A 56,270-nucleotide genomic window follows, 5' to 3' on the forward strand; every position below is an offset into this window, starting at 1 on the left:
TGGCCTATTTCGGCAGCAAGCTGGTTCGCGAATACATTCTGCACATCTGACAGGTCACCCATGGACACTCTGCCCCTAGGGCCGATGCTCGGCGCGCTGGCGCTGGCAATTCTCCTCGCCGCGCTGCTTTGCGCAGTGGAAGCCGCGCTGCACACGCTGGCCGCACAGCGCCCTACCGGGCGCAATGGCGATCGACCGGCGCTGCAGGCGCCGCTGCCCAGCCTGGTGCTGCTCAATACCCTGGCCCGTGCCATGGCGGTGACCCTGGGGGTAACGCTTGGCATCTATCTGCGCGGCGCCCATGGCGCCTGGCTCGGTGGCCTGGGCACCACGCTCGCCCTGCTGGTGCTGGCCGACTACCTGCCACGCCGCCTTGCCCAGCGCTACCCGCGGCCGTTCATCGGCATGGCCAATGCGTTGCTGGCGCCGCCACTCAAGCTGGTCTGGCCGCTGGCATGGCTACTGGACGGCGCCGCACGGCTGCTGGTCGTGCCCTTCGCCCGCAAGGAACCCGGCAAAGGCGCCCAGCAGGAGCCTGCCATACCGCGCAGTGTGCTGGACGAACTGGCCGCCGAAGCGCGCAGCAACAAACCGCACCTGGCCAACAGCATCCATGCGCTGGACAAGATCACCGTCAACGACATCCTGGTGCCGCGCAACGAAATCGACGGCATCAACCTGGAAGATTCGCTGGACGAGATCATCGACCAGCTGATGATCAGCCGCCATACCCGCCTGCCGGTCTTCCACAACGACATCAACCATGTCGAACGGGTGCTCAATACCCGCCAGATCAGCCACCTGCTGCCGCACCGCGAACTCACCATCGAGGCCTTGCTGGCCGCCTGCTATGAGGCTTACTTCGTTCCGGAAAGCACGCCCCTGCAGATGCAGCTGCTGAATTTCCACAAGCAGCAACGCCGATTGGGCATCGTCGTCGACGAATACGGCGAGGTGCAGGGCATCGTCACCCTGGAAGACATTCTGGAAGAGATCGTCGGCGAGTTCGAAGATGACGATGCGCTGGCCAATCCGCATATCCATCCGCAGCTGGATGGCCGCTTCGTGGTCGAAGGCCAGGCCTCCATTCGCGACATCAACAAGAGCCTGGGCTGGCACTTGCCCAGCGATGGCCCCAAGACCTTGAACGGCCTGGTCACCGAGGCGCTGGAAAGCATTCCGGCCAGCGCGGTGTGCCTGAAGATCGGTCGCTATCGCATGGAAATTCTCGAGACCGAGGAAAACCGCGCGTCACGGGTGCTTATATGGCACGCGAGCAGCCTGCCAGCAGCGTGACGGCGGTGTCGCGCCCTCGCAAAACCGGCGCCGCCGCTCGGCAGGCACCGGTCGACTCAGACCTTACAGTTCGACCTTGACCGCTTGCGAGGCGCGCGTGGCCTTGGCCCGGGCTGCCTCGATCGATTCGTCGCGGGCCAGGGCCACGCCCATGCGCCGTTGCCCATTGACCTCGGGCTTGCCGAACAGACGCAGCGCCGTATCCGGTTCGGCCAGTGCCGCGCCGAGGTTGTCGAAGGCGGTCTGGCGAGAGTTGCCTTCGACCAGGATCACCGCCGAGGCGGATGGCCCGAACTGACGAACCAGCGGGATCGGCAACCCGAGAATGGCGCGTGCGTGCAAGGCGAACTGGGACAGATCCTGGGAAATCAGGGTGACCAGGCCGGTATCGTGCGGACGCGGCGAGACCTCGCTGAACCACACCTGATCACCCTTGATGAACAGTTCGACGCCGAACAGGCCGCGCCCACCCAGGGCTTCAGTCACTGCACGCGCCACCCGCTCCGACTCGGCCAGGGCCACCGGGCTCATCGCCTGGGGCTGCCAGGACTCTTGATAGTCGCCCTTCTCCTGCCGGTGGCCAACCGGTGCGCAGAACGTCGTCCCGCCAACGTGGCGGACGGTCAGCAAGGTGATCTCGTAGTCGAAGTCGATGAAACCTTCGATGATCACACGGCCCTTGCCGGCGCGGCCGCCCTCCTGGGCATAGTCCCACGCTTCCTGCACATCGGCCGCCGAGCGCAGCAGGCTCTGGCCCTTGCCCGAAGAGCTCATGACCGGCTTGACCACGCACGGGAAACCCAGGTCCTGCACGGCCCGCGCGTAGTCTTCGAAGGTGTCGGCAAAATGGTACGGCGAGGTCGGCAGGTCCAGCTCTTCGGCGGCCAGGCGGCGAATGCCCTCGCGGTTCATGGTCAGCTGGGCTGCGCGCGCAGTCGGCACCACGGTGAAGCCTTCGGACTCCAGCTCCACCAGCGTGGCGGTGGCGATGGCCTCGATCTCGGGCACGATGTAGTGCGGTTTTTCCGCTTCGATGACCGACCGCAAGGCGGCGCCATCGAGCATGTTGATGACGTGGCTGCGATGGGCCACTTGCATGGCCGGCGCATCGGCGTAACGGTCTACGGCGATGACTTCGACGCCCAGGCGTTGCAGCTCGATCACCACTTCCTTGCCCAGCTCGCCGCAGCCGCACAGCAGTACGCGGGTCGCGGTCGGCGACAGGGGGGTTCCGATACGGGTCATTTCAGGTCCTCAGGGAATCGTCTGGATCGAGGGGCAGCACGCAGGCCGACCCGACAGGGGCGGGCATTTTAACTCAACGCGGCTTTGCGTGCGCCAGTCTCGCCGCCCACAGGCAAGGGCCGGATCAGCCGCCCGCAAATACCAGGCCCTGGGCCACGGCTCGCTCATGGGCGAGGCGCAGCACGGCGCGGCGCTGGTCGTCGCTCATGCGCCCCCACTGGGTAATTTCCGCGGCGGTGCGCTGGCAGCCCGTGCACACATCCTGCTCATCCAGGGCGCAGACACTGATGCAGGGAGACTTGACCGGCTTGGGCAGAGGGTTCACGAGTCCTGCTCGATCAGTTCGCGAGCATAGCGCTGGGCATTGTGCACATAGTGCGCGGCGCTGGCTTCGAGCATGCGCTTCTGGGCTTCGCTCAGCTCACGCACGACCTTGCCCGGGGAGCCCATGACCAGCGATCCATCGGGAATTTCCTTACCCTCGGCAATCAGCGAGTTGGCGCCGATGATGCAGTGCTTGCCGATCCTGGCGCCGTTGAGAATGACGGCGTTGATCCCGATCAGGCTGAAGTCGTCCACAGTGCAGCCATGCAGCATGGCATTGTGGCCAATGGTCACGCCGCGACCGATGGTCAGCGGCACGCCGGCATCGGTATGCATCACGGTGCCGTCCTGCACGTTGCTGTGCTCGCCGATGTCGATCAGCTCGTTGTCGCCGCGCAGCACGGCGCCGAACCACACGCTGGCCCCGGCCTGCAGGCGCACCTTGCCGATGAGGGTGGCATTGGGTGCGACCCAGCTGTCGGGATGGGTTTCGACGCGCGAGTCGCCCAGACGGTATTTCATGTGATCTCCTCGACGCGGCAATGGTCGGCACGGCGCCCCGCCGCACTACGTTCAGATGACGGTCAGATGGCGGTGTAATGCTCGGGAGGCCGATGCAGGCTGATCCGGGCGTCATACATAAGGTTGACGAGTTCGACGATCATGATCGCCGACAATCCCCATATCTTGTACTCGCCGAAGCGATAGCTGGGCACGTACCAGCTGCGACCCTGGTAATCGATGCGGTGGGTGTGCTCGCGTGGGTCCTGCCGAAAGAACTCCAGCGGCACGGAAAACACCGCGGCGATTTCGGCATCGTTGGGTCGGTATTCGACATAGTCGGGAATGATGCCCACGAATGGCGTGACCTTGAGCCCGTGCTTGGACACCAGCGGGCTGAGCGGACCGATGATTTCCACCAGCCCGGGCGGCAGGCCGATTTCCTCTTCGGCTTCGCGCAGAGCGGTGAATATCAGGTCAGGGTCTTGCGGGTCGCGGCGTCCGCCGGGGAAAGCCACTTCGCCACCATGGGTCGAGAGCCCCGAGGCGCGCAGTGTCAGCACCAGCTCGGGCTCGTCGCTGCGGGTGATGGGCAGCAACACGGCCGCTTCGGGAAAACGGCTGTCGGTTTCCAGTGTGCGTGGGGTATGGTTGCTCACTCGGCGAAGTAGCTCGTCCAGCATGGCGTTTCTCGATCCGTGGCCTGCTGGCATGATGCACCAAAAGCCGCTGGCAGCCCAAGCTCGATTTGCCGTGCCGCAGGCTTGCGGCACCTCGGCACTACGGCCAAGATAGCGGCAGCCATCAAGGATCTGAGCATGAATTTCTGCAGCCATTGCGGCAACCCGGTAACCCTGCGCATCCCTACCGGCGATACTCGCCCCCGATTCGTCTGCGGGCATTGCCACCTCGTCCATTACCAGAATCCCAAAGTGGTCGCGGGCTGCATCGCCGTGTGGCAGGACCAGGTCTTGCTGTGCCGCCGGGCCATCGAGCCGCGCCGTGGTTTCTGGACCCTGCCGGCAGGCTTCATGGAAAACGGCGAAACGCTGCAACAGGCTGCCAGCCGGGAAACCGTCGAAGAAGCCTGCGCACAGGTGACCAACCTTGCGTTGTACACCGTGTTCGATCTGCCGCACATCAGCCAGGTGCAGGTGTTCTACCGAGCCGAAATGTCCGAGCCTTCGTTTGCCGTGGGCGAGGAAAGCCTGGAAGTGGGCTTGTTCGCGCAAAATCAGATCCCTTGGGCGGAGCTGGCTTTCCCCACCGTCGGCCGTACCTTAGAATACTATTTCGCCGACCGGCTGGAGCACAGCTACCCGGTTCGCAACGAGTGCCTGGGGCCGCTGCTCGCGCGCTGGCCACAGGCCTGACCCATCGCACCGGCGCCAGCGGCGCGTTTCCATTGCAGGAATATCCCATAGATGCGTTGCCTGACCGCCCTGTTCTGCCTGTGCTTCGCCGTGAGCGCCCAGGCTGCCTTCACCGTTACCGTTGAACGCAAGCCGGTCGACCAGATCGCCCCTGCGGTGCAATCGAGCAAGCGCCTGGGCGTGGACCCGATCGACAAGGTGCTGGTGCTCAAGACCAGTCGCCAGTTGCAGTTGATCAGCGGTGGCGAGCCGCTCAAGAGTTACCGCATCTCGCTGGGCAAGCAACCCCAGGGCGCGAAGGCGCGCGAGGGCGACAAGCGCACGCCCGAGGGCTTCTACTGGCTCGACTGGCGCAAGGTCAGCGATCGCTTCAACCTGGCGATGCACGTTTCCTATCCCAACATCAGCGACTCGGCCCGCGCCCGCCGCGAGGGCGTTCCACCGGGCAGCATGATCATGATCCACGGCACGCCGATCGACGAGGAGTACCCGGAATGGTACTTCGCCACCCTGGACTGGACCGATGGCTGTATCGCCATGAAGAACGACGACATGCGGGAGGTGTGGAGCCTGGTCAAGGACGGCACGATGATCGAGATCCGGCCGTGAGCACGGCGTTCTCTTTACCGACCCAGCCTTGACCTTCCTTCAGCTGTCATAGGAACCATCCTACAACTGGTTCCTTTTTCGAATCCGCCCTTTCCTACTGTCTGTCAGATTCTTCCTACCAACAACCCCTCTCCCCTGCCCGTTCCCTGGGAAGTCCCCCCTCTTAAAGTGGCCGCCTATTGATTGGTCGACGATTGGGGCTGGGCTGCAATGACGATTTTCCGCAAGGACCGGCTGTTATCCGCACTGCTTTTCGCACCCGCCATGGCGCTGGGCGAAACCGGCGCGCAACCGCTGAATGACCAGATCCTGCGTCAGTTCGATACCCAGCGCCACGAGCGCGCCGCTGCCGAACAGGCGCAACGGCTGGAAACCCTTCGTGAAGACGCGGCGGAGCCAGCCAGCCGCGCACCGCAGCGGGTCGAGCAAGGTGATGGCGAGTGCTGGCCGGTGTCCGCGGTGCGCGTGCAGGACAACCAGCTGCTGGACACCGCTGCGCTGCAAGGTGTCCTGCAGCCATGGGTGGCGCCGTGCAGCGGCGTCGATGACATCAACCAGATGCTGCTGGCCTTGACCGGTGCCTACGTGAAGGCCGGCTATATCGCCGCCAGGCCCTATATCGTTCGCATGCCCGCAGCAGATGGCGAGCTGGTCATCGCCATGCTCGAAGGCTTCATCGAATCCATTGAAATCGCCGACGGCAGTGACGACCTGGCGCTGGGCAGCGCTTTCCCTGGGATGATCGGTCGCCCGCTCAAGCTCACCGATGTGGAAAGTGGCCTGGACCAGCTCAACCGGCTGCGCTCCGTCGACCTGATCCTGGACATCGCTCCCGGCGAGCAGGTGGGGGGTACGCGAATCGTTCTGCGCCCACAGGGCACGCACAAATCCTGGACCCTGGGCACCGGACTGAACAACCGTGGCAGCGATGCATCGGGGCGCCACCAGGCACAGCTGAGCCTGAGCCTGGACAACCCGTTTCGTCTCAATGATTCGCTGGCTGCCAGCTATGCCAACAGCCTGGACGGTGGATCGGGCCGCAGTCGCCAAGGCGGGATGTTCTACGAAATACCCTACGGGCGCTGGACCCTGAACGCTTCGGCGAGTCGTTTCGAATCCCGCGCCCCGCTGCCCAACCGCCATGAGGTGGCGCAGAGCCTGGACAGCTATGGCCTGAAGCTGGATCGCAGCCTGTGGCGCAACCAGACGACCCTGCTCAATGGGCACCTGCGCCTGGACCAGACCCGTACCGATCTGCTGTTCGACGGCACTACCGTACGCAACGGTCGCACCACGCTGAGCGTCGCCAGCGTCGGGCTCAACCTGACTCACCTGGGTGATTCGGTGTGGAGTGGCGCCCTCGGCTACTCCCGCGGGCAGGGTTGGCTGGGGGGCGATCGCACACCCCTGCGGCATGACGCGCCGCAACCGCACTTCGAAAAATACCGAGGTACCGTCACTCGCCGATCGCTGTTCGATCTGCTCGATCGACGTTGGGCGTGGAGCAGCGAACTGGACATGCAGTACAGCCCAGACCCGCTACCGAGCCTGGAGCAGATGCGCCTGGCCGGCAGCGCCAGCGTGCGCGGCTATCGCCTGGACAGCCAGCCGGTCTCCAAGGGGGCCACGTTGCGCAACACCCTCAGCACTTCGCAGCTACTCGCCCAAGGCCTGTACCTGATCCCCCAAGCGGGGCTGGACTCGGGCTGGGGCCGGCACACGTACAACCAGGTCGAGACCCAGCACGCCATCGGCTTGAGCGCCGGGGCCACCCTGAGCTGGGCAGACGGCCAGATCACTCTGGATTATCAGCGCGGCCTGCATCGGCGTGCCAGCGCTTCGTCGGAACCAGGTTTCTGGACCTTCGGGCTTTCGCAAGTCTTCTGAAAAACAGGTAGATATCCCCATGACCAAACCATCACGTTGTGTTCAGCGCGACGCCTTGCGCCTGGCAATCGCCGGTGTCGTACTGGCGCCTTACATGGCCAGCGCCGACGTCATCCAGCCGGCCTTCGAGCCGGGTGCCAAACCGATCGTCATGACCAATGCCGGTGCCGCCCCGATTGTCGACATCGTGGCGCCCAATGCCGCCGGTCTTTCGCACAACCGCTACGAGCAATACAACGTCGGTGTCCCCGGCGTGGTGCTGAACAACAGCCTGCAGGCCGGCCGTGCGCACGTCGCCGGCGAATTCTTGAATGTGCGGGCCAACGGCCAGTTCAAGGGCCAGGCGGCAAGCACCATTCTCAACGAAGTGATCGGCCGACGCCGCTCCGACATCAACGGTGAACAAGTGATCTTCGGCCAAGCGGCCGACTATGTACTGAGCAACCCCAACGGGATTTCGCTCAATGGCGCACGGATCAACCTGCAAATGGACAAACAGGCGACCTTTCTGGTTGGCCGGCCGCAGATCGAGAACGGCAGAATCACCGGGCTCAATACCGACGGTGGTATCGACCCCCGCACCGCGCTGAAGGTAGACACCCGCGGGGTGACCGTGAACGGCGGTTCGCTGGCCTTGATCGCCCCCACGATCGACCAGCGCGGGCCGATCAGCGCAGCGCAGAAGCTCGACATTCTGTTGGGCACACACAAGGTCGATGCCAGCGATCTGAAGGTCAGCCACGTCCAGCAGAACGCGTTCAGTACCGACGCGCGCCTGATGGGCGCCATGCACGCCAATCGCATCAATATTCTGAGCACCCGCGAAGGTGCCGGCATCAACATGGGCATCAGTCGGACCGCAGCGCGTGAAGGCATCGAGATCGCTTCGCAGGGCGCACTGAACATGATCAGCACCGCCAAGCGCGATGGCTTGGCCACGCAGGGTGTACTCGACGCCGGCGCTGGCGATGTGCGGCTGAGCTCGGCAGCGAACCTGAACATCAAGTCGGTGGCGATCAGTGGCGCGTCGATCAGCGCCGACGCCGGTGCCGATCTGAACCTGGATACGTTGACCCGCACCGTCGAATCCAGCCGCAGGAGCGGTGTGGAGAACGACTGGTACATCCTGCCTGCAGGGGCGACCACTACCACCGTCGAGCTGACGCATACCGAGCATCTGGCGAATGCGCTGAACGCCACGCAGTCCGTGACCCTGACTGCGGGCAACGATGCCAGGCTCGCCGCCACCCACGTCAACAGCCTCGGCGACGTAGACATTGGCGCGGGCAATACGCTGGAGCTGACCGCCAACGTCGACCGCAGGCTTGACCGCGTCACCGTCAGCAACCGACGCCAGGGCGCTCAACGCCTGGACAGCACGGCCACCCAGACCACTCAGAGCGCAGCCTCGACGCTGATCGACGGCCAATCGATCAGCCTCACGGGACGGGCAATAACAGTCATGGGCAGCGACTTGAACAGTCGCAGCGACCTCAACATCGCAGCAACCGAAGCGGTGGAGATCGGTACCGTCGTTCTGCATGGCTCGGTTGCGCAGGACAGTCGCGAGGGCCACGTGATCGTCCGCCGTTCGGCGACCGAACTGCACGACCGCGAGCAGACCCTGGACCACCGCGGCAGCCGGCTTGCCGCAGGCAATGGCAAGCTCGCCGCCCAGGCCGATCGCGTGGACCTGATAGCCGCGCAGCTGGAGGCCCGGGACATTGACCTGCGAAGCCTTGCGCAAGACCTCAGGGTACAAGGTGCCCAAGCCCACCAGCGTATCGAGAATGCGCGCCAGGACACCGCGCTGTTCAGCGCGTCCGACCGCCGCTACGACCGCAGGCAAAGTACCTATCAAGGCAGCTCCCTCAGCGCCAGTGGCGCCCTGCTTCTGGACGGCAAGCGCGACACCCTGATCGTGGGATCGAGCCTTGCCACCGCTGGCGATCTGACGGTCAAGGCCGAGCGCAACCTGATGGTCGCTGCCGGCCAGCAGAGCAGCGAATCCACCCTCAAGGGCAAGGACTGGAAACTGACCGTTTTCGGCGAACAGACCACGCCAGGCTCCGGCCAGCCAGGCGACGCACAGGGATCTGCCGGGCAGTGGGACGCCGGTGCCGGGATGCGCCAACAGTGGACGCTGGACACCGCCCGGCTGAACACGCATCAAGCCAGCCAGCTCAAGGGCGGTAACGTCGCACTCGAGGCCGGGCAGGGCCTGGCCATCGTCGGCTCGTCGGTACAAGCCGAACAGAACGTGCTGCTCGATGCCGATGACATGCGCATTCTGGCCACCGAGGCGCAACGCAGTTTCCGCAACCAGGAAACCGGAAGAACGGTGGGTTACGAGATCACTGCGGGCGTTGACCGTTTCGGTACCGGCGCCGCTTTCGCCTTGCAGACCGACACCGACGGCCGCAGCGAGAACGTAAACACGCGCAGCTCGATCAAGGCCGGCAACGACGTACGCCTGACCGCGAAGGCACTGACCACCCAGGCCGCGCAGGTGGAAGCAGGCCAGTTGTTGAAGGTGCGCGCCGACCGTGTCCACAATCAGGCCGTTACCGACAGCACCAAGACCGCCCTGGACTACAACAAGATCAAGCTCAGTGCGGGCAGCTCGCTGGACTACGGCGCCATTACCCGTCAGGTACAGAAGCTGTGGAGCGGGGTCGACCAGACCAGCCTGTATGCCAGTGGCCTGGAGGATGGCCTGCTGCCGTGGAGCGTGGGCATCAATCTCAAGGGTGACTACCTGGACCGCAATACCCAGTCGCTGACGCACATTGCCCGGGTGTCGCAGTTCAAGGGGGGTGAGCTCGATATCGCTGTGACCGGCAAGCTGCACGATATCGGTACCCAGTACGAAAGCACGATCGGCGCCATCGCGCTGAGCGCGGACAGGCATGTCATGGACGCTGCCAGAAACAGCGTGCGTAGCGCAATCGACGCGTTGGGGGTGGACGCCATTGCCAGGCTGGAAACCTCGACCGGCGCCGACTGGGCCATGGGCGCCGCAGCCCGCGGTCACAGCAGCGCACAATACAAGACGGTGGATACGGCAGTAGTCGGCAGTCTGCTCGGCAACAACGGCATCCGTATCCAGCTGGGCACCGATGGCCTGTATGAAGGCACGGTCATGAGCAGTGTGCAGGGGCCAATCCAGATCCACAGCGGCGGTAACCTGCAGTTCCTGCAAGCCGGCAACAGTATCGTCAAGCATGACGATGGCACGCGCGGGCGGGGCGCAGCGCAGCTCAATGGGGTGGTCGCACCAGCCCCTGTGGTTCAGGGTGGCGCCATCGGCGGCAGCGGGCAATACACCGTACTCGACAGTACCCAGACCTTCGCCGTCGGCGCCAGGCTGGACACCCCCGGCGCCGTTACATTGAGCGCGCAAGGCAACGTGATGCTGCAGGGCACTGCCATCGGCTCGCAACAGACGCCGGTGGGCAGCCTGTCGATCGACGCTGGCCAGAGTGTCGTGGCACTGGCCGGCATCGACACTGCCAGGGCCCAAGGCAATGTCTATGGCGGCAGCGGTTCGCTCAAGGTCAGCGCCAGGCCATCGACAGGCGGCTTGCCGGTGGCAGGCAGCGCAGGCTTCGAATTCGGTCAGACTGCGGAGGATTCGGCACTGCGTCGCGGCGCACAGTGGCATGTGCTCAACGACATGGCGGTCACGGCAGGCAGTGACCATGCGGCAGCGATACTGCTCGAAGGCCTGCACGCCACGGCCGACCGGATCAAGCTGGACGCACGCAAGGGGGGTATCGCCGTGATCGCCGCGCGGTCGACCAGCGATCGCGACAACAAGCTGATTTCCGCCACCTTCAGCCTGGGTGGCCATTCAGGCGGCGCGAAGCAGTCCTACGCACTCGATGAGTTCAACGTTCAGTTCAAGCTCGACTACGACAAGCTCAAGAGCGACACCTATGCCAACGCCAGGCTCACCGCGGGCACAGTGGAATACAACAGCCCGGGCGAGCTGTTGCTGGGCGGCGCGCAAGTGCATGCCGGCACAATAAGCGGTTCGGTGGGCAGCCTGCGGGCAGTCAGCGTCAGGGACAACGTTGACGCGACCAAGGTCAATGCCGAGGCCGAAGTCGGCAAGGGTGGCGATCCGTGGGGCGCGATCGGCAGCCTGGCAAAGCTGGCAGGCGAGTGGGGGAGCAAGGGCAAGCAGCGCCTGGACCAGTTGAATGCCGCCTACTCCACCGATATCTCGGCCAAGCTGGGCTTCGACATGCGTCGCGAACTGCGCGATACCGTGGCCCAGAGTACCGTACTCAATGGCCGCGACACCCTGGGCCTGGAGGTCTTGGGGACAACCCAGTTGGTCGGCGCACAATTGCAGACCAGCGGCACTGCGCTGCATCCGGACCCGAACTCGATGCAGACCAGTGACCTGACTGCGCGCGACCGACTGGTAACGGTCTCCCTGCTGGCGCTGACGCCGTCACTGGGTGCGATCAAGGACCTGTACAGCCATCTGCAGAAGGACAAGCCCGAAGAGGTGATGATCGATACCGGGCTGTTCCGCGCCGGCGGGCACAACCGCACTCAGTATCTGACAGGGGGCGTGGAAAAACTCGCGCTCTGAGCATGACTCTCCGCCGGCCCGACATCCGTTTGGGCCGCATCCTACGATGGGCCGCGCGCGCTGCCGCTATCGCGTCCGCCCCACCCTTCCTAAGGTAGCTCTCGTGCATCGGCCCCCAGGTCGATGCACAGCCAATCCTGGACCTAAGGAAAGACCTCGATGCCTCATACCATGGAACAATTGCGCCACCTGACCCTGCGCTCGCTGCCGCTGGCCATCGCCAGCGCGCTGCTGGTGCCCTGCTCCCCTGCCTGGGCCGATGGCCTGACCGCGTTTGCGGGTGGCGAAACGGCGCCAATCATCAACGGCCAGTACAAAGTACCGGTCATCGACATCGTTGCGCCCAATGCCAACGGCCTTTCGCACAACGTCTACAGCGAATACAACGTCGGCACCCAGGGCCTGGTGCTCAACAACAGCCTGGTGGCTGGAAAGAGTGAAATGGCCGGCGAGCTGAAGGCCAATCCACAACTGGGCGGCACGGCCGCCAGCACCATCCTCAACGAGGTGGTCGGCCACAACCGTTCCAACATCAACGGCCCGCAAGTGGTTTTCGGCGCCGCGGCAGACTATGTCCTGGCCAACCCGAATGGCATCACGCTCAACGGCGCAAGCCTGGTCAACGCGCCACGAGCCACCTTCGTGGTCGGCGCGGCCACTGTCCAGGACGGTCGGCTGACAACGTTCGATACGCAGGCCACCGACCAGTTGCTGCGTGTCGACAGCGGCGGTGTCAGCAACCCGGCCGGCAGCCTGGCGCTGATAGCACCCAGTATCGTCAGCAGCGGGCCAATGGCCGCAGGCGCCGATATCGACCTGGTGCTGGGCAGCAATGTCGTCGACTACGCCAGCAATGGTGTGATCGGCAGCACGCGCACGACCAAACTCATCGATGCCAACCTGCTCGGCGCGATGGCCACGGACAAGCGCATCCGCATCGTCAGCAGTGAGGAAGGCGCGGGTATCAAGATGCCAGGCGCTCGACTCACGGCCGGTCAAGGCATCCGTATCGAATCGGCCGGCGACCTCACGCTGCATGCACCTGCGCGCGCCGGCAAGCCACAGACCCCCACCGAACTGCACGGCGGAGCGGGCGAGATCCACCTGGCAGCCGGCCGTCAGCTCAATCTGGGCGCGGCACGCCTGGCCAGCGAAGCCGATGTGCGCCTGCTCGCCGACGGTGTGCGCAGCCAGGGTGCGGAGATCAACAGCGGCGGCCTGTTGAAGGTCAACGCGGCATCCATGGTCAATACCGGCTCAAGTCGCCTGCAGGGCGGCACGGTATCGCTGGATGTCAGCGGCAAACTGGCTGATACCGGTACCGAGTACGCCAGCACCCTGGGCAAGATCGCCATCCATGCCGACAGCCATGAGATGAAGGCGGCCATGCACAAGGTCCAGGCGGGCGCGGCAACCACCAGCACAGCCAAGGCCGGCAGCCTGAGCGCGGCCGAAGGCATCGACATCCGCCTGACCGGCAGTGGTCGCTACGAAGGCACCCGCATCGGCACCTCGCAAGGCGCGGTGCAGATCGACGCCGGTGCCAACCTGGCGTTCAACCCCGCCCACGCCACCCTCGACCGCATGGGCAAGGACGGCGCTTACCAGCAACGCACGGCGAGCAAGGCGCGGATCGATGCGCCAGGCGACGTGATCCTGCGCGCCAGCGGCGATGTGCAGCTCAACGGTGTGGACATAGGCACGCCGGACAAGCCCGCTGGCAGTCTGAAGGTGACGGCGGGAGGCACCCTCACCAGCCTCGCGGCCGTGGACAAGACAACCCTCAAGGGTGGTGGTGAATCCAGGAGTGCCGAAGGTCTGCATACCTTCGGTCAACGAGACGAAAGCACGCAACATCAGCACGGCAATCAGTGGCAGGTAAAGGGCGACATGGCGCTGCAGGCCGGCGCTCGCAAGGCACGCGCCCTGCACCTGCAGGGTGTCCAGGCCGACGCAGCCAGCATGAAGCTGGCGGCCACCGCAGGCGGTGTCTATCTGGAAAGCGCCAGCGACCAGCGTCAATCGGACCGCAAGCAACTGAGCGCCGATGCCAGTGATCCGCTCAAGCCGGCTCTTGGCCTCAGCTACCGCAACGAGCAGCAGCAGACACAGCACAATGCGCAGCTACGAGCTGCGACGCTCAGGCTCGATAGCCAGATGGATGCACGTCTGGACGGCGCACGTCTGCAGGCCGACAACCTGAGCGGCAACGTCAAGGGCAAGCTGGCGATCACTCATCGCGCCGACAGCACGCAAATCCTCGGTGTCGAGGGGCGTGTCGTGCTGGCCGAAGGTACGGCTCCAGGCACAATGCTCAATGAAGTGGCAGCGCTGGGCGGCAAGTGGAATTCGCCGGTCAAGGAAGCTCTGGCGCAGCAGTCCAACGCTGGCAAAGGCGAAGTCGAACAGGCCAATTTCGAGTTCACCCGCACCGACAAAACGGGCGTGAGCGAACAATCCGGAATGTTCAGCAGCGAGCCCATGAGCCTCAAAGTTGCCCGAGGCACGACTCACGCAATGGCAGCAGGCGCCCATGAACTGCAGACCAGCCACAAGCTAGCCACGGGCAACACAGGCCTGGAGGCGGTCAAGCGGTTGTATGAGCAGGTACGCATCCGCTGAGGGGAACGTGGCGACTCACAGATCGTGCAGTCGCCACACTTCGAAGGCAGGGGTTTCATACGGGTGGGCCAGGCGCAATGCCTGGACCACCGGTTCGATGAGTGAATCGGCCACTACCAGCTCGACCTTCCACTCTTCGACCTTTTCCAGTGTATCGGCCTGACCCAGAAATGGCTGGCTGCCATCACAGGGCCGAAACTGACCGTGCCCCAACACCTGCCATGCGCAGTTGTCGTAAGCACCGATGCGACCGCCACCGGCGGCGAATACAGCGCTCTTGACGGCTTCGACATGGCTGTCGGGAACGAAGAAGGCCAGTTTGAACATCTGCTGGTTCACCGACCTGTCAGTTCACCCACACGCGGGCATTGCGGAACATGCGCATCCAGGCGCCGTCCTCGTTCCACTCCTCAGGCTTCCAGGAGTTCTGCACAGCACGGAATACCCGCTCCGGGTGCGGCATCATGATGGTCACGCGGCCGTCGCGGCTGGTCAATCCGGTGATCCCGCGCGGCGAGCCGTTCGGGTTGGCCGGGTACTGCTCGGTGACCTTGCCGTGGTTGTCGACGAAGCGCAGCGCCACGCAGCCCGACACATCGGCTTGCACCAAGGCGTCCGCGGTGGCGAATTCGGCATGACCTTCACCGTGGGCGATGGCGATCGGCATGCGCGAACCGGCCATGCCCTGCAGGAAGATCGAGTTGGACTCCTGCACCTGGACCATGGCAACCCGCGCCTCGAACTGCTCGGACCGGTTGCGCACGAAGTGCGGCCAGAACTCGCTGCCTGGAATCAGCTCGTGCAAGTTGGACATCATCTGGCAGCCGTTGCACACGCCGAGGGTGAAGCTGTCGCTACGCTCGAAGTACTGCTGGAACGCATCACGGGCACGGGCGTTGAACAGTGCCGACTTGGCCCAGCCTTCACCGGCACCCAGGACGTCGCCGTAGGAGAAACCGCCACAGGCGACCAGTCCCTTGAACTCGTTCAGGTCGACACGTCCGGCGAGGATGTCGCTCATGTGCACGTCGATGGCGTTGAAGCCGGCGCGGTCGAAGGCCGCAGCCATTTCGACCTGGCCGTTGACGCCCTGCTCGCGCAGCACGGCCACCTGTGGGCGTACGTTTTTCTTGATGTACGGGGCGGCGATGTCTTCGTTGACGTCGAAGCTGAGGTTGAAGCTCAGCCCTGGATTGTCTTCTTCGAGCAGCGCGTCGAATTCCTGATCGGCACCGGCAGCGTTGTCACGCAGACGCTGGATCTGGTAGCTGGTCTCGGCCCACTGGCGTTGCAGCAGGCGGCGTTCGCCGCTGAACAACACGTCGTCGTGGTAGCGAATGTTCACCGCGCCGTTGTTGATCGGCTGGCCGACCACCGCCACGCAGTCGTTGCCCAGGCCAGCGGCGCTGAACTGCGCGAGGATCATCGGCGTAGCGTCCTGACGCACCTGGATGACCGCGCCCAGTTCCTCGTTGAACAGCACAGCTGCGATTTCCTCGCGGCTGTGCGCCACGGTGGCCAGTTGCAGGTTGAGACCGCAGTGACCGGCGAAGGCCATTTCCACCGTGCTGGCCAGCAGGCCACCGTCGGAACGGTCATGGTAGGCCAGCAAGTGGCCGTCGGCGTTGAGGCCCTGGATCACAGCGAAGAACGCCTTGAGGTCCTCGGCATCGTCGACGTCCGGCGCGCGGCTGGCCAACTTGCCGTGTGCCTGGGCCAGGATCGAGGCGCCCATGCGGTTCTGGCCACGCCCCAGGTCGATGAGGATCAGGTCGGTTTCACCCTTGTCCATGCGCAGTTGCGGAGTCAGGGTCTTGCGAATGTCGACCACGGGCGCGAAGCCGGTGATGATCAGCGACATCGGCGAGGTCACGCTCTTGTCGGTGCCCTCTTCGCTCCACTGGGTCTTCATGGACATGGAGTCCTTGCCGACCGGAATGGTGATGCCCAGCTCGGGGCACAGCTGCATGCCGACCGCTTGCACGGCATCGTACAGACGCGCGTCCTCGCCCGGATGGCCAGCAGCGGACATCCAGTTGGCGGACAGCTTGATATCGGAGATTTTCGCGATGCTGGACGCGGCGATGTTGGTCAGGGTTTCACCGACCGCCATGCGTGCCGAAGCCGGGGCATCGAGCAGCGCCAGCGGCGTGCGTTCGCCCATGGCCATGGCCTCGCCGCTGTAGACGTCGAAGCTGGTGGCGGTGACGGCGACATCGGCCACCGGTACCTGCCACGGGCCGACCATCTGGTCGCGTGCCACCAGGCCGGTGATGGTGCGGTCGCCAATGGTGATCAGAAAGCTCTTGCTGGCCACCGCAGGGTGATGCAGGACGCGTTCGATGCAGTCGGCCAGGTCCAGCTGGGCCGGATCGAAGTCATCGCCCAGCTCCTGCTCACGCACGGCACTGCGGTGCATGCGCGGCGCCTTGCCCAGCAGCACTTCGAGCGGCATGTCGACCGGGTTGTTGCCGAAGTGGCTGTCGGTGACGGTCAACTGCGGCTCGGCAGTGGCCTCGCCGACGACGGCGAACGGGCAGCGCTCGCGCTCGCAGATGGCCTGGAAACGCTCGAAGTCGGCGGCGTCCACGGCCAGCACGTAGCGTTCCTGGGATTCGTTGCTCCAGATTTCCAGCGGGGCCATGCCCGGCTCGTCGTTGGGTACGTTGCGCAGCTCGAAGCGGCCGCCACGGCCACCGTCGTTGACCAGTTCGGGGAATGCGTTGGACAGGCCGCCCGCGCCTACGTCGTGGATGAAGCTGATGGGATTCCTGTCGCCCAGCTGCCAGCAACGGTCGATGACTTCCTGGCAGCGACGCTCCATCTCCGGGTTTTCGCGCTGTACCGAAGCGAAGTCCAGGTCCGCCGAGCTGGTGCCGGTGGCCATGGAGGAAGCAGCGCCGCCACCCAGGCCGATGAGCATGGCCGGACCACCGAGCACGATCAGTTTGGAACCGACGGTGATCTCGCCTTTCTGCACGTGTTCGGCGCGGATGTTACCCATCCCGCCGGCGAGCATGATCGGCTTGTGGTAGCCGCGCACTTCTTCACCGTGGGGGGTGTCGATGCGCTGCTCGAACGTGCGGAAATAGCCAGTCAGGGCCGGGCGACCGAATTCGTTGTTGAACGCCGCGCCGCCCAGCGGGCCGTCGATCATGATGTCCAGCGCGGTGACGATGCGCTCGGGCTTGCCGTAGGGTTTTTCCCACGGCTGTTCGAAACCGGGAATGTTCAGGTTGGACACGGTGAAACCGGTCAGGCCAGCCTTGGGCTTGGCGCCGCGGCCGGTCGCGCCTTCATCGCGGATCTCGCCGCCGGAGCCGGTGGAGGCGCCCGGAAAGGGCGCGATCGCCGTCGGGTGGTTATGGGTTTCCACCTTCATTAGGATGTGCACCGGCTCCTGCACCGCGCCGTACTGGCGGGTTTCAGGGTTCGGGAAGAAACGCCCGGCGACGCTGCCGACGATGACCGAAGCGTTGTCCTTGTAGGCTGACAGCACGCCTTCGCCGTGCATCTGATAGGTGTTCTTGATCATGCCGAACAGGCTTTTTTCCTGGCTCTGACCGTCGATATCCCAACTGGCGTTGAAAATCTTGTGGCGGCAGTGCTCGGAGTTGGCCTGGGCGAACATCATCAGCTCGATGTCGTGCGGATTGCGCGCCAGCCCCTGGAAGCTGCTGACCAGGTAGTCGATTTCGTCTTCGGCCAGGGCCAGGCCCAGCTCGACGTTGGCCCTTTCCAGCGCAGCACGACCGCCACCCAGGATATCCACCGCGGTGAGTGGCTTGGGTTCGGCGTGACGGAACAAGCCGGCGGCGTCTTCCAGACGGGCCAGCACCACCTGGGTCATGCGATCGTGCAGGACGGCACCGATCAGCTCGGCTTCGGCTTCGCTGAAATCACCAGACACATAAAAGGCAATGCCGCGCTCCAGACGCTGAACCTGGGTCAGGCCGCAGTTGTGCGCGATATCGCTGGCCTTGCTCGACCACGGCGAAATCGTACCGAAGCGCGGCAGCACCAGGAACAGCCGCCCGGTGGGCTCCTGAACGGGAACGCTGGGACCGTACTTGAGCAGACGGGCAAGGACTTGCCGGTCGTCGCTGGCCAGCTCGCCTTCGACTTCGGCGAAGTGGGCGAATTCAGCATACAGGCCAGTAACAGCGGGGACCTTCTGGCTCAGTTGCTCGAGTAATTTACCGTGGCGAAAGGCAGAAAGGGCAGGAGCGCCGCGCAGGATCAACATCGTCGGGACAGCCTCGAAAGGGGGTGTGCTTGGAGGCCGTGCATTCTAGCCTAAACCATTCACCTAGGCACCCGACGGATGGAAAAACAGCGCGATCGTTCGTCAGATCCCTTGCCGGGGGCCGGTAAGAGGTTGCGCTGCGCTCTACCAGACTCCTTCGCCTGCTGTCGAGATATGGCTCGAGCGACCGTTTGCGTATACTGCACCCATGCTCACCCAGACCGTCTTACGCTCGCGCTGCGCCAAATGGCTCTTCGCAACCGGACTTCTCCTGCTGCTCAGTGGCTGCGTTGATAAACCCAGCACACTCGAACGGATCAAGGAGGACGGCGTGCTGCGCGTCATAACCCGCAACAGCCCGGCCACCTACTTCCAGGATCGCAACGGCGAAACCGGCTTCGAGTACGAGCTGGTCAAGCGTTTCGCCGATGACCTGGGCGTGAAACTCCAGATCGAAACCGCCGACAACCTCGACGATATCTTCGCCGGCCTGAGCCAGCCCCAGGGCCCGGTGCTGGCGGCTGCGGGGCTGGTCACCAGCGAGGCGCGGGAACAACAGGCGCGCTTCTCGCACCCCTATCTGGAGGTCATGCCGCAGGTCATCTATCGCAACGGCCAGAACCGCCCCACCGATGCCGCCGAGCTGGTGGGCAAGAAGATCATGGTGCTCAAGGGCAGCAGCCACGCCGAGCAACTGGCCAAATTGAAGCTGCAGTACCCGGCGCTCGAGTACGAAGAGTCCGACGCGGTGGAGGTGGTGGATCTGCTGCGCATGGTCGACGAGGGGCAGATCGACCTGACTCTGGTCGATTCCAACGAAGTGGCCATGAACCAGGTGTACTTCCCCAACGTGCGGGTCGCCTTCGACCTGGGCGATGGCCGCGACCAGCGCTGGGCCGTTGCCGGGGGCGAAGACAACAGCCTGCTGAACGAGGTCAACGGCTTCATCGACAAGGTCAAGGGCAACGGCACCCTGCAGCGCCTCAAAGACCGCTACTACGGCCATGTCGATGTGCTCGGCTACGTCGGCGCCTACACCTTCGCCCAGCACCTGCAACAGCGCCTGCCCAAGTTCGAGAAAACCTTCCAGGCCTCGGCCAAGCAGGAGAAGGTCGACTGGCGGCTGCTGGCCGCCATCGGTTATCAAGAGTCCATGTGGCAGGCCAGCGTGACCTCCAAGACCGGGGTGCGGGGCCTGATGATGCTGACCCAGAACACTGCCCAGGCCATGGGCGTGAGCAACCGCCTGGACCCCAAGCAGAGCATCAATGGCGGCGCCAAGTACTTCGCCTATGTCAAGGATCAGCTCGACGCCGGCATTCAGGAACCCGACCGGACCTGGTTCGCCCTGGCGGCCTACAACGTGGGCAGTGGCCACCTCGACGACGCGCGCAAGCTGGCAGAAGGTGAAGGGCTGAACCCGAACAAGTGGCTGGATGTGAAGAAGATGCTGCCGCGCCTGGCGCAGAAGAAGTGGTACAGCAAGACCCGCTACGGCTATGCCCGCGGCGGCGAGCCAGTGCACTTCGTGGCCAACATCCGCCGCTACTACGACATCCTCACCTGGGTGACCCAGCCACAGCTCGAAGGCAGCCAGGTCGCCGATGGCAATCTGCACGTGCCTGGTGTGGACCAAACTAAGCCCTCACAGCAGACGCCGCCGCTCTAAGAGCACCCGAGTGATCCTGTGGGAGCGGGCTCTGCCCGCGAAAAGGCCCTCGGCAGCACTCCCTCCTTCAATCTCAGCCCTTCGCCCGACGCGCCCTGAAAAATTCGCTCAATATCGCCCCGCACTCTTCAGCCAACACGCCACCCTCCACCACCAACCGATGGTTCAGGAAGCCTTGGCTGAAAAACTGCCCCTGACTCTGCACCACGCCCGCCTTGGGTTCGAGCGCGCCGAACACCACCCGGGCGATGCGCGCATGGACGATCAGCCCGGCGCACATGCTGCAAGGCTCCAGGGTGACGTACAGGGTGCTGCCCGGCAGGCGATAGTTGTGCACGGACTGCGCGGCGTTGCGGATGGCCACCATCTCGGCATGGGCACTGGGGTCGCTGCCACTGATGGGGCAGTTGAAGCCGCGGCCGACGATCTCGCCGTCCTGCACCACGACTGCGCCCACAGGCACTTCGCCCAGCGCCGCACCCTGAGCGGCCAGCTCTAGCGCCTGGGCCATGAAAAACCGATCGCGGCTGCGATCAATGATCTTGGGTTGTTTCAACGTTCAGGAAACCTCTATTGCCGCCATGAGTCCGGTTTCCATGTGATCGATCACATGGCAATGGAACATCCAGATACCAGGATTATCCGCCACCAGCGCCACCTGGGCACGCTCGTTCTTTCCCAGCAAGAACGTATCGGTGAAATAAGGAATGATCTTGCGCCTGTTGGAGGCAATCACCTTGAAACTCATGCCGTGCAGGTGGATAGGATGCTGGTACTGAGTCATGTTCTTCAACTCCAGCACGTAGCTCTTGCCCAACTGCAGCTTGGCAATGGGGCGGTCGGCGCAGGTCTTGTCGGTGATGTCCCAGGCGATGCCGTTGATCTGCCACAGGCTGGGCGGCTTGCCCTCGGTCGTATCCGACACCTCGCCGACCCATTCGAAGTTGAAATTGAGCTTCTCGGCATTGGCCAGGTCCGGCTCGGCGATCGGATTGGGCGGTAACGCCGGCGGCCAATCGGTCGGCGCCGCTGCGGCCTGCACCGAGCGCAGCGTGCCCAGGCGAACCGGACCGTCACGTATGGCGATCTCTTCACCGGCAGGTGGCATCTTGACTGCAAGACAAACCCGCATGCCGGGGCCCATCCAGTAATCCTTGCCGAACGCGCGCGGTTCGATGGGGTTGCCGTCCAGTGCATACAGGCGCATATCGGCATTGCCACGGAAGTTCAGGCGATAGGTGGCTGTGTTGTCCAGGTTGAGAATGCGCACCCTGACGACTTGACCCGCCGGCAGATCGACCGTCGCCCGATGTACCCCGTTGATCGTCGACAGCCGGCCCAGGGTGCCGTTGCGCGCCGCTTCGCGGGGGATGCTGAACGGCAGGAACGCGCCCTCCTCGTCCACGTGCCAGTTCTTCAGGTTGAGCACCGCTTCGTGCGCGAAGCCGGTGGGGTCGCGCTCCTCGACGATCAACGGCCCGACCAGGCCGCGGCCCAGTTCCTCGCTGCTGGCCACGTGCGGGTGATACCAGTAGCTGCCGGCGTCCGGCACACGAAACCGGTAGTCGAAGTATTCACCGGGCTTGACCGGCAACTGCGACACGTAGGGCACGCCGTCCATGTCCAGCGGCAGGCGAATGCCATGCCAGTGGATGGTGGTTTCCACCGGCAGCTGGTTGATGAAGCGCACCCGCAGCCATTCGCCCTGGCGCACCCGCAGCTCACGCCCGGGTGCCGAACCACCGAACGCCCAGGCCGGAGTCTGATGACCTGCCACCAACTCGACATCCAGCGGCGCGGCAATCAGCTGATAGTCCACGCCGGCCTGGTCCACAGGCGTACCCAACCAATAACGGGCAGCGCCCCCGGCACCCACGCCGACCGCGACAACGCCCGCCAGGCCACCGAGGAATCGTCGACGAGTGAAAGACATGGCTATGGGCACCTGCGTGATGAACGTGAAAGGCCGACACCATACACCTGCAATTGAGAAAGATTAAGACTTGCGCCGCCGCGCGGTTGGGTGTCGGACAGATCGCATGCACCGCCGACGCGGCTTGCGCCGCTGCTACAGGGGCACATGATGTCTGGCCCTGTACGTCATGGCCTGATCACGCCGGGTGGGGCCAGGGACGGATCCAGGTAGGTGAACGGCGCTTCGCGTACGGTCAGCGCCAAGCGCCAGTCCGCTTTGACCACCCCGTCGCCGCGGCCCATCGACGGCAGGTAGTACTCGCCGGGGTCCAGGGTGATGTTGGTCTGCTGGCCGGCACCGGCATCGACGATGCGCAGTGCTGTCACGTCGTGCAGTTGCGCCAGACCTGGAACACCCTTGTAGGTGGACGCGTGAGTGTCACCGACCAAGGCGATCCATTTGCCCCGGCCGGGCAATGCGGTGCGTGCTGCAATGACGCGACTGGCGTGGTAGCTGAACACCCGCTGGCGCAGCGTCTGGCCGGCGCCGTAGAGGTCGTCCATGCCATCGAGTCGATAGCTGGCCGCGCAATCCAGGGCGCGCACCTGGATACCCTCGCGCCGCGCAGCCTGCACCAGCGTGGTGAAGTTGTACTGTCGAGCCGGATCGGTACGATGGCCAAGATCCTGATCGCGCAGATAGTCCTGCAGCCCACTGGGCAGCCGGCCATCACTGGCCACCTGGTTCAGATCGGCCTGATGCAGATCGGTCATCAAGTGCTCCATGTACAGCGTGTCGACACCGTCGCCGGCCAGCGCCCGCATGTTCTCGATCAGGAAACGCTTGCTGGCGATAGCCTGATGAGACTCACCGATGACCAGTGCCCCGGATTCGTCCAACAGTCGGCGCACGGCGGTATAGGGCGGCAGCGAAGCATCGGGCACAGGCAACGGCGATCTGCCGGGCGAGCGCCATTCGGCGATGAATGCGTTGGCGTCCTCGATCAGTTGAACACGCAGCTTGTTGAGGCTGTCGAGCACCGGATTGAGCGGCGTGTAGGGGTCGAAGTATTCACCGGAGAGCATCTTGCGAAACTGGTCGCTCAACAGCTCGCCGGTGGCAGCGCGAGCCACCAGCGGTACTTCGTAGCGAGTCGCCGAAACCTCGAACTGCACGTAGCTCACCGGTGGCGGTTCAAGTTCCATTTGCCGTGACACGCTCAGGCAGCCGCCACCGCCCCGCAGGCAACCGGTCGGCATCAGTTCCCATTGCAATTGGTCGTTGAAACGCACCGGGTAATTACCGGTGAAGGCATAGGGGCGCTGCGGATCGACGATCAACCAGTAACGCAGGCTGGGGTCGTAGCGCACGCGATACAGATCGCCGTGCAAGCGGATCATCTGCTCCCCCTCGACTGCCAGCAGCCCTTCGGCACTGGGCAGCAAAGGCGTCAGCGCGGACACCTGAGGTCGCGACTGCAGTGGCTGGAGTTCGGCGCTCTGCGGGGCTCGCTGGGAAATCAGCAGGATCATGTTCAGCAGCAACTCGATACCGCTGAATATCGATGCATACAAGGCGGCGCGACGGTCCGTGGCGGCGCCCGCATTCACCGCACGTTCCACATTGAGGGCGAATTTTCCGGCGCTCGCCACCACCACGATCAATGCGATCGGCCAGCTGACCATGGCTGCCGCGCCGAACAAGTGCACGCCTGCACCCAGATAACCGATCCACAACTGCTGGCGCAACTCGCTGTTGCTGTGCAACTGCAGGTTGGCCTCGGCCAGCATCTGCTCGCGGGTTTGCCCTTGCAGCCAGTGGGCCGCATCGGCTGCGATGGATGGCCAGGACACCTTTGCTGCGAACAGCGCCAGCGGCTTCTTCGCCAGCAGCGCCAGGCTGCGCGCACGCGCCAATGCAGCCGCCGGCTCCAGCAGCCTGCCGTGGTCGAGCAAGCGCTCCCGGCGCTGCACGTCCTGCAGCTGCTGGTGCAACCATGCCTGCGCCGCTTTCACATCGGCGAACACTTCAAACGCCTTGTCGCGACCGGCCAGGTACAACAGACACTCGCCCCCGCTGGCCTTGAAACACAACACACTGGCGAACCCGTGGCCGGCAATCTGCAGCGTGCTGACCGTAACGCCGTGGCTCGGCGGATGGCTACCGGTCAAGTCGGCCAAGGTCGGTGCCATGGCGTACTCGCAACCCAGACCGTCGAACACACATTGCACCTGTTGGCGCATCATGGCCCCGGCCTGAGCTGCATCCACGGCGGCGCGCAGGCAGTTGATGCGGATCAGCGTCTGCACCCCTGGCCCATTGTCGGTCCAGAACGTCGCCAGCGCTTGGCGATAGGCCGCCGCGAAATCGATGTGCCATAACGCGTTGAGTACCTTGTCGGGCGCCAGTCTTACCTCGTTGCGCTCATCGAACCAGCCTGCCCGCGCATCGCCCGTGTAGAACCCGCCCATGACATGCAGCAAGTCGGCATTATCCTGGTCGCTCGCGCGGAACCGCCGCATCACCAGTTCGGTAAACGTCATCGTTTCACTGGGCGGGCCCATGTGCGCGTAGCCACTGAAGGAGCGATGGCTGGACTGCGCATTGTCGAAGCGATGCCAGTAAAAAGCGTCGGGGTGGGTGTCGATGGCCATGGACGCGAGCAGTTGGGTGGCAGTGGCGACAGCCATTTGGTGCAGATCCGGCACTTGTTGTGTGACCTGCCGTGCGATGCCTGCGAGCACATCGCCTAATTGCGTATTGGGAAGTACATCAGTCATATCAAAGGGATCGGTTTCTGAAGGAGCTGCGAGTGTGGCAAGTGCCCTGGACCCTCCTGGCCTACATATTTGGCCTCACCGTTCAGGCACCTCACTACGACCCGACACCCTTGCTGCCACCGTCATCGAGGTAAACTCTGGCCACCCCTATATACAGGACTCCGGGCCATGATCGACTTCAACAACAAAGGCTTCTTCAAACTCAAGCAAAACGCCGAATACGCCGAACGCGTCACTGCCCTGCTGCTGGATGACGAGCAGGTGGTCGACGCCTACAAGTCCATGCGCGACGGCGTGGTGTTCACCAACAAACGGATCATCGCGGTGAACGTGCAGGGCTTGACCGGCAGCAAGAAGGACTTCACCTCCCTGCCCTACAAGAACATCGTGGCGTACTCGATCGAAACGTCGGGCACGTTCGATCTGGATTCGGAGCTGGAGGTGTATTTTTCGGCGCTGGGGAAGGTGCGCTTCGAGTTCTCGGGGAAGACGTCGATGGTGGAGATTTCGCGGCTGATTGCGGGGCATGTGTTGAAGTGAGCTGATTGGTCATCGACCACGGCGCCCTACGTTTTTCCTGTCATTTCGTGGCTTCGCAGCAAGGCTTGCTCTATAGCTCCCAAGGATTGATGACCGCCAGACCTGCAGCCCGGAACGGGTGAGTATCGCGAGTGGCGACAATGAATCCATTGGCAAGAGCGACCGCAGCGATGCAGGCATCGGCAGCCTCGATCCCACTACCGGCCTTGCGCGCCTTGGCCAGCACCTCGGCGTAAGCCTGCGTGCAGGCCAGATCAAAAGGCAAAACGCGCCCAACGAACATGGGCAGCACCTGCTTTTCCAGACTTTCGTGCAGCGTCGAACGGCGTCGCCCAACCGGCATCAACGCTATACCTGCACGTAGCTCAGCCACGGTCATGGCGGACAGGTAAAGCGTTTCCAATGCCTGCTCGTCGATCCATTGAATGACGCACGCCGCAGGCGAATGGCGTAGAGGCTCGGAAATCACATTGGTATCGAGCAGGATCATTCAAAGCTCGCTGCGCGGGCGGGGGCTTTATCGCGCGCGCTTTCGAAGGCAGCGAACTCCTCATCCGTCAGCTTGACCTTGCGGCCGGTCTGGGCCAGCAGAGAGCCTAGCTTGACCCGACCTTCCGGCCTCACCGCAGACTCTAGAATGTCGCGCATCTCGGCTTCGATGCTGCGGCCATGTTGAGCAGCCCGCACGCGGATAGCGCGGTGCACCTCTTCAGAAACATTTCGAACGGTAACAGATGGCATCTTTCATACCCCTTAGCTGCTGCGATTGCTTGCACTTTAGCAATCTGCAAGCAACGGGACAACTGATGGCATTTCGTTCGTCTGATGATCCCGCTGGAATCGACGCCTGCGGTGGTATCTCCCGAACAGCCCACTCTCAGCTGCAGCATAGAAAGAGCTGAAAAAATCTGAACCCAAAAACCAAAAAGCCCGCAATTACGCGGGCTCCAGGGCATTTCTTACCAACGAGAGCCGGAAGATACCGGCCGCCCGATCATTCCCACTCAATCGTAGCCGGCGGCTTGCTCGACACGTCGTAGGTCACTCGCGAAATCCCTTCGATCTCGTTGATGATGCGGCCGCTCACCGTTTCCAGCAGCTCGTACGGCAGGTGCGCCCAACGAGCGGTCATGAAGTCGATGGTTTCCACGGCGCGCAGGGCGACGACCCAGGCGTAGCGACGGCCGTCGCCGACGACGCCGACCGATTTGACCGGCTGGAACACCACGAACGCCTGGCTGACCTTGTGGTACCAGTCGGCCTTGCGCAGTTCTTCGATGAAGATGTGGTCGGCGCGACGCAGCAGGTCGGCGTATTCCTTCTTCACTTCACCCAGGATGCGCACGCCCAGGCCTGGGCCGGGGAATGGATGGCGGTAGACCATGTCGTACGGCAGGCCCAGTTCCAGGCCCAGACGGCGGACTTCGTCCTTGAACAGCTCACGCAGTGGCTCGACCAGCTTGAGGTTCATCTCCTCGGGCAGGCCGCCGACGTTGTGGTGGGACTTGATCACGTGGGCCTTGCCGCTCTTGGCACCGGCCGACTCGATCACGTCAGGATAGATGGTGCCCTGGGCCAGGTACTTGATGTTGTCCAGCTTGCACGACTCGGCGTCGAACACGTCGATGAAGGTGCGGCCGATGATCTTGCGCTTCTTCTCCGGGTCGGCTTCGCCGGCCAGGTTGTCGAGGAACTGGTCTTCGGCGTTGGCGCGGATCACCTTGACGCCCATGTTCTCGGCGAACATGGCCATGACCTGCTCGCCTTCGTGCAGGCGCAGCAGGCCGTTGTCGACGAACACGCAGGTCAGCTGATCGCCGATGGCCTTGTGCAGCAGGGCCGCGACCACCGAGGAGTCGACGCCGCCGGACAGGCCCAGCAGCACGTTGTCGGTACCCACCTGGGCGCGGACCTGGGCGATGGCGTCTTCGGCGATCTTCGACGGGGTCCACAGTGCCTCGCAGCCGCAGATGTCGATGATGAAGCGCGACAGAATGCGCTCGCCCTGCTTGGTGTGGGTCACTTCCGGGTGGAACTGCACGCCGTAGTAGTGGCGGTCGTCGTCGAACATGCCGGCGATCGGGCAGCTCGGGGTGCTGGCCAGCACATTGAAGCCCTGGGGAATCTCGGTGACCTTGTCGCCGTGGCTCATCCACACGTCCAGGCCGAACACGCCATCGGCGTCGATGTGGTCTTCGATGCCTTCCAGGATGCGGCTCTTGCCGACCACGTCGACGCGGGCGTAGCCGAATTCACGCATATCGGAACCGGCCACCTTGCCGCCCAACTGCTCGGCCATGGTCTGCATGCCGTAGCAGATGCCGAATACCGGCACGCCCAGGTCGAACACCGCCTGCGGGCAGCGCGGGCTGTCGGCTTCGTGGACCGACTCGGGCCCGCCGGCGAGGATGACGCCGCGCGGGGCGAATTGGCGAATCGCTTCATCGTCCATGTCGAACGGGTGCAGCTCGCAGTACACGCCGATTTCGCGCACGCGGCGGGCGATCAGCTGGGTGTACTGGGAACCGAAATCGAGGATCAGGATACGGTGGGCGTGAATGTCGAGGGCCATGACTCATTCTCGTCAGATGTATTCGGAAACAACACGGGGCTGTAGTGAACAGCCCCGCTGGATTGAATTTCCGTCTGCCGCCGGGTGTGCACCGGGCGGCAGGCGGACTACCGGGGTCAGCCCACGCGGTAGTTGGGCGCTTCCTTGGTGATCTGCACGTCGTGGACGTGGGATTCAGCCATGCCGGCGCCGGTGATGCGGACGAACTCGGGCTTGGTGCGCATTTCCTGGATGTCGGCGCTGCCGGTGTAACCCATGGAAGAACGCAGGCCACCCATTAACTGATGGATGATCGCCGACAGGCCGCCCTTGTAGGCAACGCGGCCTTCGATACCCTCGGGCACGAGCTTCTCGGCACCGGCCGAGGAGTCCTGGAAGTAGCGGTCGGACGAGCCCTGGGCCTGGGACATGGCGCCCAGCGAGCCCATGCCGCGGTAGGCCTTGTAGGAGCGACCCTGGAACAGTTCGATTTCGCCTGGCGCCTCTTCGGTACCGGCGAACATCGAGCCCATCATCACGCAGTAGGCGCCAGCGACGATGGCCTTGGACAGGTCACCGGAGAAGCGGATGCCGCCGTCGGCGATCAACGGCACGCCGGTGCCTTCCAGGGCTGCGGCGACGTTGGCGATGGCGCTGATCTGCGGCACGCCGACACCGGCAACGATACGGGTGGTGCAGATGGAGCCTGGGCCGATACCGACCTTGACGGCATCAGCGCCCGCTTCGGCCAGGGCCTTGGCGGCTTCGCCAGTGGCGATGTTGCCGCCGATGACCTGCACGTCGGGGAAGTTCTGCTTGACCCAGCGCACACGGTCGATCACGCCTTTGGAGTGACCGTGGGCAGTATCAACCACGACCACGTCGACGCCGGCTGCAACCAGGGCGCTGACGCGCTCACCGGTGTCCTTGCCGGTGCCCACGGCCGCGCCGACGCGCAGACGACCCTGGTCATCCTTGCTCGCCAGCGGGTAGGCCTTGGCCTTCTCGATGTCCTTGACGGTCATCATGCCTTTGAGATGGAACTCGGCGTCGACGATCAGGACCTTTTCGATGCGGTGCTTGTGCAGCAGGTCGCGGACCAGGTCCTTGTCGGCCCCTTCGCGGACGGTGACCAGACGCTCTTTGGGCGTCATCACTTCGCGGACGGGGATTTCCAGGCGGTTTTCGAAGCGCACGTCGCGCGAGGTGACGATGCCCACCAGGTTGCCGTCGTGCAGCACCGGCACGCCGGAGATGTTGTGCAGCGAGGTCAGTTCGAACAGGTCGCGAACGGTGGCATCAGCCTCGATGGTGATCGGGTCCTTGACCACGCCGGCCTCGAACTTCTTGACCTTGCGCACTTCGGCAGCCTGCTGCTCGATGGTCATGTTCTTGTGGATGATCCCGATGCCGCCTTCCTGAGCCATGGCAATGGCGAGGCGGGCTTCGGTCACGGTGTCCATCGCCGCGGAGATCAGCGGGATGTTCAACTCGATGCCGCGGGTCAAACGGGTCTTGAGGCTGACTTCATTGGGCAGTACTTCGGAATAACCGGGCACTAGAAGAATGTCGTCGAAGGTCAGGGCTTCTTGGCTGATACGCAGCATGCGGGGGCTCCCGAGCGGGAAAATGGAAGCGCGCCATTATACCCACACATGCCCCTACAAGAAAGGCAAAGATGGCCTGGCGGTCAATTGTCCTGGAACTTTACCAGCACCTGCGCAATCGGCTGGTCGAGCCAATCGGCGAATTCGGCGATGAACTCCGCCTTGAAGGGGGTCTGGCCCCAATTATTGAAGATGAAACCCAGATTGGAGAAGGCGCAGGGCTGCAGGAACAGAAAACCATTGATGTCATCTTCATGGCCGCACAGCGGGCAAGTGAAGTTGTCGGTCAGGCCGGGCATCCATTCCTCGAGGCTGTCGAACAGCGCCTCGCCCACTTCCTGACGGCATTCGGGGCAGCCGGCCTCGTGCAGGAAGCCGTCCACGGGCGTGAAAATGCAGCGTTCGGTGACCACTTCCAGACCGTTGACCGTTTGTCCGTAGGGCAACACCTCAGGGTTTTCGACGACCTGGCGCGCGCCCGGGCCGATGGCGTAGGCCATGCGGTTGCCGCTGCGGCCACAGGTGCTCAGCTGTTCTTCGACGATGTTCTTGCGTACCAGCCAGCGCAGGATTGCCCGCGCACGCGGCTCGTGCACCGGCAGGGTGGAGAGGCGCGGAACGAGAATGTTCTGAGTGTTCATGCAAGGGCCCGACAGTACGCAAAAGCGGCAGGATAGTCCCCTGCGCGTGCAGGTCAAGGGTTGAAATAGCGGTACAGCAACGCCAGGCCGCTGGCCAGCACCAGCCAGGTCACCAGCCGCACGAACGCTTCGCGGGACATGCGCAGGGTCAATCGTCGTCCGATCAACAGGCCTGCTGCCATGGCCGGAAGCAGGCAGGCGGCAGTCAGCAGCAGCTGGGTGTCGGCGTAGACCCCGGCAATGATGAACAGGGTCAGGCGCACGATAGTGCTGCAACTGATCAGCGCGCTTTGCGTGGCGCGCACCTGCTGTTTGTCGTCCAGCCGCGCGCCCAGGTAGATCGCATAGAGAAACCCGCCGCTGCCGAACAAGGCCCCGAACAGCCCGCCGATGGTGCCCATCGGTACGGCCCACCAGGGCGACAACCGTGCGGGTCGCGCCGTGGTCAGCAGCATGTACAGGGCGTAGCCGGTGATGAACATACCCATCAGCAGCAACAGCAGGTCGGATTTCAGGTTGAGCAGAAAGACCACGCCCAGGGTGCAGCCCAGCGCCATGAACGGCAGCAGGCGTTTGAGCTCCACGCCCACCACCGACTGCCGGGCAGGAAGCAGATTGCCGAAGGCAGCGATGAAATCGAGTACGACCAACAGCGGGATGAGCGTCGCCAGCGGCATGAAATGTATGAGTACCGGGCCTGCAACCAGTGCCGTGCCGAAGCCGGCAATGCCGAAGACGATGTAGGCTGCGGCGATTGCCAGAAGCATGATGCTCCAGTCGATGAGTGCGTAGTCCATGCGCGGATTTCCTTTTTCCGGGCACTGTGGGGGAGTGGGATCGATGGCGTCAATACGGTTGGGGGTGGGTGGTGTGCCAGAGGGTTCGCGGTGTGGCCGGACGCGGCTTGCGCCGCTGCTACAGAGGAACGCCGTACCAACGGCACAAGCGATCTCCTGTAGCAGCGGCGCGAGCCGCGTCCGGGGTCGCTGCGGTCCATCTGGATGCACCCACGCTTAATGGTGGACGCGCTCCGGGCACTGCTCCAGAATTTGCCCACGCTCACAGGAGAACCTCTGCATGCTGATGGTGATATCCCCCGCCAAGACCCTCGACTTCGATACCCCGCCGGTCATCCAGCGCCACACCCAGCCTGAATTTCTCGACCATTCCCAGGTGCTGATCGAACAACTGCGCGAGCTCAGCCCCGCGCAGATCGCCGAGCTCATGCATCTTTCCGACAAGCTGGCCGGCCTCAACGCGGCACGCTTCGGCAGCTGGACACCCGACTTCACGCCAGCCAACGCCAAGCAGGCGTTGCTCGCCTTCAAGGGCGACGTCTACACCGGACTGGACGCGACCACCTTGGACAAAGCGGGTTTCGACTACGCGCAGAAACACCTGCGCATGCTGTCGGGCCTCTACGGCCTGCTGCGGCCACTGGACCTGATGCAACCGTACCGACTGGAGATGGGCACCAAGCTGGTCAACGCGCGCGGCAAGGACCTCTACGCGTTCTGGGGCGAGCGCATCAGCCAATGGCTCAACCAGGCCCTGGCCGAACAAGGCGACGACGTGCTGTTCAACCTGGCGTCGAACGAGTATTTCTCGGCGGTCAAGCGCAAGGCTTTGCAGGCGCGCCTGATCACTGCCGACTTCAAGGACCTGAAGAATGGCCAGTACAAGATCATCAGCTTCTATGCCAAGAAAGCCCGCGGCATGATGGCGCGTTTCGTGATCGACGAAAAACTCCACGACCCCCTGCAGCTCAAGGGCTTCGACCGCCAGGGCTATCGCTACAGCGCCGAGCAGTCACGGCCCGACCACCTGGTGTTTCTGCGCGATCACCCGGATGATTGACCTGGCGTGGGTGCGCCTGCCACTGACACGCCAACGTTCTGTACGATACCCCTCTCTTCCCAACCAAGGCTGGCAGTCATGTTAATCGGCATCTTTCTGGTCATCACCTGGATCGTCTTGCTGGTCCGCTACCCGTCCAAGGCGCTGCCGATCTCCGGTGCCGCCCTGTTCAGCCTGGCGTTGCTCTCGCTGTGGGTGATCTGGAGCGACACCCGCGAAGCCCACCGCCTGGCGCGCCTGGAAATGCGCATCACCTACGATCCGCAGGGCTGTCCGGGCGACCGTCCGCTGCGCCTGAACCTGAACAACGGCAACAACGTACCGATGCAGGAACTGCAGTGGCAGATAGCTGCCTACGCGCCCGGCCAGACCGCCAACCTGGCCGAAAACCTCTACACCGCACCTCGCTACCGCGGCCCTGGTGAACTGCAGGCCGGTGCCGACTGGCAGGACTGCCTGCCGCTGCCGCCACTGCGCCCCGGCTATCGCCCGCAGACCCTGGAATTCCGCGCCGAACGCTTGCAGGGCAGTTTTTCCCAATAAGCATCGGCAATGGCGAACGCTTGCGCAGTGATCACCGCAGTGCGGGCGTGACGATCACCGTGCAGGTCGTGCCGGCTGCCAGCAGCATGCCTTCGGGCACCTCGTCCAGCTGGATGCGCACCGGCACTCGCTGCGCCAGGCGAACCCAGTTGAAGGTCGGATTGACGTCGGCGGTCAGCTCGCGGCTTTGCGGGTTGTCGCGGTCATAGATGCCGCGCGAGATGCTGTCCACATGGCCCTTGAGGGTCTCGCCGCTCATCATCTGCAACTGCGCCGCGTCGCCGACATGCACATGGGGCAGCTTGGTTTCTTCGAAATAGCCGTAGACCCAGAACGAATGTTCATCGACCACGGCCAGCTTGGCCTCGCCCACCCGCGCGTAGTCACCGACATGCACGTTGAGGTTGGTGACGTAGCCATCCACCGTGGCCAGCACACGGGTGCGGTCCAGGTCCAGCTGCGCGGCCTCGAGGCGCGCCTCGGCCTGTTGATAGTCGGCCAGCGCCGAAGCGGCGACGTTGCTGGCGTCCTCGCGACTTTCCCTGGAGATCACCAGTTCATCGAGATCGGCACGACGGCTGGCATTGACCTTGCGCATGTCCCAGGCGGCCTTGCGCGACGCCACCAGCGCCTGCGCCTGCTTGACCGCCAGGCGGTAGTGCGCCGGATCGATCTGCAGCAGCACGTCGCCCTTGCGCACACGCTGGTTGTCGCGCACCGGCACCGCCGTGACGTAGCCCGACACATCGGCGGCGACGTTGATGATGTCCGCACGCACGCGTCCGTCGCGGGTCCAGGGTGTTTGCATGTAGTGCACCCACAACTGGCGACCGATGAAGATCGCCAGTGCCAGCACCAGCAGGGTCGCCAACAGGCTGAAAAACTTTTTCATTGCGCAGGTTCTCACCGGTAGACAGTCAGCGCCATGGCGCCGAACAGACAGACGAACAGGCTCAGGCGCAACAGCGCCGGGTGCCAGAAGAATCGGTACACATCGAGGCTGGCGAACAGCCGGTCGAAGGCCCAGGCCAACCCGGCGGCGAGCACGAACAACAGGGTCATGGTCGGCATGTACAGACCATGGAAGGCGATCTCACGCGGCATGCTCGGCTCCAGGCGCGGCCAGTTCGGCAAGGGGTGATTGCGGGTCCAGCAACGAACTGCGGATGAAGTGCAGGTAACTCTGCACCCGGCGCAGCGCCGAGGTATCGAAATGTCGGGCGAAGGGCTCGTCGGTGTTCCTGACCAGGTGAATGGCCTGCTCAACGGCCGCCAACGCGCGCTGGAGGTTGCCCGCCTGGGGCTGGATGAACAGGCGAATCAGCGCACGCCCCAGCACCCGGATCGACTGGCGCCACGGCTGCCACGGGGCATAGGCCGGGTGCACCGGCAAGCGCTCCTGCTCGCGGCGCAGCTCGATGATGGCGTGCCCCACCTCCATCACCACGAACATCCAGCGCAGCAGGTTGCGCTGCACCTGTGGCTGCCCGGCCGCCAGGCCATAGGCCTGATGCAGCAGGTCGCGGGTGCGGCTCTCGAAGGCCGAGCCCAGGCCGCGTGGCTTGCCGCTGATGGCGAACACCACCAGGGCGCGCAGGTCCTGCTCCAGGCGCTGCCACATCCAGCGACTGTTGGGCGGCAGGATGACCGCGCCAGCGGCAGCGCAGAACAGCATCCCCAGGACCATGCCAATGTAGTCGTTGATGAACGCATACGGATCGTACTGGGTGAGGTTGCCGGGCACCGAGCCCATGGAAAAGAAGATCAGCAGGCCCAGTCCATAGCCAACGAAGCGAGGTCGAGAGGCAAGGAAGGCGCCCAGCGTCAGCACCGGCGCGAGGGTCAGGCACAGTAGCGCGAAGCCGTCGATCCACGGCAGCACGAAAAAGGTCGTATAGAAGCCGACCAGCGCCCCCAGCAAGGTGCCGCAGGCCATCTGGAACGACATCCGCCGCGGGTTCGGTGACGCCGCCGACAGGCCCACGGTGGCTGCAGCCACTAGGGTCATGGTCGCGCCGCTGGGCCAGGCCGTCGCTATCCAATAGCCGCCCAGCAGCAGCAACACCAGCGCGCCGCGAATACCGGCGGCGGCGCTGGCCAGCCAGTTGGTCTGCGCCCGGTACGGCTCGTCCCAGCGCTCGCGGGCATGCCGATGCTCGGCCAGCGAGGCATGGGTCTGGGCATAGCCGTGCAGTTCTTCGACGAAGCGATAGAGCAACTCCGAAGCGGTGTGAAAGTCCAGCAGGTCGTCATCTTCCGGACCACTCTGCTCGAAGCTGTCACGCAAGCTGCGCACCTGTGCTGGCAGCGCGTCCTTGTACTGCACCATGCGCCGGGCCAAACGTGCGGCATCGGCATCGGTCAAGGCCTGCCCGGCGAAGTCGTCCAGCACGTGCGTCAATGCCTGCAAGGCCGGTTCGATGGCGGTTACCACCTGGCGATGACCGCGCGCGCGGATACGCTCGAGTGATTGGTGCAGCGCATTGAAGCGGGTCGTCACCACCATGAATTCACTGTTCAGTCGGCTGACCCGACCATTGCGCCGGCGCATGTGCGGGTCTTCGAAGGCCGTCACACTGCGCAGGCTCTCCAGGCCCACCGCTTCGGCGATGAAGCGCACGTTGTCGGCTTCGAACTGTTCCCGTGCGCTGTCACCGCGCAGGCCATCGGCGGCGAACCGGGCGAACACGCCAAAGCGCTGATACAAGGCGTTGCGCATCGAAGCGGAGGCCGACTGCGGAAGAATGGCCGCGCTGACCGCCGTCGCGACGAGAATGCCCAGGGCAATCTCCAGCACGCGCCAGACCGCCGCCATGAAGGCACCGTCCGGATGGGCCAGGGCCGGTAGACCGACCATGGCGGCGGTGTAGCCAGCCAAGACAAAGCCGTAGGCGCGGAAGTTGCGGCAGCGCATGGCACCGGTCGAGCAGAGGCCGACCCACAGCGCCAGGCCGCACATGAACAGCTCGGTGTTCTGCGCGAACAGGGCGATCAACACCACCGTCACCGCCGATCCCGCCAGCGTGCCCAGCAGACGATAGAAACTTTTCGCGAAGACGTGGCCGCTTTGCAACTGCATGACGATGAACACGGTGATCATCGCCGTACGCGGTTGCGGCAGCTCCAGGCGCATGGCCAGCCACAGCGTGGTGAATGCGGCCAGCAGCACCTTGAAGATGTAGATCCAGGTGACGCCATCGCTGCGTGCCCAGTCGAAGAAACCCCGGCGCCAGGGCAGGCTGCCCAGCCAAGTGGTCATCTACCGATCACCACCAGTGGCTTGGGAACCTGCAGACGCTGCGCGGCAGGGGTATCGCTGCCCGCCCCCAGACCACCGCCCAGCGCCGTGACCAACTGCGCATGCACCGCCAGCCGCGCAGCCTGCACCTGTTGCTCGACCTGCTGCTGGCGCAACAGCAAAGTCTGCGCATCGAGCACTTCCAGGTAGCCGGTCAGACCGCGCTGGTAGGCGATCAGGGCAATGTCGTAGCTCTTGCGCGCCGACGCCACCGATTGCTCGGCGAAGGCCTGTTGCTTGGCCATGGAGGCGCGGCGAATCAGCTGGTCGGAGATCTGCTTGAGCGCCTCCACCAACGTCTGGTTGTAGCGTGCCACGGCCAGGTCGTAGCCGGCCGATGCATCGGCCAACTGCGCACGCAGCCGACCGCCATCGAAGATCGGCAGGCTCAACGCGGGGCCGGCGTTGTAGCTCAGCTTCCGCCCGGCGAGGAACTCCAGCATGCCGCCGCCGGTAGCCAGGTAACTCAAGCTGCCGACCAGATCGACGTTGGGATAGAAGCCGGCCTGCACTACGTCGATGCCGCGCGCGTTCGCCGCCACGGCCCAGCGGCTGGCGACCACATCCGGGCGCTGCCCCAGCAGCTGCGCGGGCAGCACCGAAGGCAACCCAAGCGGCGCTTGCAGAGACAAGCTAGGACGCGTGAGTTGGCTGCCCTGCCCCGGCCCTTTGCCCGCCAGTGCGGCCAGTTGGTTCTGTGCCAGAGCGATCTGTTCATCCAGGGCGTCGATCTGCCGATGGGTTTCCGGCAACAGGGTCTCGGCCTGGCTGACTTCCAGATGGGTGCCGATGCCGCCGCGCAGACGCCGCTGCGCCAGCGCCAGGATCTGCTCTTGCTGGGTCAGTGTGCTGTGCGCGATGTCGCGCTGGGCATAGTGCAATGAGAGCTGGATGTACGCCTGCACCACGTTGCTCGCAAGCTCCAGCCGAGCCTGACGCGCCTGAGCGACGCTCATGTGTGCAAGGTCGACGGCGCGCTCGCTGGCATTGCGCTCACGGCCCCACAGGTCCAGCGCATAGGTGAAGCCCAGACCGGCGTCATTGTCCCACGTGGTCTGGCGCGACAGGTCGCCGGGACCATAGAAGGGGTCGTCAGGCCAGGCGTGGCGATGCAAATGAGCGCTGGCGTCGATGTGCAGGGTTTCGGCGGACTCCGCGAGCCCCGCCATGGCCTTGGCCTGGCGCACGCGGGCGGCCGCCATGGCCATGCTCGGGCTGCCGAGCAAGGCTAGGCTCACCCAGGCATCGAGCTGCTTGTCGCCATACGCTTGCCACCATTGGCCCTCAGGCCAGCGAGCATCCTGGACGGCGGTTTGAATGGCAGCGTCGGTGGCCAGCGCATCGGCCGACAAGGCTTCGCCCTCAGGAGCGATGCCGGCAGTGCCGATACAGCCGGTCAAGGCCAGGGTCAAGATCCAGATACTGAGGGTTTTCAACTCGTCGATGAGGCGGCGCGGCACTGCGGCGATTTCCGGAAAGGGGGTAGGCGTGCGGAGGGCTCTGGGCCGGCATTCTAGAGCGGGTGCACAGCGGCGATAAGCTGGAATTCCTGCGAATCTTTGTTACCGAACCGGCGATAATCCTTCTGTATAATTGTTGCTTCATGCGACAATTTGTCCGTCGAACCAGAGACCGAATCATGGACACCTTGCAAAACATGCGTGCGTTCACCTGTGTGGCCGAAGCCGGCAGTTTCACCGCCGCCGCCGCGCAACTGGACACTACCACCGCCAACGTCTCGCGCGCGGTGTCCAACCTCGAAGCACACCTGCAGACGCGGCTGCTCAACCGCACGACCCGACGCATTGCCCTGACCGAGGCCGGCAAACGCTACCTGGTGCGCTGTGAGCAGATCCTCACCTATGTGGCGGAAGCCGAGGCCGAGGCCAGCGACGCCCACGCGCGGCCTTCGGGGCAGTTGAAGGTGCACACCATGACCGGCATCGGCCAGCACTTCGTGATCGACGCCATCGCGCGCTACCGGCGTACCCATCCGGACGTGACCTTCGACCTGACCCTGGCCAACCGGGTCCCGGACCTGCTCGACGAAGGCTATGACGTGTCCATCGTCCTGGCCAGCGAGCTGCCCGATTCGGGCTTCGTCTCGCAACGCCTGGGCATCACCTACAGCATCGTCTGCGCCTCCCCCGAATACGTGAAGGCTCATGGCTCGGCGCGCACGCCCGGCGATCTGCGCGACCATGCCTGCCTGCGCCTGGTCAGCCCGGTGGTGCAACTGGAAAAATGGCTGTTTCAGGGCCCCGATGGTCAGGAAATGGTCAACATCAGCAACGCACCGTTCCAGGTCAATTCCGCCGATGCGATGAAGACCGCCATCAGCAGTGGCATGGGCGTGGGCGTGCTGCCTATCTACGCGGCCATCGATGGCCTGCGCAACGGCACGCTGGTACGCATGCTGCCCGAATACCGCCTGCAGGAGTTGAACCTGTACGCCATCTATCCGTCCCGTCAGTACCTGGATGCGAAGATCAAGACCTGGGTGGAATACCTGCGCGGTTCGCTGCCCGACATTCTGGCGGCGCACGACGCCGACCTGCAGACCTTCGACCTGCAGATCGCCAACTGAGCCGGGATTGTTTCTGCTCGAGCGGGAATGTTAGCGTGCTCTCATTACCTCCCGACGAGCACACGCCCAATGAAAAAAACCGTCCTCGCGTTCAGCCGTATCACCCCTGCCATGGTCGAGCGGCTCGAAGCGCATTTCGACGTCATCGTGCCCAACCCGAAGGCGGGTGACATCGCCGCGCAGTTCAACGAGGCGCTGCCCAAGGCCCACGGCCTGATCGGCGCCGGCCGGCCATTGGGCCGCAAGCAACTGGCCGACGCCGCCAACCTGGAGGTGGTTTCCAGCGTGTCGGTGGGCTACGACAACTACGACGTCAGCTATTTCGACGAGCGCGGCATCATGCTCACCAACACCCCTGACGTACTGACCCAAAGCACCGCCGACCTGGCCTTCGCCCTGATCATGAGCAGCGCCCGGCGCGTGGCCGAACTGGACGCCTGGACCAAGGCCGGCAACTGGAAAGCCAGCGTCGGCCCCGACCAGTTCGGCACCGATGTGTACGGCAAGACGCTGGGCATCGTCGGCCTGGGCAATATCGGCGCGGCAGTGGCACGCCGCGGACGGCTGGGCTTTGACATGCCCATCCTGTACAGCGGCAACAGCCGCAAGCCTGAACTGGAGCAGGAACTGGGTGCGCAGTTTCGCAGCCTCGAGCAACTACTGGCGGAGGCGGATTTCGTCTGCCTGGTGGTGCCGCTCAGCGACAAGACGCGGCACATGATCGGCACCGCCGAGCTGGCGCAAATGAAGAAGAGCGCCATTCTGGTGAATATCTCGCGCGGGCCGGTGGTCGATGAAGCGGCGCTGGTGCAGGCGCTGCGCGACGGCACCTTGCGCGGCGCCGGCCTGGATGTCTACGAGAAGGAACCGCTGGCCGAATCGCCATTGTTCCAGCTGGGCAACGTCGTGACGCTGCCGCACATCGGCTCGGCCACGGCGCAGACCCGTGATGCCATGGCTTATCGCGCCATCGACAACCTGACGGCGGCGCTGCTCGGCAAACGCCCTCAGGATCTGGTCAACCCGCAGGCGTTCAAGGGCTAGGGCGAACCAGCGCCGCGCCGCCCGGCACCGGCTGCGCCCCCAGCGACCCAGTCGACGGGGGCGTCGCCGGCCTGGCGCCCTTGCGAAACACCAGCACGTTGCCAAGCATCACCAGTACCAGCCCGCCCAGGGCCGGTGCGGTCCATTGGTACCCTTCGGCATAGGCCGAGACGTTCAACGCCACCACCGGGAACAGCACCGTGCAGTAAGCGGCGCGCTCGGGACCCATGCGACCCACCAGGGTCAGGTAGGCGGTAAAGCCGATCACCGAGCCGGGTATCACCAGGTACAGCAGCGAGCCGACGTAGCGCATGCTCCAGTCGATGGTGAACGGCGTGCCGCGCAGCAGGCAATAGCCGCCCAGCAGCAGCGCTCCGTACAGCATGCCCCAGGCATTGGTGGTCAGCGGCCTCAACCCGGCTTTCTGCTGCACGCTGGAGAGCATGTTGCCCGCCGAGAAACACAAGGTGCCCAGCAGCGCCAGGCCCAGGCCGAGCAGGGTCTGCGGGCTGGCATCATGGCCGGCCAGCTCCGGCCAGAACAGCAGGCCCAGGCCAAGCAGGCCAAGACCACCTGCACCGATCACGCTGGCGGTGATCCGTTGCCCCAGAAAGATCCGCGCGTTGAGTGCATTCCACAAGGTCGCCGTGGAGAACACCACCGCGATCAGCCCGGTCGGCAGCCACTGGCTGGCGGTGAGAAAACACATGAAATTCACGCAGAACAGGCACAGCCCCTGGGCCAGGCAGATGAAGTGACCACGCCGCCCCATGGCCTGCAGTCGCCGGGTGGCCAGCAGGATCACGAACAGCACCAGCGCGGCGAGGCCGAACCGGTAGACGATGGACACGGGAATCTCGACCACGCCCAGTTGCAGCTTGAGGGCGATCCATGTCGTTCCCCAGATCAGTACGGTCAACAGATACAACGATAGGTTCATGACAAGGCCCTCCGGGGTCAGGGGCCCATTGTCCGAGCGGCGGCCGATCCCGGCTTGCACAAACTTGCGCTTTTTCTGCCGCTGCACTGGCAGCTTTCCCGCGACGCAGTACCATGACCACGGAGGTATCGACCATGACTGCTTTGCTGGACCTGCAAGTGTTTCAGGCGCTGCACAACTCGCGCCACGCGCGCCTCGAGCACAGTGCCGAACTGGGCGACTCGATGGTGGCAGCGCTGTGGAGCAATCACCACGATGCCCAGGAGTATCAGGCGCCGACCCATCACACTCTGTCGTGCTACATCGGCGGCGGCACGGGCACCTTTCGCCGCGATCGCCCTTGGGAGAAAGGCGCGCCCGGCAAGCAGTGCATCCTGCCGGCCGGGCATGAGTCGGCGTGGGTGATCAACGGTGATATCCGCCTGGCCCACCTCTATTTCAGCGCAGAGCAGTTTGCGCTGGGCTGCGTGACGCTGCTGGACCGTGAGCCCCGCGAAATGCAGTTGCGCGAGAATACCTTCCTCGAAGACCCGGCACAGGCACGACGCTTCGCTCGTCTGATCACGTTGAACTGGAACGAACCGGGGGAGCGCGTACTGACCAGCAGCCTGGCCCACGAGATGCTCGCCCATGCTCTGCTCAGTCAAGCGGTCGCGCGTCCGCAGCTTCGGCTCAAAGGCGGGCTTGCACCTCATCAGCGGCGCCTGCTTCGCGACTTCATCGAGTCGCAGTTGGCCGAACCTCTGAGCCTCGGCCAGCTGGCAGCCTTGTGCAGCTTGTCGGAGTACCACTTCGCACGGATGTTTCGCACCAGCTTTGGCTTGCCGCCGCATCAATACGTGCTGGCTCGACGGATCGCCCGCGCCCGCTCGCTGTTGCGCCAGACGCACCTGCCCTTGGGCGAGGTGGGGCTGGCATGCGGCTTCGCCAGCGCCAGTCACTTCAGCAATCGGTTTCGCCAGGCAAGTGCGGTATCCCCAGGCGAATATCGCCTGGCTTGCACCTGACGGCAGACTGGCGAGCAGCTCGCGCTACCAGTGTGCCACTGCCGCCAATGGCCCCAGCAGCAGGCCGGCTGCGGCCAATGCCAGGGCCCAGCGTGGCCGGTACGGCAACAGCCACACCAGGAATACCGCGCTGCCCATCAACACTGCGGTCCAGCGCACCAGCCCCATGGCCCAGCCAGCGCTGAGCACCGAGACCCACAGCGACAAGGCCAGCAAAGCCCAGCCTGCCAAGCGCAATTGCACCTTGCGCGAAGGACTGGGTCGATGCCCGAGCATTTCCTGATGATGACGTTCCATGGCCAGGCACAGGGCACTGAAGCCGGCATAACTGAGCAAACCTGCAGCCAACATCAGTGCACCTCGCCAGGCATGGTAGGACGCGCACGCACCGTCCGCACCACCGGCAATGCCGCCAGCACAGCGCGGCGACGTATCTTCATGACCACCCACGCCAGCACCAGGCCGCAGCCCAGGGCGCTGAGATCGACGCCTGCCAATACCCAGTCGCCGGCGGCGATGGACGCCGGCAGGCCATGGTTGGTGGTGAGCAGGCTCAGTAACGGCACACTCGCCAGGGCAATCGCCGCCAGACCCAATTGCTCGATCCAGGCCTTGCTGCCACTGCGCACAGCAGCATGCACGATGCTCAATAGCCAAACCACGAAGAAGCTGTCGACCTCGATGCCGGCACGCTCCGGATAGGTCGCCGGCAGCAGCCGGTTGGCCCACATGAAGCCTGCCACCGCCAGCACCAGCCCGGCCATGCCGGCCACGTTCAACACTTCCACCAGACGCAGCTCGAAGGGCCGCACACCGCTGCGGGCATGCTTGAGCTGACGTTTGCCCAGCCACATGACCAGGCCCGTACCGATCAGCAAGGTGCTGCCCAGGCCGCAGAAGAAATACAGCCAGCGCAGCACGGGCCCGGCGAACAGCCCCATGTGCAACCCATAGAACGTGCCCGCGATGGCTATTGGCGTGGAGCTTTCGCGCGGCTGCTCGAGCACCGCGCCCGTGGTACCGGCGAAGGTGATGGCTGCGCCCAGGTCGCGGCTCACGCTATCGCCGTCATGGCGGCTGAACTGCACCTGAGCGTTGGCATCGCCCGGCATCTGCACCGACACCCGGCCGATGCTGCCTCCGGGCCATTGCTGCAGCGCACGGTCGTACAGCCCTCCCAGATTCACCAGCGGCGCAGGCTGCCCGGCGGCGACCACCCGCTGGTTGCCCGGATAGATCTCGCTGAAGAACGCCTGGGTATCGCCATCGTAGCGGCTGTTGATGCTCGCCGGCATGAGCATGGTCATGAAAATCACCAGGCTGCTGTAGGTGATCATCAGGTGAAAAGGCAGCACCAGCACGCCGATCGCGTTGTGCCCATCGAGCCAGGAACGCGCGCCCTTGCCGGGGCGGAAGGTGAAGAATTCCTTGAAGATCTTCTTGTGGGTGATGATGCCGGTGACCAGCGTCACCAGCATGACCATCGCCGCCAGGCTACTCAGCCAGCGGCCCCAGGGGTAGCCCATTTGCAGCTGGTAGTGGAAGCGATAGAAGAAGTCGCCGCCGCGGCTGTCGCGCGCCTCGATTCGCTGCCCGGTCTGCGGGTCCAGGGTCTGCCGGGTGAAGCTGCCGCGCCCGCTTTTGTTCGGGTCCTGCCACATGACCGAAAGCGCTGGCTCGCGCGCGTCCGGCAGGCTGATGAACCAGCGTGACGATTGCCCGGCATTGGCCTGCAGGTAGGCCTGCGCCTGCGTCAGGCTGGCCCGAGCGTCGAGCACGCGCACCGGCACTTCGGGCTGTGCCCAATGGCTGATCTCGTCCTTGAAATAGGACAGTGTTCCGGTGAGGAAGATGGCGAACAGCAACCAGCCGAACACCAGCCCCGCCCAGGTATGCAACCACGCCATCGCCTGGCGGAAGCCTTCTCTCACGGCAGGTGCTGCCAGTGCAGAAGACCCGCCATCGCGGCCAGTATCAGGCCCGGAATGGCCAGGCCCAGCCAGGCTCGACCGGCGCTGTGCGAGGCGAAACACCACAGCACGGCCACCAGATACACGAGGAACGACAGCATCATGGCGCTGACCACGGCCTCGCCGCGTGCCATGGGCAGCAGCCAGGCGATGCATACGCTTGCAAGTGCCGCCAGCACGTAGCCGCCAAATACAGCCGCGACGATGCGAGAGGCCACCGCCCAACGATACGAGGCAGGTACCCCGCCGATTCTGCTTCTCATGAAAGACCTTCAAACCTACGAACGCGGCACTGAATCGTGCTGATAATAATGATAAATATTCTCATGCGCAAAGACCGTTGACGTTTATCTTGTGCTGCAACACTTTTTGCCGACGCTGGGACGGCTGTCGACCTTGCCCAAACGGCGGCTCATCCGTAAGATACGAACAATTCTTATTCTGCTGCGCACCCCATGGCGCCGGAGTGTTCGCGGTGAGCTCTGTGACTTCCCCTGCCTCGCATTCGGTCGAGGGCCTCTACCTCGTCCATCGCCGCTGGCTGACCGAGTGGCTGCGCAGCCGTCTGGGCTGCCCGGACAACGCTGCCGACCTCGCCCAGGACACCTTCATGCGCCTGTTGACCGCGCGCGAGGTCGCGCCCATCCGTGAACCGCGGGCGTTTCTCACCACGGTGGCCAAGCGCGTGCTGTTCAACCACTACCGTCGCCAGGATCTGGAGCGCGCGTATCTGGAGGCCTTGAGCCAGATGCCCGAGCCCCTTGCACCCTGCGAAGAACACCGGGCGATCATCCTGCAGACCCTGCTCGAGCTGGACGCGCTACTCGAAGGTCTGCCGGTCACGGTCAAGCGTGCGTTCCTGATGGCACAGGTCGATGGCCTGGGCTACCGCGAAATCGCCAGCGAACTCGGTATATCCCTGGCCACGGTAAAGCGCCATCTGCACAAGGCAGCCCTGCGCTGCTACTTCGCGCTGTGAACGAAGCCCGCAGTTTTTCTCCGCACGTGGCCGAACAGGCCGTGCAGTGGCTGCTTGAACTGCAACAAGGCCCGCTCGACCCGCGCCAGCAGCAGGCATGGCAGCGCTGGCTGCACGCCGACGGCGAGCACCGTCGTGCCTGGGATCACATCCAGAAGGTCAATCAGCAGTTCGCCGGCCTGCCCGCTTCCCTGGCGCAGGCTACCGTGGGCGCGCCCCACTCGCCCGGCCGCCGACGCGCCCTCAAGGCACTGTTGCTGCTGGGAATGGCCGGTGCAACCACCCTGGCCCTGCGACAACAGCACTGGCTGCCGCCGCTGGTGGCCGACTACCGCAGCCCGCTGGGCCAGCGCCGCCAATTGCAGCTGGACGACGGCAGCCGGATCCACCTCAACACCACCAGCGCCGTGGACGTGCGCTTCGATGCGGGTCGGCGCCTGATCCACTTGCTCGAAGGCGAGATCATGCTCACGGCGGGTGCCGATGCGCGGCCCCTGCTCATCGGCACCGACCAAGGGCTGATCACCGCTGGCCGGGGGCAGGTCAATGTTCGCCAACTGCCGGGCAGCACCCAGGTGCAGGCACTGCAGGGCGCCGTCACCCTCGAGGCCGCCGGGCTGCACGATGAGCCACGGCGCCTGGCCGACGGCCAGCAGCTCGAGTTCGAACGCCAGCGCTTCAATCCGGCGCGACCACTGGACGCCAACAGTGGCGCCTGGGTCGACGGCATGCTGATCGCCGCGCGCATGCGCCTGGGCGACTTCCTGGCCGAAGTCGGCCGTTATCGCCGCGGCCAGCTGGACTGCGACGCCCGCGCTGCCAATCTGTTGCTCTCCGGCAGTTTCCCCCTGGGCGATACCGAGAAAATTCTCGATTCACTGGAGGCGGCGCTGCCAGTGAAAGTCCGGCGCTTCACCCGCTATTGGGTCACGGTTCAATCCCGGGTCTAGCCATGCCAGGTTTGGCGGCGAGCATTTATTTACACCCTCGGTGAGCCGTTTTGCCTTGCCCGCGTGACAGACAGGGTAACTCCCACTACATCCTGCCTGGAAACGCCGAATGTCCAACCTGCCCACCCCACTCGCCCGCGCCCTGCGCTGTCTGTTGCTCGGCACTGCCGTGAGCGTGGCTCAACTGCCGCACGCCATGGCCGCCGAGGGCTCTACCCGCGAGTACCACATCGCGCCCGCGTCGGTCGAAAGCGCGGTCAATCAGTTCGGCCGCGAGGCAGGTGTACTGATTTCATTCGGCTCGACGACCCTGGCAGACCAGCCCAGCCGTGGCCTGCAAGGCAGCTACAGCGTCGAACAGGCACTGGCGGTACTGCTTGAAGGTACCGGCTTGCACGCGCAGCCGTTGGGCGATGGCGCCTACAGCCTGGAAGCCACACCTGTGGCCCAGCCTGGCAGCGCCGGTGCTGCGGTCGAACTGGGTGCGTCCAGTGTCGTGGGCGACTGGCTCGGCGCCGCCGAACAGACCAACGTGTTCGAGCACGCCGGTGCCCGGGACGTGGTGCGCCGCGAAGACTTCGAACGCACTGGCGCCACCAGCGCGCGCGATGTCCTCAACCGCATTCCGGGTGTCAATGCACCACAGAACAACGGCACGGGCAGCCATGACATGGCGATGAACTTCGGCATCCGTGGGCTCAACCCACGCTTGGCGACCCGCTCCACGGTGCTGATGGACGGCATCCCGGTGCCGTTCGCGCCCTATGGCCAGCCGCAGTTGTCGTTCGCCCCGGTCAGCATGGGCAACATGGACGCCGTGGACGTGGTGCGCGGCGGCGGCGCGGTGCGCTACGGCCCGCAGAACGTCGGCGGCATCGTCAACTTCGTGACCCGCGCGATTCCCGATGCACCTACCATCAAGGGCGGCTTGCAGACCCAGGCCAGCCCTTCGTCGAGCCAGGACGGCTTCAAGACCACCGGCAACCTGCTGGCGGGCGGTACTGCCGACAACGGCCTGGGCGGCGCCCTGCTCTACTCCGGCGTGCGCGGCGGCGACTGGCGCGAGCACAGCGATACCCAGATCGACGACCTGATTCTCAAGGGCAAATACCAGATCGACGACGCCAACAGCCTCAATGCCCAGGCGCAGTACTACGAAGGCGAGGCCGACATGCCCGGTGGCCTCAGCGCAGCCGACTACAAGGCCGACCCCTATCAGTCGACCCGCCGCTACGACAAGTTCTGGGGGCGCCGCACCATGGTCAACTTCGGCTACCGCTACCAGGAAGATCGCCGCGAATTCACCGCCAACACCTTCTTCACCAAGACCCTGCGCAGCGGCTACCTGGACCAGGGCAACTTTCTCTCACTGTCGCCCCGCGAGTACTGGGTACGCGGTGTAGAGACGCGCTTCTCCCAAGGCTTCGATCTGGGCCAGACACAGCACGAAATGAGCGTGGGCTACCGCTACATCAGCGAGGCGGGCCATGAGCTGCGCTACCGCACGCCGATCAGCGCCAACCAGCAGTTGCCCAGCACCGACAGCCGCAACGACCGGGATACCCGCGGCGGCACCCAGGCCCACGCCTTCTATGTCGACGACCGCATCGATATCGGCCGCTGGACGTTCACGCCCGGCATCCGCTACGAGATGATCGACTCGCAGCAGACCAACAACCTCACCAACGTCAAATACCAGGGCGACTACACCACCGCCTTGCCGGCCCTGAACGTGCTCTATCACGTCAACGAAAACTGGAACCTGTACGCCAACACCGAAGGGTCGTTCGGCAGTGTGCAGTACAGCCAGATGCCCAACCGTGTGACCGGCGGCGAAGTGAAGCCGGAAAAGGCCCGGACCTGGGAGCTGGGGACGCGTTACGACAACGGCAATCTGCGCGCGGAAATCGGTGCGTTCCTGATCAACTTCGACAACCAGTACGACAGCAACCAGACCAACGACACGGTGATCGCTCGCGGCGAGACTCGCCATCAGGGTATCGAGACCAGCATCAACTACGCACTGGACGGTTTGAGCCCGGCCCTGGCCGGTTTCGACGTTCACGCCAGCTACGCGTTCGTCGATGCCACCATCCGCGAAGACGGCCCGAACAAGGGCAACCGCGTGCCGTTCTCCTCGCGCCACAAGGGCACCCTGGGCGTCGGGTACACCCAGGGCCCGTGGAAGCTCGACCTGGACAGCAGCTACCAGAGCAGCCAGTTCGCCGACAACGCCAACACCCAGGCCGAAAGCGCCGACGGCAGCACCGGGCGCATCCCAGGCTACATGCTCTTCAGCAGCCGCGCCGGCTATGACTTCGGCCCGCAATTGTCCGACTTGAACGTCGCGGTGGGCCTGAAGAACATTTTCAATCACCAGTATTACACCCGTTCCTTCGACGACAACAACAAGGGCAAGTACGTGGGCGAGCCGCGCACCGTCTACGTGCAAACCTCCGTCGCCTTCTGACGCTGGCAGCGTGCGCCTGCTGCCGCTGAACCCCTGTGGCAGCGGGTCGGAGGCCGGAATTGCGCCCCGCAGAGTTTCGGGTTTCGCACTTATTTCGGAAAAAGTTCGAAAAAGTTACTGAATATTTATCTTCGTCAGGGGGTTGAATTGTTTCTTCAACTCCCTGACCTTGTACTTCAAGAGGCGATGAATATCAGTGTCATCGAATCTCTAGCTAGCAAGCCGAATAAGGGATGAACTATGCAGATCCAGGTCAATAGCGATAACCATATTCAAGGCGATGCCCGCCTGCAGGAGTGGGTACGCACCGTAGTGGAAAACGCAGTCGAGCATTATCAGGAGGATCTCACCCGTATCGAGGTTCATCTCGCCGACGAAAACGGCCAGAAATCCGGGCCCGACGACATGCGCTGCCAGATGGAAGCGCGTCCAAAAGGTCACCAGCCCATTTCCGTGACGCACAAGGCTGAAACCTTGGACCTGGCGGTCGATGGCGCCGCCGAGAAGCTCAGCCACGCTTTGGAGCACATGTTCGGCAGGCTGCGCAACAAGCGTGCAGCCAACCAGCAAACCATTCCCGATGGTCCGAACGAAGCCTTGCTCGAGGAAGAGTTTCTGGAAAACGAACAGGTGCTCAACAGCAAGTCCTGAGCCCTGCAACGTAGGAAAAGGCGAGCCCGGGGCTCGCCTTTTTTATTGCCTGCGAACAAGTTTTTCGGTCCGGGCACGGCGATTGCTACATCAATTGCGACGAAGTAGGGCGGCAGTTACATATAGCAAAAGATGAAACGCGGCGCCGACCAGCGGTCTTGAACCAGTAACTAATCGCCTAGTCCATTAACGAAGTTCGACTATTGCAGGTAGTACATCATGGATAATCCATTCCAAGCCCTGAGCGATGCGTTCCAACCCGAGTACCGCGTCAACCTGAGCATTCAGCGCCTGGATGGCAGCATCATGCTGACCCTGTCCAACGAGCGCGGCGTTGCCGCCAAGCGCGTGATCACCGCCGAACAGCGCAACGACCCCAAGCGCATGCGCCGGCTGATCGAAAGCATCCAGTTCGGCATGGCCATCGAGCAAGGTGGCAGCGCCATGCAGATCCTGGCGGCGATGACCGATGCCGGCAACGTCGAGAAGCTGGGCAGCAAGCCAGTCCTTCGCGCCAACGCCGCGCACACCTCGCCGGTCGCCGCCAGCCTGCAATGAGCCGCCGTGCGGCTCAGCTGTCGGACTTCTCCTTTACCGATGGATAGCGCGAAGACCCATAGCGCACCACCAGGATGGCGAAAGCCAGGAGCAGGATGCCACCGCACAGGTAGATGATGCCCAGATCCGGTGCATTGTGGTGCGAGACATCGCCGATCAGCAGGCGAGTCAGGGCGGTGATTGCCACGTACAGCAGGAAGCGGATGGGCATGTGGTTGGTCTTGAAGTAGATCCCCACCATCGCCCCCAGCTCCAGATAGATGAACAGCAGCAGAATGTCGTCCACGCTCACGCTGCCCTTCTCTACCATTCCCAGAAAAGCGCTGACAGCCGCCCAGGCGGTGATGGCGCCAATGCCGAACAGCGCCAGATAGTGGAACGCCTCGACGCACAGATTGCCCAGCGAATCGGCCTGGGCGTGCAGACTCCCGCGAAGTTTTTCGGCCCATTTCATTGCCTGTATTCCTTTTGCCAACCGATGGTGAGATGCGCCTGAACGCCTATGCTCGTTCAGGGCATGCAGCATAAGGGCCAGGCATGGCTGGTGAGAAGCAGCCAGACTGTCGCAGGGCCCCTCGTCGGCACCTCTGTTCAAGCCTGCCGATTTGCCTTATGCTTGGCACTGTATAAACGAACAGTAGTTATACTGAAACCATTCCCTGGGCAAATGAGGTGGTCAATGGCCGTCGAAGTGGTATACCGCAGCAGCCGAGATCTGGAGCGCCTGTTTATGGACAAAGCTGAAGCCGATCGTCACGACAAAATGCTCGAGCTGGCTGAGTTGCTGGCAGACGTACTGAAAAAAGCCGTGCCGTCACTCGATGACAAACAGGTCGAAGACGCCGGTATCTACATGGCGAAAAACCGCGACATCTTCGCCAAGGCATTCAAGAGTCAGCCCGATGCCCTGAACGAGTTGCTTACGGCTACGGCCGACCCCGCCGAGCAGGCCTGATCGTCAGGCCTGCAGCGCTTGCACGAACTCGGCCAGCCAGGGCTCTGCGTCGGTTTCCGGGGTGACGCTTTCGCTGGCGTCCAGGCGCAGCATGTCCTGAACCTCGTGCACGCCCAGCTCTGCAAACAACTCGCGCAACTGCTCGCCGCCGCCGCAATAGGTGTCGTAGCTGGAGTCCCCCAGCGCGATCACACCACCGGGCAGGCCACGCAGCGCCGCCGGCAGTTCATCGCGAAGCTGAGCGTACAGCGCCATGATATTGTCCGGCAGTTCGCCCATGCCGGTGGTCGAGGTCACCGCCAAAACAGCCTCGGGCGCGAATGCCAGCACGTCCTGCAGAGTGGCTCGCGGGTTGTGCCAGGCCTGGATATCCTGTCGCTTTAGCAGCTGCTCGGCATGCCGGGCGACTTCCTCGGCCGCGCCGTAGACCGAACCGCTGAGGATGGCAACTTTCATGATGACTGTCTCGGACCGTTGAAAGCGCTGATCTTACCAGCCCGACCGCGCATTGAAAGACAGGATCTGACGTACTGGGATCCCTCCCGCAGCCCGTATGAATTAGACTACGCTGCACGCTAGGGAACCCTGACATGATCAATGCGAAGCTGCTGCAACTGGTGATCGATGCGTCCAACGACGGCATCGTCGTCGCCGAACAGGAAGGCGAGGACAACATCCTCATCTACGTCAATCCGGCATTCGAGCGCATGACCGGCTATACGTCGCTGGAAATGCTCTACCAGGACTGCCGCCTGCTGCAGGGTGACGACCGCGACCAGCCTGCGCGCCAGCGCGTGCGCGAGGCGATCGACCAGGGGTTGGCGTGCCGCGAGGTGCTTCGCAACCACCGCAAGGACGGCAGTTTCTTCTGGAATGAGCTGTCGATCACCCCGGTACACAACGACAGCGATCAACTGATGTACTACATCGGCATCCAGAAGGATGTCAGCAGCGAGGTCGAAGCGCAGCAGCGCATCGTCGCGCTCGAGCAGCAGGTGGCGGCGCTGCAACAGCGCATCGTCGAACTCGAAACCCCTGCCCCGCCCGGTGCGGTATGACCGCCATGGACGTTTTCCAATGTTGCTTCGAGTCACCCTTTGCCGCGAGTGCACGCCATGCCGCCTGATGTGTTGCTGACCCAGGACGAACTGGAGTTTCTGCGGGCGATGCAGGCCAACCCGCAGCTCAATGTTCGCGATACCCTGCTCAACCTTTCCATCAAGGGTGGACCGCAGGTTCGCGATCTGCTGATGCGCCTGGCATCCCACGAACAGGTCACCATCGAAGCACACCTGGAAAACCAGCAGATCAGCTTTCCGCTGCAGGTCGTGGAAGACGAGTTCCAGGCGGCGCACCTGGAGCTCGGGGCACCCAGCATCTATGAGGACGGACCGATGTTGCGCCCGTGGCGGCTGAGCCTCGCGCAGCCGATCGTGCTGCGCGACGGCGAAGGGCGTGACAGCGACTTCTGGGTCCGTGACATTTCCTTCAAGGGCGCCTTGCTCGAGGTTCGCAATGGGGCACAGGCGCCCGCGCAATTCCAGCTGTGGTTCACCCCCGAAGGGTGCGCACCGATCCCGTTGCGCGGTTCGATGATTCGCGAGGCCGAGCACGGCTTGTTTGCCTACCGGCTCAGCCAGAACAACGCCAAGGCGATAGAGTCCTTGCGCCAGTTCATTCTGATGCACCACCAACTGGTGCATCCGCAACTGCACACCTGAATGCGCCGAATCAGCTGTCCAGATGCCCGGCCAGGTACTGCTGCAAACGCCGTTGCATCAAACGTCCATCGCTGCCCAGGCAGGCGATCTCAGTGGATCGCAGGCTGTCCTGCATGATTTCGGACAGCTCTCCGGCCAACAGCAACGGGCAGCTCAGGGCGTTGTTCAGTTTGGCCAGCTGCCGTGGCAGTGCCGGTGGCGCTGGGCGATTGGAGAACAGCACCACTGCCTGGGGCGCGAGCTTTTCACAGACCAGGCTCAGCTCTTCGAGCGGCTGGCCCAGACCGAGCAGTTGCACTTCGACTTGCGGTCCGCCCAGCAGCAGGCCTGTGACCTGGAGCTCGAGTTCCCGGCACTGCTCTGGTATGGCCACCAGCAATACCCGGCTGTCTTGGCCCTGATCGGAAGCCAGGCGCAGCCGTTGCAGGGTGCGGGCACGCAGGAAGGTGTCGAGGAACAACCATTCGCTGGCCTGGCCAAAGTGGCCCTGATGCACCAGCAGCTCCTGCCAGACCGGCATCAGTACCTGTTCGAATACCACGGCCAGCGGATAGCTGGAAAACACCTGGCCGTAGACCTGATCGAGCCGAGCTTCGGCAAACTCACGTACGCACTGGCGAATCCGCTCCTGCCACTGCTGCCATTCACCGTGCTCGTCGCAGGGCCCGGGCAGCGCAGTTCTGGCCTGCTGGGTGCGCGCCAGGATCTTGCCCACCTTGCTCACCGCCACGCCCCGCTCTATCCAGCCCAGGATACTGCGCACCTCTTCGATATCGGCCAGGGAGTACAAGCGGTGCCCACTTTCGGTGCGGGTAGGCTGCACCAGACCATAGCGGCGCTCCCACGCACGCAGCGTGACCGGGTTGATCCCAGTCAACCGGGCCACCTCGCGAATGGGGTACAGCTCGTCCAGCGCGTGGTCTTGCACGCCGGGCAATCGGGTGCCGGATTCGCTCATTGCTAGTCAACCGCCGCCAGGAACAGGAACGCACAGTGTAACCGCTGGCAGAGGCTTGGGGTTTGTGGATGATCCAACCGACGGTAGATGTGCACGCAGCAGTTTTCGGGAATAATACTTGCTTGATTTCAGATGCACGCCACCACCCCGGCGCTGCATTCGATGGAGGCTCCTACCCGGAGCGCCAGACTGCCTGGAGATACACGATGTCTACCTCCCCCGTTACCCTGATGGTTGCGCGCCGCGTGGCCGATGGCAAATATCAGGACCTGATCGCCTGGCTGCATGAGGGCGAACAACTGGCCACCGATTTTCCAGGTTACCTGGGTTCAGGCGTTCTGGCGCCCGCGCCGGGCGATGACGAATTCCAGATCATCTTCCGTTTTGCCGATGAAACCACGCTGCATGCATGGGAGCATTCTGCCTCCCGTCGCTCCTGGCTTGGCCGTGGCAGTGAACTGTTCGCCCAGCCACACGTGCACCGGGTCAGCGGCACCGAAGGCTGGTTCGGCGACAGTGGCCTGCAGCGCCCGCCGCGCTGGAAACAGGCGGTGGCCATCTGGCTGGCGTTCTTCCCGGTATCGCTGATCTTCAACTTCCTGTTCGGTCACGTGCTGAACGAGATCAGCCTGGTGCCCAGAGTCATGCTCAGCACCCTGGCCCTGACCCCGCTCATGGTGTTCTTTTTCATTCCACTGTCGACGCGCCTGTTGCGCGGCTGGTTGCACGCCACGCCGAGTCGGGCGCCGCTGCCCAAGGCCAAGGTGGCGTGAACGGCCGGACCTGCTGCGCTTTGTGATATAAATCGGCGCAGCAACCTGCCGACGAAGAGCTCGCCCCATGCCTCACCCGATCCTCATTACCGGCGCCAGCCAGCGCATCGGCCTGCATTGTGCCGAACGCCTGCTGGGCGAAGGCCAACCAGTCATCATCAGCTATCGCCAGGAGCGCGAAACCGTTGCGCACCTGCGCGAGATGGGCGCGGTGACCATCCATGCCGACTTCGCCAGCGAAGCCGGCATCCTGGCCTTCATCGACGCACTCAAGGCGCAGACCACCCAGCTGCGTGCCATCGTGCACAACGCCTCGGCCTGGATCGCGGACAGCGCCGCAGACGAAGCCGCCGCGTTCCAGCAGATGGTCAATGTGCACATGCTGGCGCCCTATCTGATCAACTTGCACTGCGCCGACCTGCTGCGCGCGTCGAAACCTGCCGACATCGTGCACATCAGCGATGACGTGACGCGCAAGGGCAGCGCCAAGCACATGGCCTATTGCGCGAGCAAGGCGGGACTGGACAACCTCACGCTGTCATTCGCGGCGCGGTTCGCGCCGGCGATCAAAGTGAACGGGATTGCCCCGGCGCTGATCCTGTTCAACCCGGATGACGATGCCGATTACCGCTACAAATCGCTGGCCAAGTCGGCGCTGGGCATCGAGCCGGGTGCCGAGGTCATCTACCAAAGCCTGCGCTACCTGTTGGAAAACCCCTACGTGACGGGCACGACCTTGACCGTCAACGGCGGCAGACACGTAAAATAGGCATGCCTGCGTCGGTTCGGCACGACGCTGGCCCCGAACATTCTGCGGAGCACACAACGATGGCACCACTGCAGCCAGGAATGGCACGCATCCGGGTCAAGGACCTGCGCTTGCGCACCTTCATCGGTATCAACGAAGACGAAATCGTCAACAAGCAGGACGTGTTGATCAACCTCACCGTGCTGTATCCGGCGCTCGAAGCGGTGCGCGACAACGATATCGAGCATGCCCTGAACTACCGCACCATCACCAAGGCGGTGATCCAGCACGTGGAGGGCAACCGTTTTGCCCTGCTCGAACGCCTGACCCAGGAGATTCTCGATCTGGTCATGCAGAACACCGCCGTGCGCTATGCCGAAGTGGAAGTCGACAAGCCCCACGCGCTGCGCTTCGCCGAATCGGTTTCGATCACCCTCGCCGGCAGCCGCTGACCGGTTGCCGCTCAGCAGGAGAACGACATGAACGAACAACAACGCCTGGAATTGGAAGCAGCGGCTTTCCGCCGTCTGGTCAAGCACCTGGACGAACGCAAAGACGTGCAGAACATCGACTTGATGAACCTGGCCGGGTTCTGCCGCAATTGCCTGTCCAAATGGTACAAGGCAGCTGCCGACGAGCAGCAGGTCGATGTCAGCCTCGATGAGGCCCGCGAAGTCGTCTACGGCATGCCCTATGCGCAGTGGAAGGCGCAATACCAGCAGGAAGCCAGCGCCGAACAGCAGGCGGCCTTCGCCAAGGGGACGCCCAATGCGTGATGTGAATTCGCTGCGCACCAGCCTGGCCAGCGGTGAACATCAGTTCGCCGCGACGCTGGCCTTCGTCGCCGAGCACTATGCCTATGAGCCACAGGCATTCAGCAACGGCGCTCTGGACAATGCTGCCGGGCAGAACGAAGGGTCCTGCAAGACCCTGGGCCTGGCACTGCTGGAAGGCTTGAGCGATGAAGAGGCACTGCTGGCGTTTGGCGAACACTACCGTTCGGTGGTGGCGACGCCCGAGGGCAGTGACCACGGTAATATCCGCAATCTGATGGCGCATGGGTTGGCGGGGGTGAAGTTTTCCGAACAGCCGCTGACCCAGCGGGGCTAACGGGCACGCATGAAAAAACCGACCTGCAGGGGTCGGTTTTTTTGTGCCCGGCTTTGGGGCCTCTTCGCGGGTAGAACCCGCTCCCACAGGGACAGTGTCCTTCACTGGGACTACAACACCCTGTGGGAGCGGGTTCTACCCGCGAAAGCCGCGCTGCGGTTCTGGATCAGAACGAAGCGTTGGCCAGCCCATCCAGATAACGCTCTACATCCAGCGCTGCCATGCAGCCGGCACCGGCCGAGGTAATTGCCTGGCGGTACACGTGGTCAGCCACGTCGCCGGCAGCGAATACGCCCTCGACGCTGGTCTCGGTGGCGTTGCCTTCACGCCCGCCCTGAACCACCATGTAGCCGTCCTTCAGAGCCAATTGCCCGTCGAACAACGAAGTGTTCGGCGTGTGACCGATCGCGATGAACACGCCATCGACCTTCAGCTCTTCGGCAATGCCATCGTTGTTGCGCAAGCGCGCACCGGTCACGCCCATGTTGTCGCCCAGCACCTCTTCCAGCGTGGCATTGAGCTTGAGTTCGATCTTGCCTTCGGCCACGCGAGCATGCAGCTTGTCGATCAGGATCTTCTCGGCGCGAAAGGTATCGCGACGATGGACCAGGGTCACCTTGCTGGCGATGTTGGCCAGGTACAGCGCCTCTTCGACCGCCGTGTTGCCGCCGCCCACTACCGCGACTTCACGGTTGCGATAGAAGAAGCCATCGCACGTGGCACAGGCCGAAACGCCCTT

At 63.8% G+C, this 56,270-nt stretch carries 54 protein-coding genes (2 of these 54 only partly in view); 27 read left to right on the top strand and 27 right to left on the bottom strand.

Annotated features, from left to right (window positions below; translation table 11 throughout):
- Positions 1 to 50, top strand: the end of a protein-coding gene (locus IFU31_RS06915; RefSeq protein ID WP_122475097.1) for a cytochrome C assembly family protein. It extends 763 nt beyond the left edge of the window; only the last 50 of its 813 coding nucleotides appear in the window; the start codon falls outside the window, past its left edge; it ends in the stop codon at positions 48 to 50.
- A 10-nt stretch (positions 51 to 60) separates the two neighbouring features.
- Complete coding sequence (locus IFU31_RS06920; RefSeq protein ID WP_122475098.1) at positions 61 to 1,296, top strand: transporter associated domain-containing protein; 1,236 nt, start codon at positions 61 to 63, stop codon at positions 1,294 to 1,296.
- 63 nt (positions 1,297 to 1,359) lie between these two features.
- On the opposite strand, the gene purT is transcribed toward IFU31_RS06920, so the two are convergent.
- The 4 genes from purT to IFU31_RS06940 all read right to left on the bottom strand — a co-directional run bounded on the left by purT (position 1,360) and on the right by IFU31_RS06940 (position 4,049).
- Positions 1,360 to 2,541 (bottom strand): formate-dependent phosphoribosylglycinamide formyltransferase, encoded by a 1,182-nt coding sequence (gene purT / locus IFU31_RS06925; RefSeq protein WP_122475100.1) that lies wholly within the window; start codon positions 2,539 to 2,541, stop codon positions 1,360 to 1,362.
- 124 nt (positions 2,542 to 2,665) lie between these two features.
- Positions 2,666 to 2,866, bottom strand: a complete 201-nt coding sequence (locus tag IFU31_RS06930; RefSeq protein ID WP_192054624.1) for a DUF1289 domain-containing protein — start codon at positions 2,864 to 2,866, stop codon at positions 2,666 to 2,668.
- Positions 2,863 to 3,387 (bottom strand): gamma carbonic anhydrase family protein, encoded by a 525-nt coding sequence (locus tag IFU31_RS06935; protein WP_122475104.1) that lies wholly within the window; start codon positions 3,385 to 3,387, stop codon positions 2,863 to 2,865. The genes IFU31_RS06930 and IFU31_RS06935 overlap by 4 nt, the downstream gene beginning before the upstream one ends.
- Positions 3,388 to 3,449: 62 nt before the next feature.
- Positions 3,450 to 4,049, bottom strand: coding sequence for a CoA pyrophosphatase (locus IFU31_RS06940; RefSeq protein ID WP_122475105.1), 600 nt, complete (start codon positions 4,047 to 4,049; stop codon positions 3,450 to 3,452).
- 135 nt (positions 4,050 to 4,184) lie between these two features.
- Between IFU31_RS06940 and IFU31_RS06945 the strand changes: the two genes are divergently transcribed.
- The 5 genes from IFU31_RS06945 (at position 4,185) to IFU31_RS06965 (ending at position 14,463) form a co-directional block, all read left to right on the top strand.
- Positions 4,185 to 4,739, top strand: coding sequence for an NUDIX hydrolase (locus IFU31_RS06945; RefSeq protein ID WP_192102595.1), 555 nt, complete (start codon positions 4,185 to 4,187; stop codon positions 4,737 to 4,739).
- 51 nt (positions 4,740 to 4,790) lie between these two features.
- Positions 4,791 to 5,348 carry a L,D-transpeptidase family protein gene (locus IFU31_RS06950; protein WP_122475109.1) on the top strand — a complete coding sequence of 186 codons (558 nt, stop codon included), beginning with the start codon at positions 4,791 to 4,793 and terminating at the stop codon, positions 5,346 to 5,348.
- 210 nt (positions 5,349 to 5,558) lie between these two features.
- Positions 5,559 to 7,235, top strand: a complete 1,677-nt coding sequence (locus tag IFU31_RS06955) for a ShlB/FhaC/HecB family hemolysin secretion/activation protein (protein ID WP_192102596.1) — start codon at positions 5,559 to 5,561, stop codon at positions 7,233 to 7,235.
- A gap of 19 nt (positions 7,236 to 7,254) precedes the next feature.
- Positions 7,255 to 11,841, top strand: coding sequence for a hemagglutinin repeat-containing protein (locus IFU31_RS06960; protein ID WP_192102597.1), 4,587 nt, complete (start codon positions 7,255 to 7,257; stop codon positions 11,839 to 11,841).
- Positions 11,842 to 12,000: 159 nt separating this feature from the next.
- On the top strand, positions 12,001 to 14,463 hold the full coding sequence (locus IFU31_RS06965) for a two-partner secretion domain-containing protein (RefSeq protein ID WP_192102598.1): 2,463 nt from the start codon (positions 12,001 to 12,003) through the stop codon (positions 14,461 to 14,463).
- Positions 14,464 to 14,478: 15 nt separating this feature from the next.
- Here the strand turns inward: IFU31_RS06965 and IFU31_RS06970 are convergent, their stop codons facing one another.
- Positions 14,479 to 14,790 (bottom strand): Nif3-like dinuclear metal center hexameric protein, encoded by a 312-nt coding sequence (locus IFU31_RS06970; RefSeq protein ID WP_122475694.1) that lies wholly within the window; start codon positions 14,788 to 14,790, stop codon positions 14,479 to 14,481.
- A gap of 19 nt (positions 14,791 to 14,809) precedes the next feature.
- On the bottom strand, positions 14,810 to 18,709 hold the full coding sequence (gene purL / locus IFU31_RS06975; RefSeq protein WP_192102599.1) for a phosphoribosylformylglycinamidine synthase: 3,900 nt from the start codon (positions 18,707 to 18,709) through the stop codon (positions 14,810 to 14,812).
- Between the two features lie 208 nt (positions 18,710 to 18,917).
- Between purL and mltF the strand changes: the two genes are divergently transcribed.
- The gene (gene mltF / locus IFU31_RS06980; protein ID WP_192102600.1) at positions 18,918 to 20,378 is read left to right on the top strand and encodes a membrane-bound lytic murein transglycosylase MltF; all 1,461 of its coding nucleotides are present in this window, start codon (positions 18,918 to 18,920) and stop codon (positions 20,376 to 20,378) included.
- 73 nt (positions 20,379 to 20,451) lie between these two features.
- Here the strand turns inward: mltF and tadA are convergent, their stop codons facing one another.
- From tadA to IFU31_RS06995, 3 genes are all read right to left on the bottom strand, one after another.
- Positions 20,452 to 20,934: a tRNA adenosine(34) deaminase TadA gene (gene tadA / locus IFU31_RS06985; RefSeq protein WP_206757920.1), complete on the bottom strand. Its 483-nt coding sequence runs from the start codon at positions 20,932 to 20,934 to the stop codon at positions 20,452 to 20,454.
- A 3-nt stretch (positions 20,935 to 20,937) separates the two neighbouring features.
- Positions 20,938 to 22,311: a multicopper oxidase family protein gene (locus tag IFU31_RS06990; RefSeq protein WP_192102601.1), complete on the bottom strand. Its 1,374-nt coding sequence runs from the start codon at positions 22,309 to 22,311 to the stop codon at positions 20,938 to 20,940.
- 167 nt (positions 22,312 to 22,478) lie between these two features.
- A complete protein-coding gene (locus IFU31_RS06995) occupies positions 22,479 to 25,073 on the bottom strand; it encodes a membrane-targeted effector domain-containing toxin (protein ID WP_342345283.1) in 2,595 nt (864 codons plus the stop codon).
- 168 nt (positions 25,074 to 25,241) lie between these two features.
- On the opposite strand from IFU31_RS06995, the gene IFU31_RS07000 reads away from it, so the two are divergent.
- Positions 25,242 to 25,613, top strand: coding sequence for a PH domain-containing protein (locus tag IFU31_RS07000; protein ID WP_122475122.1), 372 nt, complete (start codon positions 25,242 to 25,244; stop codon positions 25,611 to 25,613).
- Between the two features lie 70 nt (positions 25,614 to 25,683).
- Here the strand turns inward: IFU31_RS07000 and IFU31_RS07005 are convergent, their stop codons facing one another.
- The 6 genes from IFU31_RS07005 to IFU31_RS07030 form a co-directional block, all read right to left on the bottom strand.
- Positions 25,684 to 26,103 (bottom strand): type II toxin-antitoxin system VapC family toxin, encoded by a 420-nt coding sequence (locus IFU31_RS07005; protein WP_185795046.1) that lies wholly within the window; start codon positions 26,101 to 26,103, stop codon positions 25,684 to 25,686.
- Entirely contained in the window at positions 26,100 to 26,354 is a 255-nt protein-coding gene (locus tag IFU31_RS07010; protein ID WP_192102603.1) for a FitA-like ribbon-helix-helix domain-containing protein, read from the bottom strand. Before IFU31_RS07010 ends, IFU31_RS07005 begins: the two co-directional genes overlap by 4 nt.
- 253 nt (positions 26,355 to 26,607) lie before the next feature.
- Entirely contained in the window at positions 26,608 to 28,185 is a 1,578-nt protein-coding gene (gene guaA / locus IFU31_RS07015) for a glutamine-hydrolyzing GMP synthase (RefSeq protein WP_185795040.1), read from the bottom strand.
- 116 nt (positions 28,186 to 28,301) lie between these two features.
- Positions 28,302 to 29,771: an IMP dehydrogenase gene (gene guaB, locus IFU31_RS07020; RefSeq protein ID WP_122475125.1), complete on the bottom strand. Its 1,470-nt coding sequence runs from the start codon at positions 29,769 to 29,771 to the stop codon at positions 28,302 to 28,304.
- Positions 29,772 to 29,854: 83 nt separating this feature from the next.
- Positions 29,855 to 30,412 (bottom strand): sugar ABC transporter ATPase, encoded by a 558-nt coding sequence (locus tag IFU31_RS07025; RefSeq protein ID WP_192102604.1) that lies wholly within the window; start codon positions 30,410 to 30,412, stop codon positions 29,855 to 29,857.
- A 53-nt stretch (positions 30,413 to 30,465) separates the two neighbouring features.
- Positions 30,466 to 31,209 carry a sulfite exporter TauE/SafE family protein gene (locus tag IFU31_RS07030; RefSeq protein WP_192102605.1) on the bottom strand — a complete coding sequence of 248 codons (744 nt, stop codon included), beginning with the start codon at positions 31,207 to 31,209 and terminating at the stop codon, positions 30,466 to 30,468.
- Between the two features lie 280 nt (positions 31,210 to 31,489).
- Here IFU31_RS07030 and yaaA point away from each other — a divergent pair, with 280 nt between their 5' ends.
- On the top strand, positions 31,490 to 32,269 hold the full coding sequence (yaaA, locus tag IFU31_RS07035; RefSeq protein ID WP_192102606.1) for a peroxide stress protein YaaA: 780 nt from the start codon (positions 31,490 to 31,492) through the stop codon (positions 32,267 to 32,269).
- Positions 32,270 to 32,347: 78 nt separating this feature from the next.
- A complete protein-coding gene (locus IFU31_RS07040; RefSeq protein WP_122475130.1) occupies positions 32,348 to 32,812 on the top strand; it encodes a multidrug transporter in 465 nt (154 codons plus the stop codon).
- 31 nt (positions 32,813 to 32,843) lie between these two features.
- On the opposite strand, the gene IFU31_RS07045 is transcribed toward IFU31_RS07040, so the two are convergent.
- The 4 genes from IFU31_RS07045 to IFU31_RS07060 are packed head-to-tail and all read right to left on the bottom strand — an operon-like array spanning position 32,844 to position 37,570.
- Positions 32,844 to 33,704: an efflux RND transporter periplasmic adaptor subunit gene (locus IFU31_RS07045; protein WP_192102607.1), complete on the bottom strand. Its 861-nt coding sequence runs from the start codon at positions 33,702 to 33,704 to the stop codon at positions 32,844 to 32,846.
- An 11-nt stretch (positions 33,705 to 33,715) separates the two neighbouring features.
- Complete coding sequence (locus IFU31_RS07050; RefSeq protein ID WP_122475134.1) at positions 33,716 to 33,916, bottom strand: DUF1656 domain-containing protein; 201 nt, start codon at positions 33,914 to 33,916, stop codon at positions 33,716 to 33,718.
- Entirely contained in the window at positions 33,906 to 36,071 is a 2,166-nt protein-coding gene (locus tag IFU31_RS07055; protein WP_192058634.1) for an FUSC family protein, read from the bottom strand. The genes IFU31_RS07050 and IFU31_RS07055 overlap by 11 nt, the downstream gene beginning before the upstream one ends.
- Complete coding sequence (locus IFU31_RS07060; protein WP_192058632.1) at positions 36,068 to 37,570, bottom strand: efflux transporter outer membrane subunit; 1,503 nt, start codon at positions 37,568 to 37,570, stop codon at positions 36,068 to 36,070. Before IFU31_RS07060 ends, IFU31_RS07055 begins: the two co-directional genes overlap by 4 nt.
- 179 nt (positions 37,571 to 37,749) lie before the next feature.
- Between IFU31_RS07060 and IFU31_RS07065 the strand changes: the two genes are divergently transcribed.
- Entirely contained in the window at positions 37,750 to 38,697 is a 948-nt protein-coding gene (locus tag IFU31_RS07065; protein WP_122475138.1) for a LysR family transcriptional regulator, read from the top strand.
- A 69-nt stretch (positions 38,698 to 38,766) separates the two neighbouring features.
- Positions 38,767 to 39,741 carry a 2-hydroxyacid dehydrogenase gene (locus IFU31_RS07070; protein WP_122475140.1) on the top strand — a complete coding sequence of 325 codons (975 nt, stop codon included), beginning with the start codon at positions 38,767 to 38,769 and terminating at the stop codon, positions 39,739 to 39,741.
- Here IFU31_RS07070 and IFU31_RS07075 read toward each other — a convergent pair.
- Positions 39,731 to 40,681 carry a DMT family transporter gene (locus tag IFU31_RS07075; protein WP_192054661.1) on the bottom strand — a complete coding sequence of 317 codons (951 nt, stop codon included), beginning with the start codon at positions 40,679 to 40,681 and terminating at the stop codon, positions 39,731 to 39,733. The two genes, IFU31_RS07070 and IFU31_RS07075, sit on opposite strands and share 11 nt — an antisense overlap.
- Positions 40,682 to 40,815: 134 nt before the next feature.
- On the opposite strand from IFU31_RS07075, the gene IFU31_RS07080 reads away from it, so the two are divergent.
- Positions 40,816 to 41,688, top strand: a complete 873-nt coding sequence (locus tag IFU31_RS07080; RefSeq protein ID WP_192058629.1) for a helix-turn-helix domain-containing protein — start codon at positions 40,816 to 40,818, stop codon at positions 41,686 to 41,688.
- A 24-nt stretch (positions 41,689 to 41,712) separates the two neighbouring features.
- Here IFU31_RS07080 and IFU31_RS07085 read toward each other — a convergent pair whose 3' ends face one another.
- From IFU31_RS07085 to IFU31_RS07095, 3 genes are read right to left on the bottom strand one after another with little or no spacing between them, the layout of a single operon-like run.
- Positions 41,713 to 42,039, bottom strand: a complete 327-nt coding sequence (locus tag IFU31_RS07085; protein ID WP_192058627.1) for a DUF3325 domain-containing protein — start codon at positions 42,037 to 42,039, stop codon at positions 41,713 to 41,715.
- Entirely contained in the window at positions 42,039 to 43,619 is a 1,581-nt protein-coding gene (locus IFU31_RS07090; RefSeq protein ID WP_192058626.1) for a PepSY domain-containing protein, read from the bottom strand. The genes IFU31_RS07085 and IFU31_RS07090 overlap by 1 nt, the downstream gene beginning before the upstream one ends.
- Complete coding sequence (locus IFU31_RS07095) at positions 43,616 to 43,921, bottom strand: DUF3649 domain-containing protein (protein ID WP_122475147.1); 306 nt, start codon at positions 43,919 to 43,921, stop codon at positions 43,616 to 43,618. The genes IFU31_RS07090 and IFU31_RS07095 overlap by 4 nt, the downstream gene beginning before the upstream one ends.
- A gap of 212 nt (positions 43,922 to 44,133) precedes the next feature.
- Here IFU31_RS07095 and IFU31_RS07100 point away from each other — a divergent pair, with 212 nt between their 5' ends.
- From IFU31_RS07100 to IFU31_RS07120, 5 genes are all read left to right on the top strand, one after another.
- Complete coding sequence (locus tag IFU31_RS07100; RefSeq protein ID WP_446731021.1) at positions 44,134 to 44,637, top strand: sigma-70 family RNA polymerase sigma factor; 504 nt, start codon at positions 44,134 to 44,136, stop codon at positions 44,635 to 44,637.
- Complete coding sequence (locus IFU31_RS07105) at positions 44,634 to 45,587, top strand: FecR domain-containing protein (protein WP_122475149.1); 954 nt, start codon at positions 44,634 to 44,636, stop codon at positions 45,585 to 45,587. The genes IFU31_RS07100 and IFU31_RS07105 overlap by 4 nt, the downstream gene beginning before the upstream one ends.
- Before the next feature lie 109 nt (positions 45,588 to 45,696).
- The gene (gene fecA, locus IFU31_RS07110) at positions 45,697 to 48,057 is read left to right on the top strand and encodes a TonB-dependent Fe(3+) dicitrate receptor FecA (RefSeq protein ID WP_192102608.1); all 2,361 of its coding nucleotides are present in this window, start codon (positions 45,697 to 45,699) and stop codon (positions 48,055 to 48,057) included.
- Positions 48,058 to 48,297: 240 nt separating this feature from the next.
- Positions 48,298 to 48,708 (top strand): HPF/RaiA family ribosome-associated protein, encoded by a 411-nt coding sequence (locus IFU31_RS07115; protein ID WP_122475152.1) that lies wholly within the window; start codon positions 48,298 to 48,300, stop codon positions 48,706 to 48,708.
- A 219-nt stretch (positions 48,709 to 48,927) separates the two neighbouring features.
- Positions 48,928 to 49,266 carry a DUF3509 domain-containing protein gene (locus IFU31_RS07120; RefSeq protein WP_192058622.1) on the top strand — a complete coding sequence of 113 codons (339 nt, stop codon included), beginning with the start codon at positions 48,928 to 48,930 and terminating at the stop codon, positions 49,264 to 49,266.
- A 13-nt stretch (positions 49,267 to 49,279) separates the two neighbouring features.
- Here the strand turns inward: IFU31_RS07120 and IFU31_RS07125 are convergent, their stop codons facing one another.
- Entirely contained in the window at positions 49,280 to 49,720 is a 441-nt protein-coding gene (locus IFU31_RS07125; protein WP_043192974.1) for a phosphate-starvation-inducible protein PsiE, read from the bottom strand.
- A 225-nt stretch (positions 49,721 to 49,945) separates the two neighbouring features.
- Between IFU31_RS07125 and IFU31_RS07130 the strand changes: the two genes are divergently transcribed.
- Positions 49,946 to 50,221 (top strand): YebG family protein, encoded by a 276-nt coding sequence (locus IFU31_RS07130; protein WP_122475156.1) that lies wholly within the window; start codon positions 49,946 to 49,948, stop codon positions 50,219 to 50,221.
- A gap of 3 nt (positions 50,222 to 50,224) precedes the next feature.
- On the opposite strand, the gene IFU31_RS07135 is transcribed toward IFU31_RS07130, so the two are convergent.
- A complete protein-coding gene (locus tag IFU31_RS07135; protein WP_185795029.1) occupies positions 50,225 to 50,677 on the bottom strand; it encodes a flavodoxin in 453 nt (150 codons plus the stop codon).
- A gap of 134 nt (positions 50,678 to 50,811) precedes the next feature.
- On the opposite strand from IFU31_RS07135, the gene IFU31_RS07140 reads away from it, so the two are divergent.
- Positions 50,812 to 51,279: a PAS domain-containing protein gene (locus tag IFU31_RS07140; RefSeq protein ID WP_122475159.1), complete on the top strand. Its 468-nt coding sequence runs from the start codon at positions 50,812 to 50,814 to the stop codon at positions 51,277 to 51,279.
- Positions 51,280 to 51,336: 57 nt separating this feature from the next.
- Complete coding sequence (locus tag IFU31_RS07145) at positions 51,337 to 51,942, top strand: hypothetical protein (protein ID WP_192058620.1); 606 nt, start codon at positions 51,337 to 51,339, stop codon at positions 51,940 to 51,942.
- 10 nt (positions 51,943 to 51,952) lie between these two features.
- Here the strand turns inward: IFU31_RS07145 and IFU31_RS07150 are convergent, their stop codons facing one another.
- Positions 51,953 to 52,900: a MerR family transcriptional regulator gene (locus IFU31_RS07150; RefSeq protein ID WP_192058618.1), complete on the bottom strand. Its 948-nt coding sequence runs from the start codon at positions 52,898 to 52,900 to the stop codon at positions 51,953 to 51,955.
- Positions 52,901 to 53,106: 206 nt separating this feature from the next.
- On the opposite strand from IFU31_RS07150, the gene IFU31_RS07155 reads away from it, so the two are divergent.
- The 5 genes from IFU31_RS07155 to IFU31_RS07175 all read left to right on the top strand — a co-directional run bounded on the left by IFU31_RS07155 (position 53,107) and on the right by IFU31_RS07175 (position 55,531).
- The gene (locus tag IFU31_RS07155) at positions 53,107 to 53,673 is read left to right on the top strand and encodes an antibiotic biosynthesis monooxygenase (RefSeq protein WP_122475163.1); all 567 of its coding nucleotides are present in this window, start codon (positions 53,107 to 53,109) and stop codon (positions 53,671 to 53,673) included.
- Positions 53,674 to 53,740: 67 nt separating this feature from the next.
- A complete protein-coding gene (gene folM, locus IFU31_RS07160; RefSeq protein ID WP_122475165.1) occupies positions 53,741 to 54,442 on the top strand; it encodes a dihydromonapterin reductase in 702 nt (233 codons plus the stop codon).
- A 59-nt stretch (positions 54,443 to 54,501) separates the two neighbouring features.
- Complete coding sequence (gene folX / locus IFU31_RS07165; protein ID WP_049861227.1) at positions 54,502 to 54,873, top strand: dihydroneopterin triphosphate 2'-epimerase; 372 nt, start codon at positions 54,502 to 54,504, stop codon at positions 54,871 to 54,873.
- A gap of 27 nt (positions 54,874 to 54,900) precedes the next feature.
- Positions 54,901 to 55,197: a DUF1244 domain-containing protein gene (locus IFU31_RS07170; protein ID WP_043192964.1), complete on the top strand. Its 297-nt coding sequence runs from the start codon at positions 54,901 to 54,903 to the stop codon at positions 55,195 to 55,197.
- On the top strand, positions 55,190 to 55,531 hold the full coding sequence (locus tag IFU31_RS07175; protein WP_192058616.1) for a HopJ type III effector protein: 342 nt from the start codon (positions 55,190 to 55,192) through the stop codon (positions 55,529 to 55,531). Before IFU31_RS07170 ends, IFU31_RS07175 begins: the two co-directional genes overlap by 8 nt.
- 166 nt (positions 55,532 to 55,697) lie before the next feature.
- On the opposite strand, the gene trxB is transcribed toward IFU31_RS07175, so the two are convergent.
- Positions 55,698 to 56,270: the 3' portion of a thioredoxin-disulfide reductase gene (gene trxB / locus IFU31_RS07180; protein ID WP_192102609.1), read on the bottom strand. 390 nt of this gene lie beyond the right edge of the window; only the last 573 of its 963 coding nucleotides appear in the window; its start codon lies beyond the right edge, outside the window; its stop codon occupies positions 55,698 to 55,700.

Source organism: Pseudomonas sp. CFBP 13602 (genome assembly GCF_014842725.1).
Taxonomy (GTDB): domain Bacteria; phylum Pseudomonadota; class Gammaproteobacteria; order Pseudomonadales; family Pseudomonadaceae; genus Aquipseudomonas; species Aquipseudomonas baltica.

Excerpts from the sequence above, each read along its gene's own strand:
- IFU31_RS07045 (WP_192102607.1), bottom strand. The coding sequence starts at position 33,704 with ATGAAAAAGTTTTTCAGCCTGTTGGCGACCCTGCTGGTGCTGGCACTG.
- IFU31_RS06945 (WP_192102595.1), top strand. The coding sequence starts at position 4,185 with ATGAATTTCTGCAGCCATTGCGGCAACCCGGTAACCCTGCGCATCCCT.
- yaaA (WP_192102606.1), top strand. The coding sequence starts at position 31,490 with ATGCTGATGGTGATATCCCCCGCCAAGACCCTCGACTTCGATACCCCG.
- purT (WP_122475100.1), bottom strand. The coding sequence starts at position 2,541 with ATGACCCGTATCGGAACCCCCCTGTCGCCGACCGCGACCCGCGTACTG.
- IFU31_RS06960 (WP_192102597.1), top strand. The coding sequence starts at position 7,255 with ATGACCAAACCATCACGTTGTGTTCAGCGCGACGCCTTGCGCCTGGCA.
- IFU31_RS06995 (WP_342345283.1), bottom strand. The coding sequence starts at position 25,073 with ATGACTGATGTACTTCCCAATACGCAATTAGGCGATGTGCTCGCAGGC.
- IFU31_RS07040 (WP_122475130.1), top strand. The coding sequence starts at position 32,348 with ATGTTAATCGGCATCTTTCTGGTCATCACCTGGATCGTCTTGCTGGTC.
- IFU31_RS07075 (WP_192054661.1), bottom strand. The coding sequence starts at position 40,681 with ATGAACCTATCGTTGTATCTGTTGACCGTACTGATCTGGGGAACGACA.
- IFU31_RS07095 (WP_122475147.1), bottom strand. The coding sequence starts at position 43,921 with ATGAGAAGCAGAATCGGCGGGGTACCTGCCTCGTATCGTTGGGCGGTG.
- IFU31_RS07115 (WP_122475152.1), top strand. The coding sequence starts at position 48,298 with ATGCAGATCCAGGTCAATAGCGATAACCATATTCAAGGCGATGCCCGC.
- IFU31_RS06935 (WP_122475104.1), bottom strand. The coding sequence starts at position 3,387 with ATGAAATACCGTCTGGGCGACTCGCGCGTCGAAACCCATCCCGACAGC.
- IFU31_RS07145 (WP_192058620.1), top strand. The coding sequence starts at position 51,337 with ATGCCGCCTGATGTGTTGCTGACCCAGGACGAACTGGAGTTTCTGCGG.
- IFU31_RS07080 (WP_192058629.1), top strand. The coding sequence starts at position 40,816 with ATGACTGCTTTGCTGGACCTGCAAGTGTTTCAGGCGCTGCACAACTCG.
- guaB (WP_122475125.1), bottom strand. The coding sequence starts at position 29,771 with ATGCTGCGTATCAGCCAAGAAGCCCTGACCTTCGACGACATTCTTCTA.
- IFU31_RS07175 (WP_192058616.1), top strand. The coding sequence starts at position 55,190 with ATGCGTGATGTGAATTCGCTGCGCACCAGCCTGGCCAGCGGTGAACAT.
- IFU31_RS07125 (WP_043192974.1), bottom strand. The coding sequence starts at position 49,720 with ATGAAATGGGCCGAAAAACTTCGCGGGAGTCTGCACGCCCAGGCCGAT.
- IFU31_RS07010 (WP_192102603.1), bottom strand. The coding sequence starts at position 26,354 with ATGCCATCTGTTACCGTTCGAAATGTTTCTGAAGAGGTGCACCGCGCT.
- IFU31_RS06950 (WP_122475109.1), top strand. The coding sequence starts at position 4,791 with ATGCGTTGCCTGACCGCCCTGTTCTGCCTGTGCTTCGCCGTGAGCGCC.
- IFU31_RS07150 (WP_192058618.1), bottom strand. The coding sequence starts at position 52,900 with ATGAGCGAATCCGGCACCCGATTGCCCGGCGTGCAAGACCACGCGCTG.
- purL (WP_192102599.1), bottom strand. The coding sequence starts at position 18,709 with ATGTTGATCCTGCGCGGCGCTCCTGCCCTTTCTGCCTTTCGCCACGGT.
- IFU31_RS07005 (WP_185795046.1), bottom strand. The coding sequence starts at position 26,103 with ATGATCCTGCTCGATACCAATGTGATTTCCGAGCCTCTACGCCATTCG.
- fecA (WP_192102608.1), top strand. The coding sequence starts at position 45,697 with ATGTCCAACCTGCCCACCCCACTCGCCCGCGCCCTGCGCTGTCTGTTG.
- IFU31_RS07050 (WP_122475134.1), bottom strand. The coding sequence starts at position 33,916 with ATGCCGCGTGAGATCGCCTTCCATGGTCTGTACATGCCGACCATGACC.
- IFU31_RS07130 (WP_122475156.1), top strand. The coding sequence starts at position 49,946 with ATGGCCGTCGAAGTGGTATACCGCAGCAGCCGAGATCTGGAGCGCCTG.
- IFU31_RS07070 (WP_122475140.1), top strand. The coding sequence starts at position 38,767 with ATGAAAAAAACCGTCCTCGCGTTCAGCCGTATCACCCCTGCCATGGTC.
- IFU31_RS07000 (WP_122475122.1), top strand. The coding sequence starts at position 25,242 with ATGATCGACTTCAACAACAAAGGCTTCTTCAAACTCAAGCAAAACGCC.
- folM (WP_122475165.1), top strand. The coding sequence starts at position 53,741 with ATGCCTCACCCGATCCTCATTACCGGCGCCAGCCAGCGCATCGGCCTG.
- IFU31_RS07170 (WP_043192964.1), top strand. The coding sequence starts at position 54,901 with ATGAACGAACAACAACGCCTGGAATTGGAAGCAGCGGCTTTCCGCCGT.
- IFU31_RS07120 (WP_192058622.1), top strand. The coding sequence starts at position 48,928 with ATGGATAATCCATTCCAAGCCCTGAGCGATGCGTTCCAACCCGAGTAC.
- IFU31_RS07135 (WP_185795029.1), bottom strand. The coding sequence starts at position 50,677 with ATGAAAGTTGCCATCCTCAGCGGTTCGGTCTACGGCGCGGCCGAGGAA.
- guaA (WP_185795040.1), bottom strand. The coding sequence starts at position 28,185 with ATGGCCCTCGACATTCACGCCCACCGTATCCTGATCCTCGATTTCGGT.
- IFU31_RS06990 (WP_192102601.1), bottom strand. The coding sequence starts at position 22,311 with ATGTCTTTCACTCGTCGACGATTCCTCGGTGGCCTGGCGGGCGTTGTC.
- IFU31_RS06920 (WP_122475098.1), top strand. The coding sequence starts at position 61 with ATGGACACTCTGCCCCTAGGGCCGATGCTCGGCGCGCTGGCGCTGGCA.
- IFU31_RS07025 (WP_192102604.1), bottom strand. The coding sequence starts at position 30,412 with ATGAACACTCAGAACATTCTCGTTCCGCGCCTCTCCACCCTGCCGGTG.
- IFU31_RS06965 (WP_192102598.1), top strand. The coding sequence starts at position 12,001 with ATGCCTCATACCATGGAACAATTGCGCCACCTGACCCTGCGCTCGCTG.
- folX (WP_049861227.1), top strand. The coding sequence starts at position 54,502 with ATGGCACCACTGCAGCCAGGAATGGCACGCATCCGGGTCAAGGACCTG.
- IFU31_RS07155 (WP_122475163.1), top strand. The coding sequence starts at position 53,107 with ATGTCTACCTCCCCCGTTACCCTGATGGTTGCGCGCCGCGTGGCCGAT.
- IFU31_RS06940 (WP_122475105.1), bottom strand. The coding sequence starts at position 4,049 with ATGCTGGACGAGCTACTTCGCCGAGTGAGCAACCATACCCCACGCACA.
- IFU31_RS07140 (WP_122475159.1), top strand. The coding sequence starts at position 50,812 with ATGATCAATGCGAAGCTGCTGCAACTGGTGATCGATGCGTCCAACGAC.
- IFU31_RS07065 (WP_122475138.1), top strand. The coding sequence starts at position 37,750 with ATGGACACCTTGCAAAACATGCGTGCGTTCACCTGTGTGGCCGAAGCC.
- mltF (WP_192102600.1), top strand. The coding sequence starts at position 18,918 with ATGCTCACCCAGACCGTCTTACGCTCGCGCTGCGCCAAATGGCTCTTC.
- IFU31_RS07055 (WP_192058634.1), bottom strand. The coding sequence starts at position 36,071 with ATGACCACTTGGCTGGGCAGCCTGCCCTGGCGCCGGGGTTTCTTCGAC.
- IFU31_RS07030 (WP_192102605.1), bottom strand. The coding sequence starts at position 31,209 with ATGGACTACGCACTCATCGACTGGAGCATCATGCTTCTGGCAATCGCC.
- IFU31_RS07085 (WP_192058627.1), bottom strand. The coding sequence starts at position 42,039 with ATGTTGGCTGCAGGTTTGCTCAGTTATGCCGGCTTCAGTGCCCTGTGC.
- IFU31_RS06955 (WP_192102596.1), top strand. The coding sequence starts at position 5,559 with ATGACGATTTTCCGCAAGGACCGGCTGTTATCCGCACTGCTTTTCGCA.
- IFU31_RS06970 (WP_122475694.1), bottom strand. The coding sequence starts at position 14,790 with ATGTTCAAACTGGCCTTCTTCGTTCCCGACAGCCATGTCGAAGCCGTC.